The sequence below is a fragment of the Corynebacterium sp. TUM25020 genome, assembly GCF_056388495.1.
The window spans coordinates 1-45,024 of the sequence record NZ_JBWJFG010000011.1 but is presented as its reverse complement, the minus strand read 5'-3'; the positions used below and the strand labels follow the sequence as shown (position 1 = coordinate 45,024).

Here is a 45,024-nt window from a genome sequence, read left to right as displayed (position 1 = left end):
GGGTGGTACAACACCGAACGCGTCCAACAACGACTCAAGGGCCTGACCCCGATGCAATATCGGAATCAGACCCTTGAAGCCCTAACCGCCTAGAATTAAACCAGTCCAACTTTCGGGGGCCAGTTCAAGTGCTGGCCGGGGTTTCTTGTTCCAATCTAACTCGCATACTCACCTGGGCGTCTTACTTGAGACCCAGACCAGGCCGCGGGGAATATACTGGTGAACACCATGGCCAAACGGACTGAACCAACACGAGGATCACAAAACAGAGGCGGCGGAAACTCCACCGCCGAGACAGGCGCAGAGCGCCCCTTTGTTGGTTCCCGCCTCCGCCAACTGCGCAAGGAACGCGGAATCTCCCAGGCACGCCTAGCCGAGATCCTGGACCTCTCCGCCAGCTACGTAAACCAGATCGAGCACGACGGACGCCCGCTAACCACCGCCGTGTTGGAGCGCATCACCGCTGCATTCGGCATCGACCCAACCTTCTTCGCAGATCAAGATTCCACCCGCCTCCTTGCGGAAATCCAAGATGTCACCCTCGATCCGGAAATCAGCCCCACCCCGGCGGATGTCACCGAACTAGCCGCGCTTGTAAAGAACCACCCAGATCTCGCGCGTGCCTTCGTGGATCTACACTCCCGCTACCGCAATGTCTCGGATACCCTCTCGCTGCTCACAGAGGAGCGTGTGCAGGGATCCGCTATCCTTTCCATCACTCCCAAGGGTGAACTCTTCGGGCGGGCCTCCGGGCCGGAAGCGTTCTCTATGCCACACGATGAAGTCCGCGACTTCTTCTACGCCAGGCAGAACTACATCGATGTTCTCGATGTGGCAGCGGAAAAGTTGGCGTCCAAAATAAACATCGGGGCGAACCAGATACACCACACCGAACAGATCATCGCCGAGCGCCTACAACAGGTACACCAAGTACAGGTGATTTACTCGCGAGACCTGGGCGACACGCAGCACAAGTTCGACCCGCAGAAAAAGACACTCCACGTGTCGTCGAAGATGCGCCCCGGGCAGATTGCGTTCCGACTGGCTACAGAGTTGGCCTACCTGGAAGCGGGCACAACGATCGACTCGCTGGTGGAGCTGGGGCACTTCCAATCCGAAGAATCCCGCGCGCTGGCGCGCCGTGGCTTAGCTAGCTATTATGCCGCCGCACTTCTGCTGCCCTACCGGCAGTTCCACAGCTCGGCCGAAGAATCGCGCTACGACCTCGAATTCCTCATGCGTGAATACGGCGTGGGCTACGAGACCGTCTGCCACCGCCTTTCCAGCCTGCAGCGCCCCAGCCTGCGCGGTGTGCCCTGGACTTTTGTGCGCGTGGACCGTGCGGGCAACATGTCCAAGCGACAGTCAGCGACAGGCCTGCACCTGTCGAACTCGGGTGGCACGTGCCCGCTGTGGAATGTGTACGAGACGTTTAGCTACCCCGGCAAGATCATGCGGCAGATCGCGCAGATGCCCGACGGGCGGACGTACCTGTGGATCGCCCGCACCGTGAACCACCACCGCGCGGCCTGGGGGCAACCGGGAAAGATGTTCGCCATCGGTTTGGGCTGCGAGCTGCGGCACGCCGACCGCACGGTGTATTCGGATGGGTTGGATCTGAAAGATACGTCCGCGGCAGTGCCGATCGGCTCCGGCTGCCGACTGTGTCCGCGCGATAACTGCCCGCAGCGCGCGTTTCCACCGATCCACCGCTCGTTGGAGATCGACCCGCACCGTTCGAGCGTGTCGCCGTACTAGCTCGTGCCCCTACAGCGCTAGTCGCCGTCGAAAAGCCCGACGATCTGCCTGCGCTGCAGTTCGCGGCGGTTATATGTGGCCTCGCGCACCGATTCGTCAGTATCAAAGCTCGAGCCGAGTGCTCCGCCGAGGGTGCCTAGTGACGCCGCAAACCATGCCAGCGTCAAATAATCCAGCGGCGTGATAGTGGAGTTCACCTTGTTTTGAAAGAAGGGCACCGGCACAACCGCGGCGCTGACCAGCAGCATCGTCAGGTAGATCAGGGCATAGACGCCGGTAGCGGAGATCAGCACCGTGCCGATGGTGGCCAGGTTATCCATCCGGGCGCGCCACCACTCGACACTGTCGGAGGAAGCCTGTGTGGAGGTTGCATCGGCGCCGACGCTCAACACGGACGGTTCCGCCTTACGGCTATATCCCCCATTCCACAGGCCGTTTTTGTAGATCAACCAGAAGGTCAGGAGGGTAATGGAAAGGATGGTGATCATGATCTGCCGCCACGGGCTGATCAAGTAGGACATCTCCCACACAGAACCATAGAAGATGCCGAAGCCGCCTGTGGCCACGCCCGTGGCCAGGCAGCTGGAGAGCACCTTGAGCAACTGGCCGGGACGGTTGCCGCGGATCATTCCCAACAGCAGGCGCAGGGTGCGCCCACGGCCTTCGAGTACGCGGGTGGTATCGGCCTCTGCGTCGCCGCCCTCGATCTCGTCTACGCCCTTTTCGCGCTGGCCAGCTCCGGCGTGCTTGCCGCAGACCAGGCGCGACAGCTCCTGCCACAGTCCTTCTTTGGCTCGCAGCAGGCCAAAGGCAGGCAGGCACAACATGGTGGCCTTGCCCTGCTCGACGGTCTGGCTGATTACCGGCCTGCGGGTGGTCAGCGGCAGGTCGGTGACGTACACCAGCCGATCCCAGCCGTAGTCGCGTAGGATTCCGGGGGCAGTGTCGGCGAGGCGGACGTTGCCGAACTCGTCCATCGGCAGCGTTCCGGTGCGGAATTCGAGGATGGGTTTGGTCCCGGAGACGTGATTCTCCGAGGCCTTAGCGAGCTGTTGGAGCATGGCGCGCACGCGCACCGCTGGCAGTCCTCGGTCTGCCAGCAAGCCAATCTTCTCTGGCAAGTCTGGGCACCAATCGTGGCAGGGGAAGGATTTGCCCGAAATCCTACTCCACCTGCACCTAACCAGGGAAATACTGGCCGATCGAACCTTCTTAGAGGTTGATCATGTGCCCGCCGGCGATGCCGTGGGCGGCTTCCTTCATTGCCTCCGACAGGGTCGGGTGCGTGTGAACGTTGCGGGAAATCTCCTCAGCCGTCAGGTCGAAGCGCTGTGCCAGAGTCAGCTCCGGCAGCAGCTCGGAGACATCCGGGCCGACCATGTGAGCACCTAGCAGTTCGCCGTACTCAGCGTCTGCCACCAGCTTCACGAAGCCCACGCCGTGGCCCAGGCCCTGTGCCTTGCCGTTTGCGGTGTAAGGGAAGGTAGCGACCTTCACCTCACGGCCTTCCTCCTCTGCCTGCTTCTTGGCAGCTTCCTCGGTGTAACCGAAGGAAGCAACCTGCGGGAAGCAGAAGGTGGCGCGCGGCATCATCATGTAGTCGCCCAGTAGCTCGGTCTCTTCGCCGGCGATAACCTCAGCCGCAACCACACCCTGCGCCTCTGCGACGTGAGCCAGCTGCAGCTTGGCGGTGACGTCACCGATGGCGTAGATGTGCGGAACGCTGGTGCGCATTTCGTCGTCGATGTCGATAGCACCGCGCTCGGTCAGCTTCACGCCAGTGTTCTCCAGGCCGTAACCCTCCACGCGCGGTGCAAAGCCGATAGAAACCATCACGCGGTCGGCCTTCAGGGTCTCGGACTTGGAGCCATCAGCGGATTCGATGTCCACCTCAACACCCTTGCCTTCGCCCAGGTCGCGAACGGCGGTGGTCTTGTGCCCGGTCTTCAGAGTTACGCCCAGCTTCTTGTACTGCTTGGTGATCTCCTTGGAGACGTCCTTATCCTCGTTCGGCAGGACGCGGTCCATGAACTCGACCACGGTGATGTCCACACCGAAGTTGGACAGCACGTAGGCGAACTCCATGCCGATAGCTCCGGCACCGATGACAACCATGGAGTCCGGCTTGTTCTCGTCCAGGATCTGCTCTTCGAAGGAGACGATGTTGCCGCCCAGCTCTACGCCCGGCAGGGACTTCACAACGGAGCCGGTAGCGATGATGCAGTTGTCGAAAGTAATGGTCTTTCCGGCGTCGTCTCCATCGGAAACTTCGATGGTCTTATCGTCGACGAAGTTGCCGCGGCCGTGGATCTCCTGAATCTTGTTCTTCTTCATCAGGTAGTGCACACCCTTGACGATGTTGCCCGAGACCTTGCGGGAGCGCTGGTGCGCCACCTTGAAGTCCATCGAGATGTTATCGCCAGTGATGCCGTAGGTCTTGGCTTCCTTGGTGATGGTGTGCGCGAGTTCAGCGTTGCGGATCAGCGCCTTTGAGGGGATGCAGCCCACGTTGAGGCATACGCCACCCCAGTACTGCTTTTCGATAACGGCGGTCTTCAGACCCAACTGAGCGGCGCGAATCGCCGCCACGTATCCGCCAGGGCCTGCTCCGAGTACTACTACGTCAAAATGTTCTTTAGCCACAAGATCCAAGGGTACTTAATCTTCTTTATTTATGTGACGCCCACACACCTCCCATAGCACACACCTCGACTCAAGACTTAACTCCCGCCTCGCTAGCCATATGAGTAACACCCCCGTTTTCGGGCTCCCCATAAAAACTAATTAGCTCCTCGGGTTCCCATTGCTCACTAAGGTTAGGTAAAGTCCCCTATGACCTGAGAGGTTTCTAGCAACTGCCTACGAATCTCTCAATCTTTCAACTGATCATCCACGCATCGGATCTTGAGTTTCTGACGTTTCCCCGGGCGTGGCTCCACAGAAGGATCAACTAAATGAAGCGAAGCATCGCCCGCACCCTTGCTGCCGTCACGGCCGCAATCGCACCTTTCGCCACGGTTGCAGTCACTGCTCCGGCCACCCAGGCCGCTACCGTTACTGCAGCACAGAAGGCGGCAGGTATCGCCCCAGCAGAGCTGAAGATGAACACCAGCACTCCAGACCAGCCTTCAGAGGCTACTGCATGGCGCGGAATCATCTCGTCCCTGCGAGCCAAGGGCTTTGACAATGTGCAGGAAGTCTCCGCTTACTCTCCCTCCATGAAGCGCCACGTCCCGCTGGTTGTTATCCAGCCCCGTGATGTAAAGAAGCGCGACAATGCGCCGACCCTGTACATGCTGAACGGCGCTGACGGTGGCGAGGGTATCGCTAACTGGATCCGCCAGACCGACATCGTGACCTACTACGGCGGAAACGACGATCCGGCTAAGGGCACTGTCAGCCCGGGCATTGGCGCAAACATCGTGATCCCCATGTCCGGCGCTTACTCCTACTACACCGACTGGATTACCGAGCCGAACACTCCCTACATCAAGGGCCCGCAGAAGTGGGAGACCTTCCTGACCCGCGAGCTACCGCAGGCTATCGAGCCGGCTCTGAAGGCTAACGACAAGCGCGCTATCGCTGGTATGTCCATGACCGGCACCACCTCCCTGCTATTCGCCGAGCACCACCCGGGCTTCTACGACTCCGTCGGATCCTTCTCCGGTTGCGCTGCAACCACCACGGGTCTGACTCCGAAGTTTATCGACCTGGTGCTGAACCGCGGCGGTACGGACTTCACGAAGATGTGGGGCCCGATCAACGGTGAGGTTGCTCGCAACAACGATGCTCTGATCAACGCTGAGAAGCTGCGCGGTCAAAAGAACATCTACGTCTCCACTAGCTCCGGCTTCCCGGGCGAGCACGATATGCCCTGGTCGAAGCGCGTTAACGGCCAACCTTCCGCCGCTGCACAGGTGATCTTCGAAGGCTCCGTCATCGAGGGCGCCACCAACGCCTGCACCCGCGATCTGGCTCGCAAGACCAATTCGCTGAACATCCCGGTGACCTACAACTTCCGTCCGGCGGGCACGCACCAGTGGGGCTACTGGCAGGACGACCTGCGCGGCTACTGGGACCACCTGGTTGCTGGCCTGGGCACTGGTGTCAAGCGTCCGCCGCTGAAGCCGACCGAGCCGATTTCCCCGCAGGATTACTGGGCAGGTTCCACCTCCGGTTCCTAAACGCCTAGCACAAACCCTTGAACAGCTAGAACACCACATCCCCCGCCACAGACTACCTCCGTGGCGGGGGTTGTCCTATGCAGAGAGTAGTGTGCCTTACATGACTCAAACGCAACAGCAGCCCCGCCCTTTCCGCAGTTCCCCTATCGCTGGAGCTCGGGATGCGTACTCGGGTGTGGACTTCAACCTCGGTTTCCACGTGCTGAGCTACGACTTGCAACTGAATTACAACGTCGAGCCCAACCACCTCAACGGTGTCGCTCGCCTATCGGTTGAAAACTACCGGCCGCTGAAGTCGATGACGTTGGATTTGGCTAATAATCTGGCTGTCAACCGAGTTGAGGTGTCCGGCCACGGCGCTGCCGCCGCGAATGGAACGATGAAGATCCGCCGTTTCCGCCACACCGGCAACAAGTTAACGATCACGTTTGTGGAGGAATTGGCAGAGGATCAATCCTTTGATCTAACCATTAAATACGGTGGTTACCCGCGCCCTCTGCGCTCCAAATGGGGTGAGGTCGGCTGGGAGGAGACCGACAACGGTGCCCTCGTGGCCGGCCAACCCAATGGCGCTCCTAGCTGGTTCCCCTGCGATGACACCCCGGACGAGAAGGCAATGTTCCGCGTGGCAATCACCGCACACCGGGATGTCACCGCCATTGCCCATGGCACCCTGGTAGAGGAATTCAACAAGGGAAACAACACAACCCGGGTGTTCGAAACACGCTATCCCATGGCCACCTATCTGGCCGCGGTATACGTAGGCACGTACCAACGTGTGGATTTCCGTAGCGCGAAACTCGGCCGCAGGAACGTCCCGGTTTTCGGCTGGCTTCCGCAGGGCACCGAACACGCTAAGCGAGTTCGTGAGCTAGTACAGGAAGACTTCGGCCAGCAGACGGAGATGGTCGAGGTGTACTCGGATCTCTTCGGCCCCTATCCCTTCCCGGAATACTCGGTGGTGGTAACTGACGAGGAAATGGAAATTCCACTCGAGGCTCAGGGCATGAGCATGTTCGGCTGCAACCACGCCGACGGCAAGCACACCTGGGAACGATTGATCGCCCACGAGCTATCCCACCAGTGGTTTGGCAACTCCGTCGGACTAGTCGAATGGCGGGATATCTGGCTCAACGAGGGGTTCGCGTGCTACTCCGAATGGCTGTGGTTTGAAAAATCGCAGGGCATTCCCGCTGCTCACCACGCATGGGCTCATCACCGGGCGCTGGCCGAAAAACCGCAGGACATTCTGCTGATCGACCCCGGTGCGGACGATATGTTCGACGACCGGGTCTACAAGCGCGGCGCACTCACCGTCCACGCCCTGCGGGTGCTGCTGGGCGACGCTGCCTTCTTCGACATGGTTCAACGTTGGACGACCCAACACCGCATGGGACTGGTGGAAACTCGCGACCTGGAAAACCTGGCACACTCCATCGCGGAGGAAAACGGTATTGCCCGCAGTGAGGTACAAAGGCTTTTCGATCGCTGGTTGCGTCACCAAGACCTGCCCGAGTTCCCTGGCGGCGAGGGTCTTGAGCTCAGCGATGCGCAGTTGCGCGAACTACCCGCAGGGCCAGCTGCGGAGATGGTCGATGCGTCTGGCCCGGCGCGCGCAGTAGATGCGCTGAAGCGGGTAGGCCAGAAACTCGGCGAGCTCAGCGACAGGCTGCAGGACTAGCAGAGCGACCTTTCGCGAGGTTAACGATGCGCGCCATTTCGCTTGCCACCGTCTTCGTGGCCATCGCCGGGTATCTGGTTATTTGGGTTGCCAATAAGGGGCTTCCCACCGCCGGATACGAAGATTTCATGGTCTATTGGTCGCTCTTCTTTGCAATGACGGGCGTGCTGGATGGGCTTATGCAGGAGACCGCACGGGCGGTCTCCACCCGACGTGCGCAGACAAACCCCCGCCCAGCGCCCCGCCCGTTCGCGTTGACAGGCTACATCGCACTCGTAATTGGAGCGCTGGCACTGATTACCGGCCCGCTGTGGATCGGCGAGCTCGTCCCCGGATTAACTGGATGGGGTCTTGTCTTATTGGCTGTGGGCCTAGCCTGTTATACGTTCCAAGCGACAGTGTGTGGCCTACTGTCTGCGAACCATTCCTGGCCTAGTTTCGCCTGGTTGATGGCCATTGATTCCGGAGTGCGTCTAGCGTTGGCCGTGGTTGCCTGGCTACTGGGATGGCAGCTGCTGGCCTATTTGTTTGTCACGGTGATCGGCGCAGCCACGTGGCTGCTTATCCTGTTCTGTTCTCGTTCAGCACGTGCCACACTGAGCGACCGCGCGGATGTCGCCGCTCGCCCTTTCCTCGCACGCACGGTGAAGGCCATGATCGCCTCCGGAGCTAATGCCGTGATGATTACGGGCTTTAGCGTGTTGCTGCGTTATACCTCGGGGGCAGATGTCGGCCCCGGCGCGCTCGCCGCAACTATCACCGCGATTACCCTTACCCGCGCGCCGATTCTGGTCCCCCTCCAGCGCTTCCAGCCGGCGCTGATTGTGCATTTCACTAAGCACCGCGAACAGGTGCTGCGTGCCGCCACTTTGCCCATTGCAGCGGTGGGGGGCGTCGCTGCTATTGGTGGCATCGCGGCCTACTTCCTAGCCGCGCCACTAATGGGGTTGTTTTTTGACGCCGCCGTGATCTCCTCCCCTGCCACCCTCGGATGGCTAACCCTCGTTTCCGGAGCGACAGCCATCCTGATGATCAGTGGCTCGGCTGCGCTGGCAGCGGATCGTCACAATCTCTACACCGCTGGCTGGTTAATCGCTATTGCTTTGTCAACGGTGGTTCTTTTGATGGACTACTCCCCCGATACGCGCGCCATTTGGGCGCTGGCGACCGGCCCGGCCATCGGTGCAGCGGTGCAACTGGGTGTGCTTGCGCTGGCGGGCGGGGAAAAGAGGACCGAAAGCTAGGCTTCCGATTGCTGTGGTTCAGGAATGAACTTCTTGGAGGTCAGCGTCACCACGACAAGGCCGATAAGGGCAACCACCGCACCAAAGCCCAGCATCTCGGTGTAAGTGAACCAATCCTTCAAACGGGACAGGATCATCGGGAAGAAGAAGCCGATATAGGTGATTGTGTAGAAGAAAGCGGTCAGTCCACCGAGATCATCAGCGCTGGCGATTCGTTGGACTTCCGTCAGTCCGGAAATCAGGCACACGCCGTATCCGGTACCCAGGATAAGCCCGACGACAATAGTGCCGATGAGCGAGCCCACGTGGGCGGTCCAGGCTGCCACAATCATGCCGATGATCACCAGCACCAGGCCGAGCTGTTGAGCTTGCGAGTTGTTCGGGTTGATGTACTTATTGGACACCTGCTGAATGCCAAAGCCGAACAACAATGCAACTGCGGTGATGCCTGCCGAAAAGGCGATGGGATAAGAGACCTCATCCTGCGCCAAGCTCGGCATGATGGCGTAGGCCACGCCCGCACAGCCGAAAACCCACGGGGCGATGGGAATAACGGCGGTGAGGAAGCGGGGGTGGCGAAGGGAGGGCACGTTAAGATCCGACCAGAAGGATCCCTTGACCTTGAGGTGGGCATTTTGTCGGGTTTCCGGAACGCCCAAGAGGCCGACCATGGACAAGGCGCACAGCACGATGCTGATGATGTAGGGCGTTTGTCCCGGCGCAGGACCCCACTCGGCAAGCAGGCCCGCCACAGCGGCGCCCACTGCGAAACCGAAGGTGAGGGACATCGTTGCTCGGCGAGCACCTGCCCCCTCCCCGGCACTCGGGTCGAACGAAGGTGTGGATAGTTCCTTGATCCAGGCACCGCCTGCGGTCATCACCATGCCGACTGCAAAACCACTCAGCACGCGACCGGTGAAGATCAGGGGTTCATTCATTTCGCCCATTGCAATAAGGACGCTGCCGACCAGGCTAATGACCGGTGCGGGCAACATGACGATGCGACGACCGTAGCGGTCGGATAGTGGACCGCATAGCAGCAGACCAGCTGCGATTCCTGCGGCGTAGCAGGCCAACAGAGCATCGACGAAGACCGAGCCGAATACGTTTTCCCCACGGTAGAAAACCATCATTGGAGTGAACTCATTGCCGGCGTAGGCCACCGCCAGAACGCCACAGGCCACGAGCAGCCAATACCGTTTCTGGGCACGGCTTGCCGCTCCGCGAGTGGAGGGGTTGACTTTGTGGCTACGCATAGCTTCACGCTGCATGGATTGGCCTTGCGCGGGTTGCTTCACTTCCTGCTGTGCTTCGTCGAATGTGTCCTCGGTCATAGGGAAGAGCCTAGCCACCCTCATTGGGGACTACCAACGCACTATCGAAGTCGAAGTCTCCAAGCTAGCCAATTTAGGCATAATTTTATTGCTAATTTTTTGAGTCGCAGATCACATTTTTACGTACCCTTGAGGCTATGTCACCAAACCAGTCCAAAAACGCTACCGAAAGCACCACCCCGACTGATAACTCGGTCACATCAAAGAAAGTTGATGGAATTTCCGACAATTCGGGCTTTGCACTCCGCCGATCGACGTCGGCGCCCAAGACTTTGGCCAGCGCTCCCAACGCTGAAGAGCAGGCGTCGATAGCAAAAGAGCTAAAGCTTGTTCTCGACGGTGACTTCCCCACCGCGCGCGCAGCGACCCGCCAGGTGTTGGCGAATCCCGACATTCTCCCGCGTGCGGATCTTGACCTCGAACAGTCTCGCGCCCGCACTACCGAACAACTTCAGCAAGTTCGCGAATCCGGAATGCCAAAGGATGCCTTCCGCAAAGACCAAGGCGGCACGGGAAACACGGGCCACTGCCTGACCTCAATTGAGATGCTGGGCCATGCAGACCTTTCCCTGATGGTGAAGTCCGGCGTGCAATGGGGTCTATTTGGCGGTGCCGTGGGCAACCTGGGCACTGAACGCCACCAGGAGATGGTGACGCAGCTAATGAATCTCGACGCGCTTGGCTGCTTTGCCATGACAGAGCGCGGCCACGGCTCCGACGTGCAGCAGTTGGAGACCACGGCAACCTATGACCCGGCGACGCGGGAGTTCATCATCAACTCCCCCACTGCCTCTGCCGAAAAGTGGTACATCGGTAACGCCGCACGCGATGGTCGCTGGGCTGCTGTGTTTGCGCAGCTCATCGTTCCCAACAACGACAATGCCGAAGGACAGGAAGAATCCCCGTCCGATTCCCAGGGTGTGCACTGCCTCCTGGTGCGCATCCGCGAGGACGATGGTTCTGCCATCGCCGGAGTACGCATCGGCGACCACGGCTACAAGGGCGGGCTGAAAGGCGTAGACAACGGCACTATCAGCTTCGATAACTACCGCGTGCCACGCGAAGCGCTGCTGAACCGCTTTGCCGACGTTGATGAAGAAGGTAACTACAGCTCCCCTATCGAAAACCCAAACCGACGCTTCTTCACAATGCTCGGAGCCCTGGTGCGCGGCCGCGTGACTGTGGGAGCTGCCGCCGGTGCGGCCGCCCGCACCGCGCTAGACATCGGTGTGACGTACGCGAACCTGCGGCGTCAATTCGCTCCCGACGATTCGCTTCCAGAAAACCGATTGATCGAACACCGATGGCACCGCCTGCGCCTCATCCCACGTGTAGCGCGCGCCTACGGCCTGCAGTTCGCTACGAACAAGCTGATCGCGCGCGTGCACGAGCTGGATCAGCTCGGGTTGGATCCCACACAGCACACCAAGGAACAGCAGGCCGACCAACGCGAGGTTGAGGCGCACGCTGCAGCGCTGAAGGCCGCCAACACCGCCCACGCCACCGACACGATCCAGGAAGTCCGCGAAGCTTGCGGAGGCGCCGGGTACATGGCGGAAAACCTGCTAACTACGTTGAAGGCCGACTCGGATGTGTTCACAACCTTCGAGGGCGACAACGTCGTGATGATGCAACTTGCCGCCAAGGAACTGATGACCGGCTTCGCCAAGGAACTCGGCGGCCTGAACCCGATGGAAATGGTGCGCTTCGGGCTGGATAGCTTCGGCACGTTGCTGCGCCGCCGCACCGCCGCAGATGCGCTGATCCAGAACCTGGTGGATACCTTCAGCGACTCCGAGGAGACCTCGCTATTCGCCCCGGCCTACCAAATCAACCTGCTCACCGAGCGAGAGGATCGTCTAATGCGCTCGCTCGCCCGGCGCCTTCGCCCGGCCCGCAAGATGGAAGTGGTTGAAGCAGCCCAGCTCGTGGATCGCGCACAAGATCACCTGTTGGCCGTCGGTTGGGCTCACGTGGACCGGATTGTTTTCGAGGCCTTCGTGGAGGCCGAGTCCAAGCTGGAGTCGGAGGACGCCCAGCGTGTGCTGGAGCAGGTTCGCGACGTGTACTTCCTCAGCTGCATCGTGGACAACGCAAGCTGGTACCTCGAGCAGAACCTGCTTACAGGTACCCGCACCAAGGCTGCACGTGCCGCTCTGAACGACCTGGTGGATTCCCTGGGGCCGTGGTCGCAGACGCTGGTAGATGCTTTCGGCATCCCGGACCACATCACAGAGCTGAAGCTGATGGAGGACTACGACGCGATGGTGCCGAAGTACGAGTCCGACCCCGCCGCGGGGCAGGAGGGGTAGGTGGGCTTTCAAGCACCTGCATTCTCTAGCGCGAACCCCACATCGTATTCTTAGAGAATGACCTCCACCCCCTCCACCTCCCCAAATAGCGCCAGCTCGCACCCGGACTCCCGTTCCGGCGATGCGAAGCTCGGCAATGGTCTGAAGGTTCGTCACCTCACGATGATGGGCCTGGGTTCCACCATCGGCGCCGGGCTGTTCCTGGGCACCGGCGTGGGGATCGAAGCGGCTGGGCCGGCCGTGCTGCTGGCTTATATCGTCGCGGGACTTATCGCCATCCTCGTGATGCAGATGTTGGGTGAGATGGGCACCGTCATCCCTGCCTCGGGTTCCTTTTCCGAGTACGCCGAGCACGGCATTGGACGCTGGGCTGGCTTCACGCAAGGATGGATTTACTGGCTTGCCACCGTAGCGGTACTCGGCGCCGAAATTACTGGTGCGGCGAGCTTTATGGGTGCGTGGTTCGGTATTGACGCCTGGATCCCCGCCGCTATCTGCGTGCTTTTCTTCGGCGTGGTGAATCTGCTGCAGATCCGAGCCTTCGGCGAGTTCGAGTTCTGGTTTGCGTTCATCAAGGTGGCCGTACTGGTGGCATTCCTGGTCATCGGTTTCCTATTGATGTTCGGCCTGCTACCGGGACACACATTCATCGGCACGGAAGTCTTCACCGCCGATGGATTCATGCCCAACGGCGTAGGCGGCGTAGCCACGGCGATCCTGGCCGTAGCCTTCGCCTTCGGCGGCATCGAGGTGGTTGCTATCGCCGCTGCGGAGTCCGAAAACCCGCAGCAGTCGCTGATTAACGCCGTGCGTTCCACCATCACCCGCATCTCGCTGTTCTACCTGGGGTCGGTACTGGTGATTACCTTCCTGCTCCCCCACTCTTCACTGGGGCAGGCAGAAAGCGCGGCCGATAGTCCCTTCACCCGGGTACTGAACCTGGCGGGTATTCCGGGCGTCGTCGGTTTTATGGAAGCCATCATCGTTCTGGCGCTCTTGTCAGCCTTCAATGCGCAGATTTACGCTTCCAGCCGCATGATGTTCTCCCTGGCTAAGCGCCACGAGGCACCAAAGATCTTCACCCGCGTTGACCGCCGAGGCGTACCGGTCAACGCGATTATCCTTTCCGTCGCGCTTTCCATCGTGATGGTGGTGCTGAATTACCTGGACACGGGCTGGCTGCTGACCTTCATGTTGAACTCTGCAGGTGCCTCATTGTTGATCGTGTGGACGTTCATCGCCGTCTCCGAGCTGCGTCTGCGCCGTCGACTAGAGCGGCATGCCGGTGGAACGCTGCCAATTCGCATGTGGGCTTTCCCTATTCTGACCATCGTCACGCTCGCAGTGCTCGCCAGCCTGGCCGTCCTCATGTTGACGGATCCGGGGTCCCGAGTGCAGCTATTGTCAGCGGCCGTAATGTTTACGATCTTAGTGGTGGCCAGCTTCGCCAATTCCGCCATCCGTGGGTTGAGCCCCTTCGAGAAGCTGCCCCTGCCTTCCTCCCTCTAATAAAGCTCGCCGCGAATGCACCAACAGCACGGCTAACCGGCACCCCAGAACAAAGAACAACTGAGGTGCCGGTTAGGCATGCTGTATCCACTGAGCTACTAGGGTTCGCGCTGTCGCCTTAGAGAGGAAGACTGCCGGATGGCCCTGTGGAGTTCTGAAGGCCAACTAGGTTGTAAATAACGGCCCAGATGAGTGCCAGCGGTGCAAAGAGGGGGAGGCGCAGCCAAGCCGGGGTGTTTTCCCAGATGGTGTTCACTGAGCCGAGCGGGGACTTAGTGTTCGGAGTTTCTGCAGCCTGTACTTGGGTGGTGGGGGTGTGGGTTTCGGCCTGGGCAGGTGCGGCGAGACACGCGGTGACGGTTGCGGCGGTAACGCCGGCGATGAGCGACTTGCGAATCTTCATTGGGGAAGAATCCTTTCTGAAGGAGTTCGGGTAAAGATGTGCAAAAACCTTCTTTGCCCCGGGTGCGGCTCCATGAATGATTGGACGCAAACTCGCGAGCTTGGAAGTGCTTTGTTTAGCCAAACGCTTATGGGTGGCGAAACGTTAGCAGTCGCTAGCAATCAAAATGCCCCACAGCAAACTGTCAAGAATACTGTGGGACATCACATGGAGCCGCTTGCGAGAATCGAACTCGCGACCTTTTCATTACGAGTGAAACGCTCTGCCGACTGAGCTAAAGCGGCGCGTACACTAAGTACGAAGCGTTATCCTAGCCGACGCAAACCCTGAGCACCAAAACACACTTAGTAGCCAGCTCGGAACCTTCGTTAAGCCACCCCACAGCACTGCTGCAAGCGCCCCGCCATCGCATCCAGCGCCACCTCTGGCCGCACGTTATAGCCCAGCACCTCGCGGCACTCCATCACCGCATCGATGCAGCTCACCAACGCAGACGCGCTGTTGCGCCGCGCCAGTTCCTTCGACGTCGCTGCCATGTCTGGATGCTGGTGTCCACCTACCGGCACACCTTCGTCGTCCACTGCACCCGCGGCCTGAAGCATCGCGTCGCGGTACAGCCCGGCGATGTCGATCAGCGCCAGGTCTAACGAGTCACGGGTCCTTCTTGTGCGCCTGTTCTTCTGTTCTTTTTCTAGCTCTTTCATTCTTCCCGACGCCCCCCGCTGGGCCTTTGCAGCACCCTTACCTTTCGCGCCTACGCCAAGGCTGCTCTCCAAATCTTCGCGTTCCCGCTGATCCAATTTCTCCAACTCGCTGGCGGCCTCTTCAGCTGCCTTGGCTACCAGCTCGGACGTGAAACGGTACAGCGCATTGGGCTCGTACACCAGCTTCGGCAGTTTTAGAGCAGTGGCGCGTTTGTTTCGGGCGGCCTCGTCGCTGGCCAAGTGTCGAGCTCTACCAATATGGCCGGCTGACACATCGGCGGCCCATTGGGCTTGGCTTTCGCTGAGTCCGAGGGTGGCGTCACTAAGCAAGACCCCTTTCACCGCCGCCGGAGAAGGAGTAGGCACATAAACATGACGGCAGCGCGACCGCAGCGTGATTGCAATATCCGATGGATCTGTTGACGGCGCGCACAGCAGAAAGACGGTGCGGGCTGGGGGCTCCTCGACCGACTTGAGCAAAGCGTTGGCGGCAGCGTCATTGAGCCGGTCAGCATCCTCCACAACCACCACACGCCAGCGCGCAACAGTGGGCATGTTCGCGGCTTCGTGGATGGCCCCGCGGATCTCGTCGACCGAAAGAACCACACCAGTAGTGGACACCCACAGGATGTCCGGGTGGGTTCCCGCAGCAGCGCTACGGCACTGATCGCATTGCCCACAACCGCCGTGCGGGCACACCAGAGCCGTGGCGAAAACCTTCGCCGCGATGGAACGCCCGGAGCCGGGAGGGCCGGTGAACAACCACGAGTGAGTCATCGCCTGCGGATCCTCCACGGCCCGCTGCAGGGGACGGCGGACAGATTCCGCAGTGATCCGCCCAAAGACTCCCGCTGCGTGCCCCGGTGTGGCTGGCGCCGTGGTTTCCATCATGGTTACTTAGTCTAGCTATTCGTCCCGACCACCCTCCGCGTGTCCTCGGCATAGGTAGGGCATAGGTAGACGCACCCGGCGGGGGTGCCGGTGCGATAGTCTGAATGGCATGAAACAACTGCTGCGCTACCTGTCCTGGGCCTGGGGAACCTCCTGGCCCCTGTACGCAGCAACCGTGTTAGCCACCAATGTCATCGGCGCCACTGCAGTGGCCACGTTCCTGCGTTTCCTCATCCCTCTGCCTGCCGCGCGCGAACTAACAAGTCCGGACACCACTATTGCCACGCTGTACATCATCTATTTCGGTGTGGCCGTCTTGGCTGGCATTGCAATGACCTTGTACTTCTTCGCGCCCGTGCTGAGGTGGCAGCGCACACCAAAAGCCTATGATCCGAATATGGTGCGCGACCTGGTGCTGCGCATCCCCCTGTTGCAGACCATCACGGGCATCGTGCTGTGGGCAATAGGTGTGGTGCTGTTTACTGTCGTGGCCTGTCGGCACAGTACGGAATGGGGCATCACCGTCGCTGTGACGGCCACGTTGGGCGGCATGATGGTGAGCCTAATGACTTATATGGAGGCCGAACGCCTGGTGCGTCCCGTCGCCGCGAAGGCTCTAGCCAAGGGTGCCCCGGATCATTCGCGCCTGTCCCCGCTTTCTCACCGGCTGATGACGACCTGGGCGCTGACCTCCGCCGTGCCGGTGCTGGGCATGGTGCTGCTGCTGTTCGCGGCAGCTACCGACTTCTACCCTGAGAACTCCCGTGGCATCATCCCGGCGATGCTGGCGCTGGCGCTGACCACCCTGCTGACCGGTTTCATGGGCACCACCTTGTTCTCCATGGCCGTGGCCGACCCGATCCGTGAGTTGCAGTACGCCATCAACCGCGTCCGCCGCGGTGAGGTGAATACGACCGTGCGGATCTACGATTCCTCCGAGATCGGAGTGCTGCAAGCTGGCTTTAACGAGATGATGCGCGGGTTGCAAGAGCGCCAGCGCGTATCGGATCTTTTTGGCCGTTACGTCGGCACTGAGGTCGCACGCCGGGCGCTGGAGGAAAAGCCGGAGCTGGGTGGCGAGGCTCGGCACGTGGCAGTGCTCTTCGTCGATGTGATTGGCTCCACCGGCTTCGCCACTGAGAAGGAACCAGAGCACGTGGTGAAAGCCCTCAACGAGTTCTTCGACCGAGTGGTGGAGGTTGTGCACGCGAACAAGGGCATCATCAACAAGTTTGAAGGCGATGCGGCCCTGGCAGTGTTCGGCGCCCCTCTGCCTTTGGACGATGTGGCCGGACACGCTCTGGCTGCCGCCCGCGAATTGAAGGCCAAGCTGCAAGGGCTGGAGTTCGTCGCCGGGATTGGAGTTGCCGCCGGCTCCGTTGTTGCGGGTCACATCGGCGCGAAGGATCGCTTTGAATACACCGTCATCGGCGATGCTGTGAACCAGGCCGCCCGCCTGACGGATCTGGCGAAGAAGACCCCCGGTCAGGTTCTCACCAGCGCAGCGACCCTGCGCGCAGCCAATGAAGCTGAGCAGGCTCGTTGGACCATGATGAAGTCCGTGGAACTGCGCGGTCGCCGTGAGATGACCCAGATCGCCCGTCCTATTCGCGCCACTCTCGCCGATCGATCCACGTTCTAGGCGCGTGCCCTATGGCGACACTGCCACAAGGCGACACTGCTAACCTCGCCGCACGGATGCGATAGGGAGGTTCCTTTCCGACGCCATCCCGTCCCACCACGCTGCCGTCTTCTGCCCCACCGCTGCCGCCAGCTGCTCTGCGGTGATCCCCTCCGACTGCAGCTGGGCGACAGTGGCCTGCGTAGGTAGCAGCCCTTCCACATGCAAGGCTTCGATCAGGCCTGCAAAGAAGTGCGGTTCCAGCGCTGCAATCGCCACCCAACCACCGCATTGAGCTTGGTAGAGTCCATACCCCGGCAACAGACCACCGAGCAGTGTGTCGGGACCGGTGAGCCGGAAGCGGGCCGGAGTGGCAAATTCAGTAGCCATGTCCGCCAGCGCCACCTCGTGGTAGCTTCCCTGCCCGGTGGCCGCAGTCTGCCACAGAGCGGCCAGAGCCTGGGAGACTGCACGCTCTGCACCCGCCAGATCGGCGATGGGAACTACCGGCATGGCGGGGCTATCCCCGTGGAAGGAGAGCGTGCCGGCGTGCGCCTCGTACGTGAGGTCGTGCCCGGCTACGTCAACGTGCTCACCGGAGTGGCCGACAATCGCCACCTGCGACAGTACAGGGAAACGAGCGTGCAGATCCTCCCACCCCAATCCGAGGCGTTCCAGCGAGGCCGGTCGGGAACTCGTAAGCAGTAGGTCTGCCCCCTCCAGGAGCTCATGCAGCTCATGTAGGCCAGATTCCGTCTTGAGGTCGATGTGGCGCACATCCTGCCCGTCTACCAAGTGTTGGTAGTACGGCTCGCAGTACAGGCGCATGGGGTCAGCGGCTTTGCCGGGGCCTTCGACCTTGATGACGGTGCCACCCAATTCCTGCAGACGCTTTGCAGCGACGGGGCCGGGAAGGTTCGGGGCAAGGGTAACGACGCTAAAGCTCGGGAGCTGATTCATGCTCCCGAACTTATCAGTTCCCACCCAAAAGTATGACCGTTTTTAGTGGGACTTTTTCACCGTGCGCTTCGTCAGCGTCGGCGGCTTCTTAGCCGTCTTCTTGGTGGTTTTCTTGGTCGACTTCTTGGCGGCCTTCTTAGTGGACTTCTTGGTCGACTTCTTGGCGGCCTTCCGACTCGACTTTGCAGGTGCCGTGCCCTCTGCAGCCTGCTTGGCGCGGCGTTCGGAGAGCAACTCATTCGCGCGGGCGTCAGTAATAGTCTCCGGGGTATCGCCCTTGCGCAACGATGCATTGGTGACTCCGTCGGTGACATAGGCGCCGAAACGGCCGTCCTTGACGGACATGGGCTTGCCAGAAACATCGTTATCACCCAGCTGCTTCAGTGGCGGCTGCGCGGCAGCGCGACCCCGGCGCTTCGGCTCGGCATAGATGCGGCGAGCTTCGTCGAGGGTGATGTTAAAGATCTGTTCCTCATTGGCCAGAGAGCGGGAATCATTGCCTTTCTTCAGATACGGGCCATAGCGACCGTTTTGGGCGGTGATCAGCTCGTTGTCGCTGGGATCCACGCCCACCTCGCGCGGCAGGCTCATAAGCTTCAGGGCTTCCTCCAGTGTCACGCTGGAGGGCTCCATGTCGCTGAACAAGCTGGCGGTCTTAGGCTTCAGCGTCTCCTCGACGATCTGCTTGACGCGCTTTTCCTTCTGCGCCTGGGCAGTCTTTGTCTCGCGGCTCAGAGGCTTCTTGCCCTCGGCCTCGCGAGCGCGATCCTGTTCGTCGCGCTCAGCCTCCCACGTCTTCACGGCCTCCTCGGCCACGCGGGCTTCCTCGTCCTCGCCCAGCACCTCGGTGACATAAGGGCCATAGCGTCCCTCTCGGGCAACGATGGTGCGCCCATTGTCGGGGTTGACGCCCAGTTCCCTGCCGCCCTGCGGAGTGGCGAAGAGCTTCTCGGCAACCTCCAGCGTCAAACCATCCGGGGTCATGGATTCCGGCAGGTTCGCGCGCTGTACCTCGGGTTCCGTGCCCTCAGGGGCGTCCTCCGGCAGCGGCTTGATGCGCTCCAGGTAGGGGCCATAGCGGCCCACGCGAACGACAATCGGCACACCGTTTTCGTCGTCGAAAATGTGCAGGGAGTTCACCCGGCGGGCGTCGATCTGCTCCAGATTGTCGCCCACAATGTGCTTCAAGCCGCCCAGGCGTGGGACAACGGCACCCGGAGCCTCCGGGCGAGAGCTATCCCCAAAGTAGAAGCCCTTAAGCCAGTTCACACGATCCTCGTCGCCCGCTGCGATGGCATCCAGTTCGTCTTCCATGGCGGAAGTGAAATCATAGTCCACCAGCGCGCCGAAGCTCTGTTCCAAAAGACCCACCACGGCAAACGCCACCCATGAAGGCACCAGCGCATTACCGCGCGGCAGCACGTAGCCACGATCCTGGATGGTGCGGATGATGGAAGCGTAAGTCGACGGGCGACCAATGCCCATCTCTTCCATCTTCTTGACCAGTGAAGCCTCGGTGTAGCGGGCTGGCGGGTTCGTCGAGTGCCCGTCGGCTTCCACGTCCCGGGCGTTCAGCTCATCGCCCTCGGTCAACTGCGGCAGACGCTTTTCCGCATTGTCGGCCACATCACGACCATCGGCGGTGCGGCTGACCTCCACGTAGGCCTTGAGGAAGCCTGGGAAGGTCAGGGTACGGCCCGTGGCGCTGAATTCGCAGCTCTCACCCGATTTCGCATCACCTGCGACGGTGACCTTCATCGACTGGCCCTTTGCATCGGCCATCTGGGAGGCGACAGTGCGCTGCCAAATCAGCTCGTAGAGCTTGAACTCCTCGGCATCCAGCTGACCGCTCAACTGGCCAGGGGTCTGGAAAGTCTCGCCTGCCGGGCGAATCGCCTCGTGAGCCTCCTGCGAGTTCTTCACCTTGCGGGTGTACTGGCGCGGGCCATCGGCAACAAACTTCGCACCGTATAGCTCCTTCGCCTGCTTACGTGCGGCCTCAATACCGGCAGTCGACAAGGTCGTCGAGTCGGTACGCATATAGGTGATATGACCGTTTTCGTACAGACGCTGCGCAATGCGCATCGTGCGCTCCGAGGTAAAGCGGAGCTTACGACCCGCCTCCTGCTGCAAGGTAGACGTCATAAACGGCGGGTACGGGCGGCGAGTGTAGGGCTTTTCCTCCACCGCAGTCACAGCGAACTCCTGCCCCTGCAAACCTTCAGCCAGGGACTTTGCTTTCGCCCCATCCAGTACAAAAGTATCCTTTGCGCTGGCCTTGAGCTTGCCGTCATCGCTAAAGTCACGCCCTTGCGCCACGCGCTTGCCCGCGACCGCAGTCAGCCGTGCTTCGAAGGAATCCGGGGCGGCGTCATCAAGAGACGAAGAAAGAGCATCGACCAGGCCGAACGTAGCGCTCAAGTCCCAGTACTCGGCGGGGACAAACTTCATACGCTCGCGCTCGCGCTCGACGATCACGCGAGTGGCGACGGACTGTACGCGACCCGCCGACAGGCGCGGCATGACCTTCTTCCACAGCACCGGCGAGACCTCATATCCATAGAGGCGATCCAGTACACGGCGGGATTCCTGAGCATCCACCAGGTCGTAGTCGAGTTCGCGGGTGTTCTGCGCTGCCTCCAGGATGGCATTCTTCGTGATCTCGTGGAAGACCATGCGGCGCACCGGCACCTTTGGCTTCAGAACCTCCAGCAGGTGCCAGGCAATTGCCTCACCCTCACGGTCGGGGTCTGTCGCGAGGTAGAGCTCGTCTACCTGCTTGAGCTTTGCCTTGAGGTCAGCGACCTTCTTTTTCTTGTCCGGGCTAACAACGTAGAGCGCCTCGAAGTCCTTATCGACGTTGACGCCCAGCCGTGCCCATGGTTCCTTCTTATACTTCGCCGGAACGTCTGCGGCGCCCCGAGGAAGGTCGCGAATGTGCCCGACGGAAGCCTCGACGATGTAATTCGCTCCCAGGATCGGTGCGATCTTCTTCGCCTTCGTCGCCGACTCAACGATCACTAGACGTTTGACGCCATCGTTTCCCATCGGTTGAATTCACACATCCTTCAAGAATCTATGGGTTTACCGGGTGCCATTGTTCTACAGATTTATTTCAATGGTGCCACTTACGCATTTCTAAGTGACACTACGCGGTTTCCGCAATTCCATTGCAACCGGGGTGGGAGCATGGATAAGGCAAAGCCCCCGCCAGGCGCGCGAGGCGCCGAGGCGAGGGCTTGCTCAACCCTGTGGGTCTTATAGAGCCGTGACGTTCTGAGCCTGCGGCCCCTTAGCGCCCTCGCCAACCTCGAACTCAACCTTCTGGTTCTCCTCGAGGGTGCGGAAGCCGCTGCCCTGGATCTCAGAGTAGTGGACGAAGACGTCGGAAGATCCGTCGTCCGGGGCGATGAAGCCAAAGCCCTTCTCCGCGTTGAACCACTTGACGGTTCCCTGTGCCATGAATTTCTACCTATCTTGTTGAATCTGTCCGGCGCAAGTCTGCTGAGACCACCAAACGCCGAGGTCGGAAGATACTTCGTTTCCAACCCAATCGGCTAAAACCCAACGAGACCCCACCTCACGCCGAGGCGAGCGGAAAAGTACCGAGGATTTTAAAAACCATTGGCCAGTTTGCCATGTCCACGGAGCAAACGATCAGACGAGTGCGGAATCCGGGGGACAATTGACTTGTATCCACCCCCTAATGGGGTCTAGAACTATCGTTAATGTCCGAGCTCACGCCCCCTACCTCTGGTTCCGCCGTCGATTCCTCGTCCGGCACTGCGCCCAGCTCTGGGTCTAGCAACGCCACCAGCTCTGCGCCGTCGTTCGGTGAGGAATTACTGGACGACCTGACGCCGGAGTTTCCACGCTCCACGGTCACCCACACACGCACCATCCCCGCCCGTCCATCGCAGACAGCCAAGTGGCCGGAATGGGCCGACGAATCATTAGTGGAATACCTGCACGAGCAGGGAATTTTCGCGCCCTGGTCGCACCAGGTAGAGACCGCTACCCACGCCCATGCGGGCCAGGATGTGGTGGTTTCGACCGGCACGGCGTCAGGAAAAAGCCTTGGCTACCAGCTGGCCGTTTTGAGCGACCTGGCAACAGCGAGCACCGCGACGGCTCTATACCTCGCACCGACGAAGGCGCTGGCGCAGGATCAGCGGGCAGCACTGGCCAAGATGTGTGCGGGCACAGCGAACTTAAACGACATCATGGTAGCCACGTACGACGGCGATACCCCGCCGGAGACACGTAGGGTGATCCGCGACGAGGCACGGGTGATCGTGACGAACCCGGACATGCTGCACGCCTCGATGTTGGGGAATCCGCAGTCGTGGAGCCGACTGCTGCGCACCTTGCGTTATGTGGTGATCGACGAGTGCCACGTCTACCGCGGTGTGTTCGGTGCACACGTAGCGATGGTTCTACGACGACTGCTGCGACTATGCGGGACGTCGCCGACGATTGTGCTAGCTTCCGCGACCAGCGTGGATCCGGCAGCACATGCCCGCCGACTGACGGGTCGCGAGGACGTAGTGGCGGTGACGCAAGACGGCGCACCCACTGGTGAGCGAACCATCGCACTATGGGAACCGGGTTTTCTGCCAGAAGTTGAGGGAGAAAATGGTGCGCCGGTGCGGCGAGCCGCGAACTCCGAGGCCGCAGATGTAATGGCGCTGGCGATCGCCCAGGGTGCGCGGACGCTGACATTCGTACGTTCCCGGCGCGGTGCGGAGGTGGTGTCCGTCGCCGCTGCAGAGAAACTGGGGGCGATGGGCCGCAGTGCGGATGCGGTGCGGGTGGCAGCATACCGGGCGGGCTACACCCCGGAGGATCGCCGTGAACTAGAGCGGCGTTTTGATAATGGTGAGCTGTTGGGAATCGCCTCGACGAATGCGCTCGAGCTGGGCATCGATGTTGGCGGGTTGGATGTTGTGGTGACCAGTGGCTTCCCTGGCACGATTGCGAGTTTCCGGCAGCAGGCAGGGCGTGCGGGTAGGCGCGGCCAGGGCGCGCTGGTGGTGCTGGTGGGCGCGGATGATCCGATGGATACGTATTTACTGCACCATCCAGAGGCTCTGCTGGATCGCCCCGTGGAAAACACGGTCTTTGACCCGGGCAACCCCTATGTGCTGGCTGACCACGTAGTGTGCGCAGCCGCGGAAAAGCCGCTGTCGGAGGCGGAGGTTACCCGCTGGGGTGCCGAGCGCGTGGTGGAGCACCTTTTGCGCCGGGGTGTATTGAAGCGCAGACCACGGGGCATTTTTGCGGACTTGCAGGCTGCCGAGCAGGTGCATGCGCAGGTCTCTATCCGCGGGGCGCGGCGAAGCAGGTGGCGATCGTGGAGGCCGATTCCGGGCGCCTGCTGGGCACTGTCGATGAGTCGCGGGCGACGTCGGATGTGCACACCGGGGCGGTGTATATGCACCAGGGCGAGACATTCGTGGTGCAGCTGTTGAATTTAGAGGAATCCGTAGCATGGGTGCGCCCCGAGTTTCCTGAGCACACCACGCAGGTGATCCGCGATACGGACATCACGGTGCGGCGTACTCGAGGCACGCACAAGATCTGCGATGGGGTGTGGCTGGCAGATGTGGATGTGGAGGTTTCCCACACCGTCAGTGGCTACCGGAAGCGTTTGCCGGGTGGCGAAATCCTAGAAACCGTGCCGCTGGATGTGCCGCCGGAATCCTTGCGTACCCGCGCGGTGGCTTACACAGTGGAACCAGATCTACTACTGGATCTGGGCCTGCCGGAGCCGACCTGGCCGGGCACTTTGCACGCCGCAGAGCATGCGGCGATTGGCCTGTTACCTTTGATCGCGACGTGCGACCGTTGGGATATCGGTGGGGTGTCCACTGCCCTGCATGCAGATACGGGGCTGCCAACGGTGTTCGTCTATGACGGTTATGCCGGTGGCGCAGGTTTTGCGGAGCAAGGCTTCGCTCGCTTTGCCGAGTGGATGGCCGCCACCGCCGAGACCGTGGAGACTTGCGAGTGCGAGTCCGGCTGCCCTTCCTGCGTGCAATCGCCGAAGTGCGGTAATGGTAACGATCCACTGTTTAAGGCAGGTGCGGTGTCGTTGCTGCGGGCACTGGCCAATGCCGCGGGTTAGTTCGCCAGTTTTTATGACGCCACACGGGGAGGTTGTATTAACCATATACTTTCCCCCATGAAGTCATTTGTTGGCAAAAATCATTCTGGCTTGCGCAACGGAGCCACAGCAACCATCGCCGGAGTTACAGCTCTAGCGGTATCTTTCGGTTCAACTAGCCTTGCTGCAGCGCAGCCATTAGCACCGTCCGGGGTGCATTCCAGCGCCGCTTCGTTGGTCAACCGCGGGGAAGCCATGCGAACTCCCGCCCCCTATGCGGGCGCTACTTTCGACAGTGGTCTGAAGATCGGCAAGGTACCCGCCAAACCGGGAATACTTATGAACACTGTTCGCCTCGACCCGAATGTTGGGCTGTCGGCGGCGGGGCAGCAATTCCGGTTTAGCTATTCCACAACCAATCAGCACGGCACGGTCGCCCCTTCCACAGGTGCGATGTTCTTCCCTAAGGGCAAGCCTCCGGCGGGCGGCTGGCCCGTACTGGCCTGGGCTCACGGGACCGTGGGGCTGGCAGATCAGTGCACCCCATCCATGAATCCGCGGTCTGCGCGGGATACGGATTATCTGAATCACTGGCTGAACCAGGGCTATGCCATCGTAGCCAGTGACTATGCCGGGATGAGCACCGATGGTCTCATGAGCTACCTCAACGGTAAGTCCACTGCAGCTAACGTTGTGGATTCCGTCATCGCCGCCCAGGGGCTACCTGTGGTGAAGCAGCGGAAGCAGAAGCTTTCGCGCAAGTGGGCAGTTGTTGGCCAGTCTCAGGGCGGCGGCGCGGCTCTCCACGTTGCGTTGCGCGCGACGAGCCGTAGCAAGGAGGCGAATCTGAACTTTGTAGGCACAGTCGCGACGGGCGCCCCGGCCTATGTCGAGGAAATTGTGTTGGCAGGTAGTCCAACCTTCCCACCTGTTCCTCTACCAGCTGGCTTGAACACTTATGCGATGTACATTCTCGCCGCTTTCCGTGAGGCAAACCCAAACATCGATGTCGATTCGGCGCTCACCCCGGAGGGCAAGCGGATGGTGAAGGCCGCCGAGGGATCCTGTTACCATGAGCTATCGTCCGCCTTAAAGGGCACAAATGTGGCTCGCGCATTCTCGAAGCCACTGCGCGAGGTGCCGGGTTTGGAGCATGCGTTACGCGCGTTCATGCAGACTCCCGCCACTGGCTACGACAAACCTGTTTTCTTAGGCCATGGCTTCATGGATAAGGACGTTCCCACTCCCATCGGCATCATGCTGAACTCGGACATGTGGATCCACCAATTTATCGGCGACATGCGCAGCCGGAATAAGCGTGTCGAGGTTCACTGGTACCCCACCGACCATGGCGGGACAGTGCCCGTATCGCAGCAGCACTCCACCCCGTTCCTAGCCGATCTTTTCCGCAAGGCCTAGGCCACTCCCTATTCCACTGGCCCGGCCATGGCCTGCGCTTTCTGCGGAAGGATACGGGAGTTCGAGCCTGGACGGGTGACAACTTCCACCGTCACAAACTCTCCTTTGACCTCACAGTTCTCCATGTTCGCCCCATTTGCATCGGCAATGCTCCGGGCAGTATCGCACGGCGAATTCTCACCAGCCTGAACAGCCATGGCCGCCGATAGTGCAGCCATATCGGCAGCGGTGCTCGCCTGTTCCTTATGCCCCAGCATCGCCGCACCGAGGGCAAGAAGCGAAACGATTGAAAGAATGCCGAGGGTAATCAGCGCCCCGTACACGGTACTCATGGACTGGTTCCCTGCCTCCCCTTATCCCTCGTCAGGCTCCACCATCGTGACGGCTTCACCATAGACGTCGAACAATGCCCCGTCCTTGGAGACTTTCACCCGCACAAGCGGCGAGTCCGCACTGCCTTCGCGAGTAGTAGAGACGCTCGCGTTGGCGTCGAGCTGCCGAGCCAGAGCAACCCCATCTCCGCCGCGCGCTTCGACCCGGGCGACTGTCCGCGCGAGTGATTGTGCCGTAGCCGCCTGTGACATGGTGGTTAAGCCCGCAGCGGCTCCTCCGGCGACAAGAGTCATGGCAGACAAGGCGATGGCGCCTTCAACTGTGTTCATCAGTGTTCCTGGATATTCTTGGATGTTGATTTATGTTTTGGTGTCACCCCTCTTGCGTGCCCGATCCATTCGGATCAGACTCGCGCGAAGGGAGCACGACGGAAAGTGGGCAGTTCCTAAGCCCTTCGGTTACTTCGTGTTCAGCGCCTTCTCGAAGATTCCACTGAGTGCCTGCTCTACGGTGTCCGAGGTGACGACCGTGTAGAGGAGAGCGCCAAGAGCGGCCGCCGCAACGCATCCAAGGGCGTACTCAATAGTGGACATCCCTTTTTCATCTGTGTAGCGAGAGTAGATTGCACCAATAATCTGGTTCCACCAACTACTGAGTGGGTTGACTTGTTCAGAGAATTCGCAGTTTACGCCCGAAGCGGGGTCCGTCTTTACGGGCGCGGCCTTGAGCTGATCGTTGGCGAGCACATGGGCACACGGCTCGAAAGCGGTGTGTTCAATGTTTGATGTGGTCAGAGTCGGTGTGGTCAGAGTCGAAGTAGTCATGGTCAGTTTTCCTTCCCGGGTCGCAGTGTCCGCGCACCCTTTTTCGGTTGTCGGTGTAGTCATTTGAGGAACACCTCTATCTCCCCTTCCCAAAGCCTCATAACGAAGCCATGCCAATGGCCAGTGGTATGAGGCCGACAAAAACGAAGGCTGGGAGGAAGCAGAGGGTCAACGGGGCCGCCAAAGCTATCAAGACCTTTTCAGCTCCGGCAGTTGCCTTGTCTGCGGCAATGCGCCGGAGATGTTCGGCCTGCTGGTGCATTCCATCGGCCAGTGATGTTCCGGCGCGAGTCTGCTGTGCAGCTTGGCGGGCAATGGCCCCAAGCAGGGGATGGTCAGCCAGAGTGAGCCACGCCTGGGCTCCTCCACCGAGATGCAGGAGAGCCATAGCGTGCCTGAGCGTTCCTTCGTCCTGTTGGGCAAGCGGTCCCACCCCTAGCGTCCACGCAGGTAGCAGCGCCTTTCCGGCGTGTAGTGCTGCGGCTGTGACATCGAGGGCGCGAGCAGCATCCAGTGGCCCCATGGGTGTCGAGCTAGACGGTCCAGCCCGCACACCCACTCCTCCCAGCGGCGATGTAGTCAGTGATTCGCTGAGATGCTCCGTCCACAAAGTGCCCGCGCACACCAGACCAGTCCCAGTGAGAAAGAGCAGCACCCCCAGCACATTGGTCAGCAGGAAGCTCAGAGTGCCGAGCCCGCTACTTTGTCCCAATCCCACCGCGCCGATCGGTAATGCCAATAGCACCGTTACCGTCAGTCGTGCTCCCGCTGTCGCGGACGTGGACTTAGAAATGTGGGCTAGTTGTGCATCTATGTCGGTAACATGCGACTGTGCCAGTCCAGCCAGCCCCACACCGTGACGGTGGGAAATTCCCCAAATATTGAAAAGGTGGGCGAAGAAACTGGAGGCGTCGCTCTCCTTCACCTCTGCTCCCGCAATGTCCGGGCCCGGCACGGCTCCCAAGCGCACCTTCACACAGGCAACATCCAACTCGCGACGCAGAGTCTCAGACTTCAGCCCCGACGTGGCGTGCTCAACCGCATCCAATGGTCGCCCGCCGGCCATCACCTCGCGAGCAATGGCATCCACGGCGTCACGTACCTCGGCCAAAGTCTTCATGTGTCGGCGGGTTTTCAGCACACGCCCGATCACGATCTTCAACGTAAAAGCGACCATCAGCGCTGCCGCAACGACCGCCAAAACGGAGATCATGAGCGTTCCCTCAGCCCAGTTCATCGCAGAACTCCTTAAAACCCTCCGGCACACATTCTTGCCCACCCCGCCGCTGCCACAGCACTTCGATGCGTGCCCGTTCATCCCCGACCAATCGCGCGATGTGCGTTAGTCGCCGGCCCTTCTCCGTGCGGGAAACGTGCAGCACCACATCAATCCCGTCGATCGCCTGGCGCGAAAGAGCCATCCGATCCAGGCCAGCCATCGCACCCAACGCTTCCAACCGTCCGGGAACGCTCGCCGGATCGTTAGCATGGATGGTTCCTGCACTGCCCGCATGCCCGGTATTGAGCGCCACCAGCAAATCTGCCACCTCCGGGCCACGAATCTCCCCCACCACGATGCGATCCGGCCGCATCCGCAGACTCTGCTTCACCAATGCAGTCATGGAGATCGCACCCGCACCCTCCGCATTGCCCTCACGGGTGGTTAGCGCCACCACATGTGGATGGTCGATCAGCAGCTCCGGGGTATCCTCCACCACGATCAACCGCTGATCGCGCGCCACCTCCGCCAACAACGCCGCCAACAGGGTGGTCTTTCCCGCACCCGTCCCGCCGCTAATCAGGATGTTGCGTCGCGCCCGCACAATTCGCCGCAGCACATCTGCCATATCCGGACTCGTCAGTCCATTTGCAACCAGCGCATCCAACTTGTTCTTCTGCCCGGTGATCGCACGCAAGCTAATGCAGCTCCCTCCCGCTGCCGGAGGAGCCAGCAAGGTATGTATACGGATCGTCTGAGCAGCCACGTCCGGCGGCAGCTCGCGCAGCACCCCGTCTGCAAATGGTCTTGCCTCATCCAGTCTCTCCCCGCACATTGTTGCCATTCGAACAGCCAGTTCACGTGCTGCTTCTACTCCGATGTTCACCCCGTCAACTCGCTGCATTCCCTCGCCACGATCTGCCCACACGCTGCCATCACCGTTTAGCACCACGTCCGTCACCAACGGATCTTGCAGCGGCTCTGCCAGGGGTCCCAGCCCACTGAACTCGCGCTGGAGTGTGCGTACATTCTCCACGCTCGCTTTGCCGATCAAGTGCAAACTCTGCGAAAGGTCTCGCTCGTCCGGCCTGCTAATTCCTTGTTCTGCCAGGTCATCTCGCACAATCGCGAGGAGACTACGCGCGGATTCTCGCTGTTGCTGTTTCTTAAGCTTCTTCAGCTCAGTGTTCTTTCTTCGTGACGCCCCCACGTCTCCCCCTTTCTTTGAGACCACTAACTGGCTAGCGGCAGTGCACATTCGCCAACGATGCGCAGGATCTTCTCCCATACCTCACGCACCGGCCCACGAACCCGGTCGTTCTTCAAAGAGCTTTCGATCCAGTACTCAGCCTCTCCCCTATCCAACGCCGGCGTGCAGTGAGTATCGTGCCGAATAACAGCCACGGGAACCTCATCCAGCATCATCGCGGCGACGGCCACAGAGGTCGATGCACCAGGGATCTCACGGAGGACTATCAGTGGTTGCGCCCGGTCGTTTTCGAGCATCCGGTTACGCAACGCACCGGCGGCTGTCACACCCTGGATGGTCAATGGAGCCACAAGTACGTGAACGTCGGGCTCCGCTGCGCCCCACTGTTCTGACCACCCTGCACTCGCACTATCAGCCACTGGCAGGCTGCGTCCGCAATCCACGACTAGGTCGTCAGCGTGCATAAGGTGCGCGATCTGCCCGATGTCGAGCCCCCGTCCGCCGCTGTGCGCGCCGAAAGTCGGATATCGGTCAGCGTAGATCACGGGTACCGCCCCGCCTTCTGCATCGATCTTCTTTCCACCTGCACTGTCGAAACCCAGCATCAGCAGGTGGCTGCGCAGCTGATCGAAATCACAATCGGCGGGAATCTGGTTACGCGTCAGGCCGGGTCGCCGTTCCTTGCCCAGCACCAAATCCAAACCACAGGAGTGGGGATCAGCGTCCACCAATACCGCAGGCCTGCCTTCACAGGACATGTAATAGGCCAACTGTGCCGCAAACAAACTTGATCCAGCACCACCGGTCGCCGAGCTCACCGCAATGCGCAGGGCGTCTGTCGAGCCGATCATCTCCGCTAACACCATCGCACCCCCGGCATCCAGGGAGGGCTCCAGGCGATCCACGCGGATGGTTCGCACCAAGTGATGCCGGGTGAGCTCGCTTTCCTTGTCGCTCAGAACAATCGCAGAGTTCTGGCAGGCAAATCCGTCTTTCCGGTCCAGTTCTTGTAAGAGCTCCGCGGTCGATTCCGCCGTGCCGTCGTGAATAATCATTGGTCGCCGGGTCACCGCAACCACCATGCGAGCCTCGTTGTTCCACAGGGGATCAGCGATATCAATGATTACGGGTCGCAGCGACTCTGTCGCGGCCGGCGTTTTTCTTTTTCTCTGTCTCTTCGCTCCACCCATGAACCAAAGACTCGCAGCTTCGGACTCGTAGGTATACCCCTGATTTCTGAGCTGTGGAAAAGTCGGGGTGGCGTCATAAAAAAGGGTCTGGATCCTGTGGATAACCCGCAACGCAGAAAGATGAGAGTGACATAAGTGTCGCAATGTAATTAGAATGACAAATGTGACTCAGCACCAGGAACCACGCGACACCTCGGGCGAGAAGCGCGTACTGGCCATTTTCGACCTCGATAAAACGATCATCGACACGTCGGCATCCCTGGCCTACCGCCGCCCGATGGCCGAACGTGGCCTGCTGAATACCGGCGAGGTGCTGAAAATGATGGCCATGCTGGGCAATTACATGTTCACGACTCATTCCGAGGACAGCCTAGAATCCACAAAAGAAGCGCTGACCAGGATCATTAAAGACCGTGAATCCGAACCCCTGCGACAGGTCGCACAAGACGCACTGCAAGAGGTCATCACTCCATTTATTTATGCCGAAGCGCGCGAACTCATCGAATGGCACCGCGAACAAGGGCACAGCATCGCCATCGTCACTGCCTCCGCGTCCATCATGGTGCAACCCATCGCCAAGGAACTGGGCGTGGATCACCTCTTTGCCACCGAGCTAGAAGAAAAGGACGGGCGGTTCACGGGCGCCGTCACGCACTTCAACAAAGGCCACGCGAAAGTCGAGCGCATCCGAGAACTTGTCGCCGAGCACGGCTATGACCTGGACGAAAGCTACGCCTATTCCGACGCCGCCACCGACATCCCCATGCTGGAGCTGGTGGGCAACCCGGTTGCCGTGAACCCGGACCGCCCCCTAAAGAAGCGGGCTACGGAAGAGAGCTGGCCGATCAAGCAGTTCAACCGCCCGGAACCGCTGTTCCCACAGGCGGCAGTTATTGCAGGCGCCGGTGCCACACTCGCCCTGCTGGGTATCGCCGCTACTGGCCTTGCAATGTGGTGGCGCGGGCGCGACGAGGACGCCTAAACACGCCTAAGCAACCTCAATCGCCCCCAAGCGCACTACCCCTGCTTGGCGTCAGCGATCGACTTACCCTCCAGCGACCCCTCGGATAGCCCCGTGGCGTGGAAAACGATCCACTCGGCCACCCCCTCCGGGGTGCCGCTGGCGAACCCCTCGGCCTTAGCCAGATACTCGTCGCGCTTGCGGTTCCACCACACCTCCGGCACACCCAGACCACGCGGATCCAAGCCAGTGGCGATGGTCGCCAGACGGGAACAAGCACGAGCGGTCACGCCGGTGGCGTCCGCAAAAGGTCGCAACGTCAGCAGCTCACCATGGATCACTGCCGATAGCACCGTGGCATTCACCTTGGTGCCACCCGTAATGAACTTCCCCAGCAGCTGCAGGCGTGCATCGGTCGAACGGCGTGGGCGCCCCGGTACCAAAAACTCCGCATCACCTGCAGCTTTTTGACGGAATGCAGGATCGGACATTTGGGGGCTGGCAACTGCATTGATGCGAGCGATGATCTGCAGCGGGGCGCGGCGCCACGTAGTCACTGTTTCTGTGATCCCGTCCGGCGCCAAAAACTCAGCGGCACGCAACGCGCCGGCCAGGATCGGATCCTCCACCTGGCCATCCTCTGGCAGACGCGGTGATCCACCATCCAGCTGCGCCGAGGCGCGTGCTCCGCGTAGCACCGCTTCGGCTCCCGTGACATCCCACCCACGTAGGTTTGCAGGGTGGCGATGTAGCCGCGCCAGGTGGTCATTAGTCTGAGCCACAGCCTCCGGCACTCCGGGCAATTCGGCTAGTCCAGCGAGCGGGTCGTGCGCAGATTTGTCATCCATATTTAAGACAATAATGCACCCGCGCGCGCATTCTTTGCCATGGTCTGGCAAACTAGGGGAAGTCAATTAGGTGTAACCACAGGAGTTTTACAGTGAGCAACAACGATCGCGAGGGCATGTTCACAGACCGCGATAGCTTCAACCCGCAGGTCAACGCTATTCCACTGTCCGATGTGGATACTCATGCCAAGGGTCAGGCTAGTATCAGCGACCTGGTGAAGGATGCCTCTGCACAGGTTTCCTCCCTCGTCCGCTCTGAGGTTGAGCTGGCAAAGACCGAGATCGCTACGTCCGCTAAGAAGGCGGGCATCGGCGCTGGCCTGTTCGGCGCAGCTGCCGTGATTCTGGCCTACAGCTCCTTCTTCCTCTTCTTCACCATCGCCGAGGTACTGGATACCTTCATGTGGCGCTGGGCGGCTTTCCTAGTCGTCTTCCTATTCATGCTGGTTCTGGTGGCCATCCTGGCACTAATCGGTCTGAAGAAGGTTAAGGGTGTTAAGAAGCCGGAGAAGACCATCGAGTCCGTCGGAGAGCTTAAGTCCGTCATCCCGCAGAAGGGCAGGAACAGCGCCTCTGCACGTCAGCCGGGAATGTACACCTAAACTGCCGCTCCTTAGATGACGTCCGAAGACACTCACGCTTCAGATCCGCACACCCCGCATGCCACTTTCGTGCATTCGCGGGGTGTGCGTCTTCGCGTGGACGTACAAGGCCCCCGCAAGGCGCCGCTTATACTTTTCATCCACGGCTTCGGTGGGGGTGCTTTCGACTGGCATCCGCTGATGCAGCAGCTAGCTGGTGAGCACTTCCGCCTCGCCGCTGTGGATCTGCGGGGCTATGGTCGCTCGGATAAGACCCCGCGCGGCTATGACCTCACCACCGCCGCCAGTGACATGGCCGGGGTGATCCGCGGCCTCGGGCACACGACCGCCACCGTCGTCGGCCATGGCTACGGTGGCATGGTCGCGTGGACGCTCGTGGCTCATACCCCGGAACGTGTCCGCAGCTTTGTCACTCTGTCTTCCATTAACCCGTTGCTGCGTTTCCGTGGCATCCTGGCTCAGCCGTTCTCACAGCCGAATTTTGCCCGCCGGGTTCTCTCCGCTCAGCTGCCGCGCCTTCCGGAGCGCAAGCTTTTGGCGGATAACGCCGCGGCCGCCGAGAAGATCTTTAGGGCCGGTGTGGCCCCGGGGTTTAGGGATACGGACGCCTACTTCACAAATGCCGCACTCCGCCGCGAAGCCATGCAGGTGGATAAGGTCGCGCATTTGTCCTGTGAGTATCTGCGCTGGCCGTTCCGCAGTCGCTTCCGCCCCGAGGGCATGAGGTTTGAGCGGACCTTCCCCGCCACCACCCCAGTTCCTCTGTTGGCTATCGACGGCAGCATGGATCCCATCTTTGACGAAGCCCTGGCGGCAAAGTCCGCCCAGCGCGCCGAAGCTGTGGAACGCAAACTCTTGTTTGGTGTGGGGCACTATCCCCACGTGGAAGATCCACCCTGCATCGCGGAGCTCCTCCGCGAACACATGCGCGCCGAAAGCCGCTAGTCCGCCACGCAGGCGCCAGTCTCGATGGGCCCGCGGTGGGAGGTCACGTCTCCAACGTGGCTCATTACTTCTTCCCTAGTCAGGGCGTAGCCGGTGTCCTTCTCATTCATATCCGCACCGAACACTAGCCCCAACACGTGACCATCGGTATCGATCAGCGGGCCACCGGAGTTCCCCTGCACCACCGAACCGCGCAGTGAGTAGCTTTCGCGCTCCACACGGGAGTCAGCATAGATATTCGGCCCGCTGACCACGAACTTTTCACGGATTCGTGCGGGCGAGGCCTTGAATGGACCGCCGTTCGGGTAACCCATCACGATGGCGTCTTGGCCTTGCTGGCCTTCTCCCTCAGCCCACTTCATAGGCACATACGGCAGATTGTCGCTATGTAGCAGGGCGATATCCACCTGCGGGTTGTAGTACACAACCTCAGCCTCATGCGGACCGTCCTTCGTAGCGAGCGTTACCTTGTTGGTTCCCGCCACCACGTGCGCATTCGTCATCACGGTGTCCTCGGCAACCACCCAACCACTGCCCTGCAGAAGGCGTTTGCATTTTTCCGCCTCACCGACGACGCGCAGCACACTATCGCGTGTGTTTGTCACCGCCGGCGAGCGCATCAGCGCGTTATCTGGCGGGTCGACCTCTGCGGTAGGCAGGTTCTCCATCGGATCGGCGATCATGGGGAAGCCCGAGTCGTTAATCAGCTGCGACGTCTGGGCAGGCAGCTGTTTGAACCACGCCGGGGCAGCATTGCCCACGCTGCTTAAAATCTTGCTGCCTCTAATGGCTTTCCCTAGACCGCCGATATTGCCGGCAGCGATGGGTACAAGGATCAACCACACGATCAGCAGAGTCGTAAAAACCTGCACAATCGCGCCCACTAGGGACTCTGCTCTCAAAGCCTCGCGGGTGCGGATTTTGTCCCGCAGTCTCGCCCCTACTCCCGAGCCGATTGCGTAGCCCACCACCACGACCACGGTCACGGTGAGCAGCGCGGCGAAGAATCGGGCGCTGTAACTATCTGGTGCTTTATCCTCCGCTAGGTGCACTGCCAAGGGCACGAGTTTTACACCGAAGAACCCACCCAGAATTACGCCTGCAAAGCTCAGTACGGCGCTAAATCCGCCCTGTCGATAACCGGATAGCAGAGCGCCGAGGCACAAAAAGACCAGCACAATATCGAGGGTTAGCGACCCCGTGGTTCCGCTCATGGTGCGCCTCCGTTTCTGCCTGATTCATTGGCTCGGTCGAACCCTTCCCGCATCTCTTTCAGCGCTTCGCCATTAGCGGATCCGGCAAGGGTCTCAAAGAGGTTCCACGGCTCATCCGCGCCGCTAGCACCACCACTGGACCAAGGCTCTTCCCATCCCGCACGTTGTAACAGCGCATTGATCACGCCTCCCGTGAATCCCCACAGCACCAGCGGGTTATCCGCACCGATGTGCAGGTTCCAGGCCGGTCCGCGCCAGCCAGCGAAGCCGACCTCAAAACGCCGTTGCGGATTCACCAGCTCACTTAAGGGAAAGGGTTCGACCCAATCGTTTTCGGTTGTGGGGCAGCTTACCTTATGAGGTTGACGCCACCACGCCACCACAGGCACCACAGCAAAATTTGAGCGGGCAATATATATCGGTTGCAAGATTGCGAAAGGCTCCACCGTCGTCGGATCCAGACTGGTTTCCTCCTCCGCCTCTCGCAGGGCAGTGTCGATCGGCCCGGCATCGGCATCCTCCACACGCCCGCCGGGGAAGGCAACCTGCCCACTGTGGTTGCGCATGGTCGGTGTGCGATGTGTCAACAGCATGGTTGCATCGGCGGGGAAGGCTTGTCTGCCTGTGGTTCCAGCAGGGCGGCGGAAGTCGGCGTCACCAGAAAGCAGAACCAGCACCGCCGAATAGCGCGGAGGGCGACCTTGGTCGTCCGTCTCTGGCACGATCCGAGCGGAGTCATTCAGGTACTGGTGGATGTCCACTTCGCGACAGTCGCGGGCAAATTCACGCAGCCATTCGGGCAGGTCAGAAGGTAATTTCGGTTGGATGTCTATATTTGTAAGCCACTGTTGAAGTTGCTTGTGCGGGTGCGTCATAGGGCTTTTTGCACCGCCTCTTCTAGCTCTTCGGCACCATGGAAAGTCTGCGCATATAACCGCGCGCGGGTGCCGTCCGGGTTGTAGACCACGGTTAGTGGCACGACTTTTGGCAGGTTCGCTGCAGAGTCGAAGGTGTGGTTGGAATCCTGGTAACTCGGCAAAGTATCTACGCCCAGGTCGCGTAGCATATCGGCACCTGCCTGTGCCTTGGCATCCAGATGCACGCCGACGACATTCCACTCGGGGTGCTTGTCCGCTAGCTGTTGAATCGTCGGCAACTCCTCACGGCAGGGAGCGCACCACCAGGCCCAGACGTTGACCACCGTGGGCTTTCCGGCCAGCTGCTCGGCCAGCGAGGTTTCTGCGCCATCGCCTTCGCCATTAGTCAAACACGGTAGGCGCACATCCCGCAGCTCCGCATTGGGACTGAGCTGTGCTTTCCCTGCATCTTTGCCTGCACCTTCCGGGCAGCGTACTTTCTGCGCTACCTCGACAGGCCCGTTGGTCGCTGGCGCTGAGGGGGCGTCCTCCCCCATGGCAGAACTAGTCGCACCTGCATCGTCCGGAGCGTCCTCGCGCAGCGCTGCAATGAGCGGCAGGCACGCAATGGCGATGCCAACGACCAGTGTGACGGCAATAATGATCGCGCGTGTTCGAGGAGAGTGTTCGGCAGGTGCAGACATAACAAAAAGTCAGTGTACCCGGCCTGTTCGTCGTACCGGTTAGAATCCGGCAATGCCCAGCAGGTGGTCGCGGTCATCGGACTTAATCATTTTTGACGCCACCTCCGGGTCAGCTGGCCCCGCCACCCCGAAGCTTGGGCACTGGCGGGCGAGGAAGCAGGCTCCACACGCTGCGCGGCGCGAATGGCAGATACGACGGCCATGGAATATCGCCCGGTGCGAGAAAAGGGTCCATTCCTTGCGTTCGATGAGTTCCATAAGGTCGCGTTCGACTTGCACAGGATCCTCGTGCTCCGTGAGTTTCCAGCGGCGTGCCAGGCGACCAAGGTGGGTATCCACCGTAATACCCGGCACTCCGAAAGCGTTGCCGAGCACCACGTTTGCAGTCTTTCGCCCCACCCCGGGGAGTTTGACCAGTTCTTCGAGAGTTCCGGGAACCTCCCCGCCATGGTTGTCCTCGATTGCCTGGGCCAGGCCGACAATACTCTTGGCTTTTGAGCGGTAGAACCCGGTGGACTTGATGATCTGTTCGACGTCCTCGATGTTCGCCTCTGCGTAATCAACAGCGGTGGGATAGCGACGGAACAGAGCCGGGGTGACGGCATTGACGCGTTTGTCGGTGCACTGTGCGGAAAGGACGGTGGCAACCAGCAGCTCAAGGGGATTTTGGAAGTCCAACTCGCAGTGTGCCCCCGGGTAGGCCTCGGCGAGAGCGCGGTTGATTTTGCGCGCACGACGCTTGCGGCCTAACGGGGTTTCCTCGCCCTTCGCAGCAATATGAGCGCCGATACGCGGCAGGGTTGGCGGAATCGGTTGCTTCTGGGATCTCTTCTGGTTTGTATTCTGGGAGGTTCGTGGGGAAGACGGGAGGGACATAAAACCTTTAGAATGTCGAGGGCTGAAGGAAGGAACTTAAAAACAGCGAGGATACTCGTTCCGCAGTCGGAAACGGCAGCCAATAATATTCTTAAATGTACCTTCCCGTGGAATTGCGCTGTGACATAGTTGGGTATGCTCTAACAGAAGAGACGAACGATACATATTTTTCTCTAGATGTACGCGAGGTGGTTCACCCCAGCCACCGCAATGCCAGAAACGGAAGTGAAACAAGGGATGGCAGAAGTATCCGAAATACTATCGAGGGCAGGCATCTTCCAGGGTGTTGAACCCACCGCCGTGCGTACCCTCATCGAACAACTGGATACCGTCAAGTTTCCTCGTGGCACCACTATCTTCGACGAAGGTGAGCCGGGAGACCAGCTGTACATCATTATCAGCGGCAAGGTGAAGCTCGCCCGCCACTCCGTTGATGGACGTGAGAACCTGCTGACCGTTATGGGACCTTCCGACATGTTCGGCGAGTTGTCCATCTTCGATCCCGGTCCTCGCACTTCCTCCGCTGTCTGCGTGACGGAGCTGCACGCGGCGTCGATGGATTCCACCATGCTGCACAACTGGATCAGCGAGCACCCGGAGATTGCAGAGCAGCTGCTGCGTGTGCTTGCCCGCCGTCTGCGCCGCACCAACAACTCCCTGGCTGATCTTATCTTCACCGATGTTCCCGGTCGCGTGGCCAAGGCTCTGCTGCAGTTGGCGAACCGCTTCGGCACCCAAGAAGGCACCGCTCTTCGCGTCCACCACGACCTCACGCAAGAAGAGATCGCCCAGCTGGTCGGCGCGTCCCGCGAGACCGTGAACAAGGCTTTGGCCGAGTTCGCCCACCGCGGTTGGATCCGTCTGGAAGGAAAGTCGGTGCTGATCTCCGACACCGAGCGTCTGGCTAAGCGCGCCCGCTAAAGGCAACTTTTAGCCCACTGGGGTAAAAACAAAAGCCCCGCTAGAAATCCTCCTAGGAGTTCTAGCGGGGCTTGCTTTCGTTCAGTTACGAGTTAGCGTTCGTCGTGTTAGTTCTCGTCACCGCGCAGGAAACGCAGCGTCACGCGAGTGGACTGTGCCGCAGCGTCACGCAGCACCGGATCGACGTCCGTGTAAATCTCGTCCACGATCTCATTGACCGAAGCATCATCGCCCAGCTTCTTTAGGGCAGCCTTGACCTGCTCCAGGCGCTGTTCACGACGGTCGATGTACTTCTGTGCCACGGCAGCTAGATCCGGCTGATCCGGGCCGTGTCCTGGCAGCAGAGGCTTATCCTGGCCACGCTCGCGCAGCTTGGCCAGCGTTTCCAGGTAAGCGCCCAGATCACCATCAGTTTCGGAGATCATAGTGGTGTGACGACCTGCCAGCGTATCGCCAGTGATGATGCCTTCTACGTCGGAATCATCAGTACCGCCGTTGGAGTGGATAAAGAAAGCCACGCAGTCAGAGGTGTGGCCGGGGCAGTGAACGACCTCGATGGTAGGGGTCAGGCCCTCGAAGGAGATAATCTCCCCATCCTTCAGCTCCTCACCAGCGATGCAGTACTGCTTGTCGAAGGCACGGATCGGAGCGCCAGAAATCTGGCGGAAGCGCTGAGCTCCATTGGCGTGATCCGCGTGGCGGTGTGTCAACAGCACAGCGCCGATCTCCGCGCCACCATCGGTGGCCTTAGTGTTGAGTACGTTCAGGTGGCCCTCATCCTGCGGACCCGGATCCACCACAACAGATACTGTGTCGTTTTCTCCCTTGATTACCCAGGAGTTCGTGCCTTCCAAGGCTGCATAGCTGGGGTTCGGTGCGAGGACGACACCGATGTTCGGGGTTACGGGACGTAGTTGGCTATAAGCGGGGTGCTCCATGCCTCCCAGTGTAGAACGAACCTACAAACTATGCGCTGATCTGCGCGATGATTTCTACCTCTACGGGGGCGTTCAGCGGCAGTGCGGCCACGCCGACAGCTGCGCGAGCATGCACTCCCGCCTCGCCGAAGATCTCTCCCAGCAGCTCGGAAGCGCCATTGACTACGCCGGGCTGGCCACCAAAGCCGGCGGTGGAGGCAACAAAACCATTGACCTTTACAATTCGTTCAATGTTTTCGATTCCCACCAGATCATCGATCGCGGCAATGGCGTTTAGTGCAGCTGTACGGGCGGCGTCATAGGCTTGCGCCTCAGTGACATCCGCGCCGACCACGCCAGTGACAGGCAGGCTACCGTCTACGAAAGGCAATTGTCCGGAGGTGTAGACGAGGTTGCCGCTGCGCACAGCGGGGACGTAGGCGGCGACGGGTGCGGCCACCGGTGGGAGCTGCAGGCCGAGCTCTTCGAGCTTGGAACGGAAGTTCTGCTGCGCCATGGTTACTGCTCCAGGGGGCGCTTCATGTAGGCGACGTGCTGCTCGCCGGTCGGTCCGGGCAGCACGGAAACGAGCTCCCATCCATCCTGGCCCCAGTTGTCGAGGATCTGCTTCGTCGCGTGAGTAAGCAGCGGTACGGTTACGTATTCCCAGTTAGTCATGGCCACCACCTTAGCGGTTCGGCGGTTTACTTAGCTGCTTTAGCTGCTTCCAGCTGGCCGGCGAAGAAGTCTGCCCAGCTGGTGATCTCGGGGTGCTTGCGCAGCAGGGCGCGGCGCTGACGCTCGGTCATGCCACCCCACACGCCGAACTCCACCTTGTTATCCAGTGCATCAGCACGGCACTGCAGCACTACAGGGCAGTGGCGGCAGATAGCTACGGCCTTGCGCTGAGCTGCACCCTTTACAAACAACTCGTCCGGATCCACGTTGCGGCAGTGCGCCTGGGTAATCCACTCGCCGCGATTATTGAAAGACTCGCGGGTCGTGATTTGTTCGGCAGGCTGGCAGGTCGGCTTCGAACCGTTGCTGACCTTTGTGTGGGCGAGCGATGCAGTCATTTTCTCCTCCGAAACGTGCCTTTCGGCAGGGTGGCCGTCGCTCCTTGTGCGTCGGTTGTCGTTTCTTACCACCAACTGCCATATGAGGCTTGCTGTAGTAGTAATTTTATTCACACGTTTTTAGAAGTGTCGAATACATCACATTTTGGGGGTAATTGATATCCACGCGACACTTGTCGAGTAGGGATTCAATTAACCAGGGAAAACCTCCCACATCACACACTGCGCAAAGCGCTTTTCTTTTGACGCCCTCACGATCCCGCTGGTCAGCACTATCAGTAAAACGTGTCGCACATCACAAACTAGCGAACTTCCTATCCTGCACTGCACTGCGCTCCTCCCCCACGAAATGCGTATATGCAAGAGTTCAAGGATCACCCCCGACAGCTGGAATGTAGGCGTCAAAAAGAAAGGGGCGGAGGGTTGTCCGGGGCGTGGGTTATGGTGATACGCGTGGAAGCACCGAAGGCATTTCTAAGACTATTCCTCGCCATCCTGGCCGGTGGCGTGCTGCTCGCTGCAGCCATCCTGCCGTTTGCCGGGGCCGGCGGCTGGGTGGTTAACGCCAGCACGGACACGATGAACTCCAATGTGAAAGACATTTCGGAGAACAACACCGTTCCGCTCCGCTCGCGGATCACAGATCGGAATGGCAAAACCATTGCCTGGGTGTACAACCAAAACCGCACCGAAGTGCCATCGGACAAGATTTCACAGGCGATGAAAGACAGCATTGTCGCTATTGAAGACCGGCGCTTCTATGAACACGAAGGCGTGGATATCCGTGGCACCCTGCGCGCAGCGGTGGCAAATATCTCCAGTGGTGGGGTCTCCGAGGGCGCATCGACGATCAATCAGCAGTATGTGAAGAACTATCTGTGGCTGATCTCGGCGGAAAACGAGGACCAGGCAGCGGAAGCGATCGAGACTTCTCTGCCGCGTAAGTTGCGCGAAATGAAGATGGCCGGCCAGCTAGATAGGAAACTGACGAAGGACGAGATCCTGACTCGCTATCTCAACCTGGTTTCCTTCGGCAACAGTGCTTTTGGCGTTCAGGCTGCGGCACAGACCTACTTCGGCGTCAACGCGGCAGATCTGAACGATAACCAAGCGGCATTCCTCGCCGGAATTGTGCAGTCGACTAGCGCCCTGGATCCGTATACGAACCCCGATGGCGCAAAGGATCGACGCAACGCCGTGCTCCAGGCGCGTGTGAATTCCAAGACTCTCTCGCGGAGCGAGGCAGATGCTCTCGCTAAGAAGCCGCTGGGCGTGCTGAAGGCCCCCAAGATCCCAACTAACGGCTGTATCGGCGCAGGCGGAAGCGGGTTCTTCTGCGACTACGTTCTGGAATACCTGGACAAGAAGGGCATTCCTAAGGACGAAATCACAAAGGGCGGATACACCATTCGCACCACACTGGATCCGCAGGCACAGAAGAGCGCAGAGAAGGCGGCACGCAGCAAAGTGTCACCGACTCAGGAGGGTGTATCGGCGGCTACCGACTACTTGGCTCCCAAGGACGGCATGCACCAAGTTCTAGCCATGGCTTCCTCGCGCAAGTACGGGTTGAATCAGGACAAGCAGCAGACTGTGCTACCACTGACGCACTCTATGCAGGGCCACGGCGCCGGATCCGTTTTCAAGATCTTTGCCGCGGCAGCTGCAATGGAAGACGGCATGGGGTTGAACACTAACCTCGCCGTTCCTGCCCGAGCGGAGGTCGAAGGCATGGGTGCAGGTGGTGCTCGCGGCTGCCCGCCAGGCAAGTACTGCGTGGAAAACGCTGGCTCCTACAAGCCGAACATGACTCTAAAAGAAGCGCTAGCGACAAGTCCGAATACGCCTTTCGTCGAGATGGCGGAGAAGGTCGGGATGAAACGCATTGTGGATATCGCCATCAAACTGGGGCTGCGTTCCTATAAGGAAAAAGGCAGTTTCGACGGCGAGCACTCTGTGGAGGAGTACATCAAGGACAATAACCTTGGCTCCTTCGTCTTGGGTCCCACTGCCGTGGATCCACTGGAGCTCTCCAACGTTGCCGCCAGCCTCGCCGATCACGGCCGCTGGTGCGAGCCACTTCCCGTGCTAGGCATCAAGGATCGCAACGGCAAGAAGGTGGATTTCGAAGAGGCGAAATGCGAGCAAGCCATCGATAAAGATATCGCGGATGCGCTGGCCAACGGCATGGGAAGCGATGCACAAGGCGGAACAGCTGCCGCTTCTGCGCGCGCAACGGGATGGAGCGCCCCTGTATCCGCAAAGACCGGCACGACGGAAACCAGCTTCTCCGCCGCATTCTTAGGGTTCACCCCGGGCTGGGCTGGATCTTCCTACATCTTCAACGACGGCGGTACTGCCAAGAATCTGTGCACGGCGCCTGTACGCCAATGTGGCAATGGCAACCTCTACGGCGGTAACGAGCCGACACGGATCTTCTTCGAGACCTCCAAGCCGGTCATTAACAAATACGGTGGTGGCAAGCTCCCGTCCTATAACAAGAAGTACGATGCAGGTACGAACCCCGGTAAATGGGGCGCGCCCGTAACCAACACTGGCGGAGGCGGAACCAGCACAAACAACGCAGCGTCGCCGCAGACCAACACCCCACCTCCAGAGATCAACCTGCCGCCTGAAGTTCAGCGTGGGCTCAACGATTTGAACGATCTACTGCGCCAGTTCCAGTAGCGTCCGGCCGACCACCACCTTCCCCAAAGAGCGCGAAGCGATACTCTGGAAGACGTGAAAAAGAACTCCCGCAATGCCAATGCCGAGCCCCACAAGCAACGTTCAATTCCTGCCAGGCTGCTGGCGTGCGTGGCCGGACTTGGAGCCGCTAGCGTAGCAGTATCTGCGGCGTCATATAGAGAAACCCTCAAGTTCCAGCTCCACGAGGTCACCGTGCCGTTGCTAGAGCCCGGCACCCTACCTGCTGATTGGGATAGCTTCCGGTTGCTACACGTAAGCGACCTGCACATGCTGGATAAGCAGCACCACAAGCAGGAATGGGTTGCGGCACTCGACGAGTTGGATCCTGACCTGGTGGTCAACACCGGCGACAACCTGGGCGAAAAGGAGGGCGTACCGGGAGTTCTCCGTGCACTCGGTCCGCTACTGGAACGCCCAGGAGTGTTCGTATTCGGCAGCAATGACTATTTTGCGCCCCGCCCTGTGAACCCCTTCATTTATCTGCTTGGCAAGAAGCGCAAGCCTTCCGATGAGCAGCTGCCTTGGAAGGGGATGCGCGCCGCCTTTATCGAACGTGGCTGGCATGATGCCTCGAATGCCACGGTTGAGTTCGCTATCGACCCGGCGGCAACGGGTTCGCTTACTAGCCCTGCAAAGATCAAGCTGGCCATCGCTGGTGTGGACGACCCTCACCACGAGCTCGACGACTACTCGCAGATTGCTGGTCGTCCGAATAGTGACGCCGACTTGGCCATCGGCCTCAGCCATTCCCCGGAACCGCACGTTCTGGACCACTTCGCCGCTGACGGATATCAGCTGGTACTGAGCGGTCACACGCACGGTGGGCAACTGTGCCTGCCTGGTGGGCGCGCCATCGTGACGAACTGCGGCATCGACCGTAGCCGTGTGCGTGGACTATCTCGCTGGACCGAGCGCATGTGGCTGCACGTGACCAACGGGTTGGGTAACTCGAAGTATGTGCCCTTCCGCACCTTCTGCCGCCCGTCGGCAACACTGATCCACATCGTGGAGAAGCCGTCGGAATAAGCGGCAGAGAAGAAGAGGGATAACAGAGGAAAGCAAAGGAAAATGCCCTCTATACAGCCATTTTGAAAATTGTCCCCTCTGCGGGCTATAGTTGTTCGAGTTGCAGCCGTTGGCTTTGCATCATTTGCGAGGTTGCTCGCAGTTCGCAGAACTAACGTGCCGCTCCAGACCGGGATATGGCGCAGCTTGGTAGCGCACCTCGTTCGGGACGAGGGGGTCGCAGGTTCAAATCCTGTTATCCCGACCAAAAATAGCCCCAGTCAGTGGCCCCACGCGGGTCACAGACTGGGGCTTTTTTCAGGGTTAAGTAAAGAAAAGTGGGGTTAAGTAAAGAAAAGTGGGGTTAAGTAAAGAAAAGTGTGTCTTTTCCGGGCGTGTTGCGGTTATTTGATCCAGCCTTTTTGGATGCCGAGGTTGTGTTGGTAGCTGGTGTCGATGGCGGTGTCGTATTCTGCTGGTGCACCGA

38 protein-coding genes, 2 tRNA genes and 1 pseudogene are annotated in these 45,024 nt (G+C 60.1%); 17 read left to right on the top strand and 24 right to left on the bottom strand.

Annotation, left to right across the window (positions count from 1 at the left end):
- Both AC05K6_RS09615 and ramB read left to right on the top strand, forming a co-directional pair.
- Positions 1-93: IS3 family transposase (locus AC05K6_RS09615; protein WP_448303550.1), on the top strand; the 93-nt coding region annotated here is incomplete at its 5' end.
- Between the two features lie 135 nt (positions 94-228).
- A complete protein-coding gene (ramB, locus tag AC05K6_RS09610) occupies positions 229-1,758 on the top strand; it encodes an acetate metabolism transcriptional regulator RamB (RefSeq protein WP_293790844.1) in 1,530 nt (509 codons plus the stop codon).
- A 17-nt stretch (positions 1,759-1,775) separates the two neighbouring features.
- Here the strand turns inward: ramB and AC05K6_RS09605 are convergent, their stop codons facing one another.
- Together AC05K6_RS09605 and lpdA are read right to left on the bottom strand one after the other, a co-directional pair.
- The gene (locus tag AC05K6_RS09605; protein ID WP_434825170.1) at positions 1,776-2,879 is read right to left on the bottom strand and encodes a hypothetical protein; all 1,104 of its coding nucleotides are present in this window, start codon (positions 2,877-2,879) and stop codon (positions 1,776-1,778) included.
- 91 nt (positions 2,880-2,970) lie between these two features.
- A complete protein-coding gene (lpdA, locus tag AC05K6_RS09600) occupies positions 2,971-4,401 on the bottom strand; it encodes a dihydrolipoyl dehydrogenase (RefSeq protein ID WP_434825171.1) in 1,431 nt (476 codons plus the stop codon).
- Positions 4,402-4,712: 311 nt separating this feature from the next.
- On the opposite strand from lpdA, the gene AC05K6_RS09595 reads away from it, so the two are divergent.
- From AC05K6_RS09595 to AC05K6_RS09585, 3 genes are all read left to right on the top strand, one after another.
- Positions 4,713-5,942 (top strand): alpha/beta hydrolase, encoded by a 1,230-nt coding sequence (locus AC05K6_RS09595; protein WP_434825172.1) that lies wholly within the window; start codon positions 4,713-4,715, stop codon positions 5,940-5,942.
- A gap of 100 nt (positions 5,943-6,042) precedes the next feature.
- Positions 6,043-7,623, top strand: a complete 1,581-nt coding sequence (locus tag AC05K6_RS09590) for a M1 family metallopeptidase (RefSeq protein ID WP_476728416.1) — start codon at positions 6,043-6,045, stop codon at positions 7,621-7,623.
- A 26-nt stretch (positions 7,624-7,649) separates the two neighbouring features.
- Positions 7,650-8,867 carry a hypothetical protein gene (locus AC05K6_RS09585; RefSeq protein ID WP_476728415.1) on the top strand — a complete coding sequence of 406 codons (1,218 nt, stop codon included), beginning with the start codon at positions 7,650-7,652 and terminating at the stop codon, positions 8,865-8,867.
- Here AC05K6_RS09585 and AC05K6_RS09580 read toward each other — a convergent pair.
- Positions 8,864-10,201: an MFS transporter gene (locus AC05K6_RS09580; protein ID WP_448307781.1), complete on the bottom strand. Its 1,338-nt coding sequence runs from the start codon at positions 10,199-10,201 to the stop codon at positions 8,864-8,866. The genes AC05K6_RS09585 and AC05K6_RS09580 overlap by 4 nt on opposite strands.
- Positions 10,202-10,338: 137 nt before the next feature.
- Between AC05K6_RS09580 and AC05K6_RS09575 the strand changes: the two genes are divergently transcribed.
- Entirely contained in the window at positions 10,339-12,513 is a 2,175-nt protein-coding gene (locus tag AC05K6_RS09575; protein ID WP_476728414.1) for an acyl-CoA dehydrogenase family protein, read from the top strand.
- Between the two features lie 162 nt (positions 12,514-12,675).
- On the top strand, positions 12,676-14,022 hold the full coding sequence (locus AC05K6_RS09570; protein ID WP_366789292.1) for an amino acid permease: 1,347 nt from the start codon (positions 12,676-12,678) through the stop codon (positions 14,020-14,022).
- A gap of 118 nt (positions 14,023-14,140) precedes the next feature.
- Here the strand turns inward: AC05K6_RS09570 and AC05K6_RS09565 are convergent, their stop codons facing one another.
- From AC05K6_RS09565 to AC05K6_RS09555, 3 genes are all read right to left on the bottom strand, one after another.
- On the bottom strand, positions 14,141-14,425 hold the full coding sequence (locus AC05K6_RS09565; protein WP_293790853.1) for a hypothetical protein: 285 nt from the start codon (positions 14,423-14,425) through the stop codon (positions 14,141-14,143).
- A gap of 208 nt (positions 14,426-14,633) precedes the next feature.
- Positions 14,634-14,709, bottom strand: a tRNA-Thr gene (locus tag AC05K6_RS09560).
- An 84-nt stretch (positions 14,710-14,793) separates the two neighbouring features.
- Positions 14,794-16,017: a DNA polymerase III subunit delta' gene (locus AC05K6_RS09555; RefSeq protein ID WP_434825203.1), complete on the bottom strand. Its 1,224-nt coding sequence runs from the start codon at positions 16,015-16,017 to the stop codon at positions 14,794-14,796.
- Positions 16,018-16,129: 112 nt separating this feature from the next.
- Between AC05K6_RS09555 and AC05K6_RS09550 the strand changes: the two genes are divergently transcribed.
- On the top strand, positions 16,130-17,662 hold the full coding sequence (locus tag AC05K6_RS09550; protein WP_476728413.1) for an adenylate/guanylate cyclase domain-containing protein: 1,533 nt from the start codon (positions 16,130-16,132) through the stop codon (positions 17,660-17,662).
- Between the two features lie 39 nt (positions 17,663-17,701).
- Here AC05K6_RS09550 and AC05K6_RS09545 read toward each other — a convergent pair whose 3' ends face one another.
- From AC05K6_RS09545 to cspE, 3 genes are all read right to left on the bottom strand, one after another.
- Positions 17,702-18,601, bottom strand: coding sequence for a CoA transferase (locus tag AC05K6_RS09545; protein ID WP_293790856.1), 900 nt, complete (start codon positions 18,599-18,601; stop codon positions 17,702-17,704).
- Between the two features lie 42 nt (positions 18,602-18,643).
- Positions 18,644-21,649, bottom strand: coding sequence for a type I DNA topoisomerase (gene topA, locus AC05K6_RS09540; RefSeq protein WP_476728412.1), 3,006 nt, complete (start codon positions 21,647-21,649; stop codon positions 18,644-18,646).
- A 210-nt stretch (positions 21,650-21,859) separates the two neighbouring features.
- Entirely contained in the window at positions 21,860-22,063 is a 204-nt protein-coding gene (gene cspE / locus AC05K6_RS09535; protein ID WP_293790858.1) for a transcription antiterminator/RNA stability regulator CspE, read from the bottom strand.
- A gap of 266 nt (positions 22,064-22,329) precedes the next feature.
- Between cspE and AC05K6_RS09530 the strand changes: the two are divergent.
- Positions 22,330-24,728: pseudogene (locus AC05K6_RS09530) on the top strand (DEAD/DEAH box helicase).
- Positions 24,729-24,785: 57 nt separating this feature from the next.
- Positions 24,786-26,126, top strand: a complete 1,341-nt coding sequence (locus tag AC05K6_RS09525) for an alpha/beta hydrolase (RefSeq protein ID WP_476728411.1) — start codon at positions 24,786-24,788, stop codon at positions 26,124-26,126.
- An 8-nt stretch (positions 26,127-26,134) separates the two neighbouring features.
- On the opposite strand, the gene AC05K6_RS09520 is transcribed toward AC05K6_RS09525, so the two are convergent.
- The 6 genes from AC05K6_RS09520 to AC05K6_RS09495 all read right to left on the bottom strand — a co-directional run bounded on the left by AC05K6_RS09520 (position 26,135) and on the right by AC05K6_RS09495 (position 30,902).
- Entirely contained in the window at positions 26,135-26,458 is a 324-nt protein-coding gene (locus AC05K6_RS09520; RefSeq protein ID WP_476728410.1) for an Rv3654c family TadE-like protein, read from the bottom strand.
- Between the two features lie 21 nt (positions 26,459-26,479).
- Entirely contained in the window at positions 26,480-26,788 is a 309-nt protein-coding gene (locus AC05K6_RS09515) for a hypothetical protein (protein WP_476728409.1), read from the bottom strand.
- A gap of 129 nt (positions 26,789-26,917) precedes the next feature.
- On the bottom strand, positions 26,918-27,283 hold the full coding sequence (locus AC05K6_RS09510; protein WP_448307775.1) for a DUF4244 domain-containing protein: 366 nt from the start codon (positions 27,281-27,283) through the stop codon (positions 26,918-26,920).
- A 97-nt stretch (positions 27,284-27,380) separates the two neighbouring features.
- Entirely contained in the window at positions 27,381-28,520 is a 1,140-nt protein-coding gene (locus AC05K6_RS09505; protein ID WP_473964220.1) for a type II secretion system F family protein, read from the bottom strand.
- Positions 28,507-29,625, bottom strand: a complete 1,119-nt coding sequence (locus tag AC05K6_RS09500; protein WP_473964221.1) for a TadA family conjugal transfer-associated ATPase — start codon at positions 29,623-29,625, stop codon at positions 28,507-28,509. Before AC05K6_RS09500 ends, AC05K6_RS09505 begins: the two co-directional genes overlap by 14 nt.
- A 110-nt stretch (positions 29,626-29,735) precedes the next feature.
- On the bottom strand, positions 29,736-30,902 hold the full coding sequence (locus AC05K6_RS09495) for a CpaE-like family protein (RefSeq protein ID WP_448307772.1): 1,167 nt from the start codon (positions 30,900-30,902) through the stop codon (positions 29,736-29,738).
- 154 nt (positions 30,903-31,056) lie between these two features.
- Here AC05K6_RS09495 and AC05K6_RS09490 point away from each other — a divergent pair, with 154 nt between their 5' ends.
- Positions 31,057-31,884 carry an HAD family hydrolase gene (locus AC05K6_RS09490; RefSeq protein ID WP_448307771.1) on the top strand — a complete coding sequence of 276 codons (828 nt, stop codon included), beginning with the start codon at positions 31,057-31,059 and terminating at the stop codon, positions 31,882-31,884.
- 35 nt (positions 31,885-31,919) lie between these two features.
- Here the strand turns inward: AC05K6_RS09490 and AC05K6_RS09485 are convergent, their stop codons facing one another.
- On the bottom strand, positions 31,920-32,711 hold the full coding sequence (locus AC05K6_RS09485) for a Fic family protein (RefSeq protein ID WP_293790867.1): 792 nt from the start codon (positions 32,709-32,711) through the stop codon (positions 31,920-31,922).
- 116 nt (positions 32,712-32,827) lie between these two features.
- Here AC05K6_RS09485 and AC05K6_RS09480 point away from each other — a divergent pair, with 116 nt between their 5' ends.
- Together AC05K6_RS09480 and AC05K6_RS09475 are read left to right on the top strand one after the other, a co-directional pair.
- Positions 32,828-33,313: a phage holin family protein gene (locus tag AC05K6_RS09480; RefSeq protein WP_293790920.1), complete on the top strand. Its 486-nt coding sequence runs from the start codon at positions 32,828-32,830 to the stop codon at positions 33,311-33,313.
- Between the two features lie 15 nt (positions 33,314-33,328).
- On the top strand, positions 33,329-34,258 hold the full coding sequence (locus tag AC05K6_RS09475; protein ID WP_448307769.1) for an alpha/beta fold hydrolase: 930 nt from the start codon (positions 33,329-33,331) through the stop codon (positions 34,256-34,258).
- On the opposite strand, the gene AC05K6_RS09470 is transcribed toward AC05K6_RS09475, so the two are convergent.
- The 4 genes from AC05K6_RS09470 to nth are packed head-to-tail and all read right to left on the bottom strand — an operon-like array spanning position 34,255 to position 37,822.
- On the bottom strand, positions 34,255-35,472 hold the full coding sequence (locus AC05K6_RS09470; protein WP_448307768.1) for a MarP family serine protease: 1,218 nt from the start codon (positions 35,470-35,472) through the stop codon (positions 34,255-34,257). The two genes, AC05K6_RS09475 and AC05K6_RS09470, sit on opposite strands and share 4 nt — an antisense overlap.
- Positions 35,469-36,347, bottom strand: coding sequence for an NUDIX hydrolase (locus AC05K6_RS09465; protein ID WP_448307767.1), 879 nt, complete (start codon positions 36,345-36,347; stop codon positions 35,469-35,471). The genes AC05K6_RS09470 and AC05K6_RS09465 overlap by 4 nt, the downstream gene beginning before the upstream one ends.
- Positions 36,344-37,033 (bottom strand): redoxin domain-containing protein, encoded by a 690-nt coding sequence (locus tag AC05K6_RS09460; RefSeq protein WP_448307766.1) that lies wholly within the window; start codon positions 37,031-37,033, stop codon positions 36,344-36,346. The genes AC05K6_RS09465 and AC05K6_RS09460 overlap by 4 nt, the downstream gene beginning before the upstream one ends.
- A 39-nt stretch (positions 37,034-37,072) precedes the next feature.
- A complete protein-coding gene (nth, locus tag AC05K6_RS09455; RefSeq protein ID WP_476728418.1) occupies positions 37,073-37,822 on the bottom strand; it encodes an endonuclease III in 750 nt (249 codons plus the stop codon).
- Positions 37,823-38,146: 324 nt separating this feature from the next.
- Between nth and glxR the strand changes: the two genes are divergently transcribed.
- Positions 38,147-38,830, top strand: a complete 684-nt coding sequence (gene glxR / locus AC05K6_RS09450) for a CRP-like cAMP-activated global transcriptional regulator GlxR (RefSeq protein WP_293790873.1) — start codon at positions 38,147-38,149, stop codon at positions 38,828-38,830.
- Positions 38,831-38,937: 107 nt separating this feature from the next.
- On the opposite strand, the gene AC05K6_RS09445 is transcribed toward glxR, so the two are convergent.
- Genes AC05K6_RS09445 through AC05K6_RS09430 form a run of 4 tightly spaced genes read right to left on the bottom strand, consistent with a single transcriptional unit; the run spans position 38,938 to position 40,823 of the window.
- Positions 38,938-39,768, bottom strand: a complete 831-nt coding sequence (locus AC05K6_RS09445; RefSeq protein WP_476728408.1) for an MBL fold metallo-hydrolase — start codon at positions 39,766-39,768, stop codon at positions 38,938-38,940.
- A gap of 28 nt (positions 39,769-39,796) precedes the next feature.
- Positions 39,797-40,264 carry a RidA family protein gene (locus AC05K6_RS09440; protein ID WP_476728407.1) on the bottom strand — a complete coding sequence of 156 codons (468 nt, stop codon included), beginning with the start codon at positions 40,262-40,264 and terminating at the stop codon, positions 39,797-39,799.
- Between the two features lie 2 nt (positions 40,265-40,266).
- Positions 40,267-40,425: a DUF4177 domain-containing protein gene (locus tag AC05K6_RS09435; protein WP_011274258.1), complete on the bottom strand. Its 159-nt coding sequence runs from the start codon at positions 40,423-40,425 to the stop codon at positions 40,267-40,269.
- A gap of 26 nt (positions 40,426-40,451) precedes the next feature.
- A complete protein-coding gene (locus AC05K6_RS09430) occupies positions 40,452-40,823 on the bottom strand; it encodes a WhiB family transcriptional regulator (protein WP_293790876.1) in 372 nt (123 codons plus the stop codon).
- Positions 40,824-41,264: 441 nt separating this feature from the next.
- Between AC05K6_RS09430 and AC05K6_RS09425 the strand changes: the two genes are divergently transcribed.
- From AC05K6_RS09425 to AC05K6_RS09415, 3 genes are all read left to right on the top strand, one after another.
- On the top strand, positions 41,265-43,511 hold the full coding sequence (locus AC05K6_RS09425; RefSeq protein WP_476728417.1) for a transglycosylase domain-containing protein: 2,247 nt from the start codon (positions 41,265-41,267) through the stop codon (positions 43,509-43,511).
- 105 nt (positions 43,512-43,616) lie between these two features.
- Positions 43,617-44,558 (top strand): metallophosphoesterase, encoded by a 942-nt coding sequence (locus tag AC05K6_RS09420; RefSeq protein ID WP_448307854.1) that lies wholly within the window; start codon positions 43,617-43,619, stop codon positions 44,556-44,558.
- Positions 44,559-44,728: 170 nt separating this feature from the next.
- Positions 44,729-44,805 (top strand) — tRNA-Pro (locus AC05K6_RS09415).
- The last annotated feature ends 219 nt before the right edge of the window (positions 44,806-45,024 follow it).

Excerpts from the sequence above, each read along its gene's own strand:
- AC05K6_RS09440 (WP_476728407.1), bottom strand. The coding sequence starts at position 40,264 with ATGGCGCAGCAGAACTTCCGTTCCAAGCTCGAAGAGCTCGGCCTGCAG.
- AC05K6_RS09480 (WP_293790920.1), top strand. The coding sequence starts at position 32,828 with ATGTTCACAGACCGCGATAGCTTCAACCCGCAGGTCAACGCTATTCCA.
- AC05K6_RS09555 (WP_434825203.1), bottom strand. The coding sequence starts at position 16,017 with ATGGAAACCACGGCGCCAGCCACACCGGGGCACGCAGCGGGAGTCTTT.
- AC05K6_RS09585 (WP_476728415.1), top strand. The coding sequence starts at position 7,650 with ATGCGCGCCATTTCGCTTGCCACCGTCTTCGTGGCCATCGCCGGGTAT.
- topA (WP_476728412.1), bottom strand. The coding sequence starts at position 21,649 with ATGGGAAACGATGGCGTCAAACGTCTAGTGATCGTTGAGTCGGCGACG.
- AC05K6_RS09490 (WP_448307771.1), top strand. The coding sequence starts at position 31,057 with ATGACAAATGTGACTCAGCACCAGGAACCACGCGACACCTCGGGCGAG.
- AC05K6_RS09515 (WP_476728409.1), bottom strand. The coding sequence starts at position 26,788 with ATGAACACAGTTGAAGGCGCCATCGCCTTGTCTGCCATGACTCTTGTC.
- AC05K6_RS09570 (WP_366789292.1), top strand. The coding sequence starts at position 12,676 with ATGATGGGCCTGGGTTCCACCATCGGCGCCGGGCTGTTCCTGGGCACC.
- AC05K6_RS09575 (WP_476728414.1), top strand. The coding sequence starts at position 10,339 with ATGTCACCAAACCAGTCCAAAAACGCTACCGAAAGCACCACCCCGACT.
- AC05K6_RS09425 (WP_476728417.1), top strand. The coding sequence starts at position 41,265 with ATGGTGATACGCGTGGAAGCACCGAAGGCATTTCTAAGACTATTCCTC.
- ramB (WP_293790844.1), top strand. The coding sequence starts at position 229 with ATGGCCAAACGGACTGAACCAACACGAGGATCACAAAACAGAGGCGGC.
- AC05K6_RS09470 (WP_448307768.1), bottom strand. The coding sequence starts at position 35,472 with ATGAGCGGAACCACGGGGTCGCTAACCCTCGATATTGTGCTGGTCTTT.
- AC05K6_RS09590 (WP_476728416.1), top strand. The coding sequence starts at position 6,043 with ATGACTCAAACGCAACAGCAGCCCCGCCCTTTCCGCAGTTCCCCTATC.
- AC05K6_RS09550 (WP_476728413.1), top strand. The coding sequence starts at position 16,130 with ATGAAACAACTGCTGCGCTACCTGTCCTGGGCCTGGGGAACCTCCTGG.
- AC05K6_RS09485 (WP_293790867.1), bottom strand. The coding sequence starts at position 32,711 with ATGGATGACAAATCTGCGCACGACCCGCTCGCTGGACTAGCCGAATTG.
- glxR (WP_293790873.1), top strand. The coding sequence starts at position 38,147 with ATGGCAGAAGTATCCGAAATACTATCGAGGGCAGGCATCTTCCAGGGT.
- cspE (WP_293790858.1), bottom strand. The coding sequence starts at position 22,063 with ATGGCACAGGGAACCGTCAAGTGGTTCAACGCGGAGAAGGGCTTTGGC.
- AC05K6_RS09435 (WP_011274258.1), bottom strand. The coding sequence starts at position 40,425 with ATGACTAACTGGGAATACGTAACCGTACCGCTGCTTACTCACGCGACG.
- AC05K6_RS09595 (WP_434825172.1), top strand. The coding sequence starts at position 4,713 with ATGAAGCGAAGCATCGCCCGCACCCTTGCTGCCGTCACGGCCGCAATC.
- AC05K6_RS09520 (WP_476728410.1), bottom strand. The coding sequence starts at position 26,458 with ATGAGTACCGTGTACGGGGCGCTGATTACCCTCGGCATTCTTTCAATC.
- AC05K6_RS09430 (WP_293790876.1), bottom strand. The coding sequence starts at position 40,823 with ATGACTGCATCGCTCGCCCACACAAAGGTCAGCAACGGTTCGAAGCCG.
- AC05K6_RS09505 (WP_473964220.1), bottom strand. The coding sequence starts at position 28,520 with ATGAACTGGGCTGAGGGAACGCTCATGATCTCCGTTTTGGCGGTCGTT.
- AC05K6_RS09565 (WP_293790853.1), bottom strand. The coding sequence starts at position 14,425 with ATGAAGATTCGCAAGTCGCTCATCGCCGGCGTTACCGCCGCAACCGTC.
- AC05K6_RS09445 (WP_476728408.1), bottom strand. The coding sequence starts at position 39,768 with ATGGAGCACCCCGCTTATAGCCAACTACGTCCCGTAACCCCGAACATC.
- AC05K6_RS09495 (WP_448307772.1), bottom strand. The coding sequence starts at position 30,902 with ATGGGTGGAGCGAAGAGACAGAGAAAAAGAAAAACGCCGGCCGCGACA.
- AC05K6_RS09460 (WP_448307766.1), bottom strand. The coding sequence starts at position 37,033 with ATGTCTGCACCTGCCGAACACTCTCCTCGAACACGCGCGATCATTATT.
- AC05K6_RS09525 (WP_476728411.1), top strand. The coding sequence starts at position 24,786 with ATGAAGTCATTTGTTGGCAAAAATCATTCTGGCTTGCGCAACGGAGCC.
- AC05K6_RS09510 (WP_448307775.1), bottom strand. The coding sequence starts at position 27,283 with ATGACTACTTCGACTCTGACCACACCGACTCTGACCACATCAAACATT.
- AC05K6_RS09475 (WP_448307769.1), top strand. The coding sequence starts at position 33,329 with ATGACGTCCGAAGACACTCACGCTTCAGATCCGCACACCCCGCATGCC.
- AC05K6_RS09580 (WP_448307781.1), bottom strand. The coding sequence starts at position 10,201 with ATGACCGAGGACACATTCGACGAAGCACAGCAGGAAGTGAAGCAACCC.
- AC05K6_RS09545 (WP_293790856.1), bottom strand. The coding sequence starts at position 18,601 with ATGAATCAGCTCCCGAGCTTTAGCGTCGTTACCCTTGCCCCGAACCTT.
- AC05K6_RS09465 (WP_448307767.1), bottom strand. The coding sequence starts at position 36,347 with ATGACGCACCCGCACAAGCAACTTCAACAGTGGCTTACAAATATAGAC.